General features: G+C 71.9%; 45 protein-coding genes and 1 pseudogene (1 of these 46 running past the window's edge). 26 read left to right on the top strand and 20 right to left on the bottom strand.

The features are described from left to right. The 3 genes in view from ABT297_RS17240 to ABT297_RS17230 are tightly spaced (at most 42 nt apart) and all read left to right on the top strand, a layout consistent with a single transcriptional unit that may run on beyond the window. A protein-coding gene (locus ABT297_RS17240; protein WP_350550090.1) for an SDR family NAD(P)-dependent oxidoreductase crosses the window boundary here: on the top strand, positions 1–118 show its 3' end. Its footprint begins 653 nt before the window's first position; 118 of the gene's 771 nt are visible here — the last part of the coding sequence; its start codon lies off the left edge, out of view; it ends in the stop codon at positions 116–118. A gap of 42 nt (positions 119–160) precedes the next feature. Further along, a complete protein-coding gene (locus ABT297_RS17235; protein ID WP_350550087.1) occupies positions 161–1,387 on the top strand; it encodes a pyridoxal phosphate-dependent aminotransferase in 1,227 nt (408 codons plus the stop codon). Continuing rightward, complete coding sequence (locus tag ABT297_RS17230) at positions 1,384–2,187, top strand: tryptophan 2,3-dioxygenase family protein (protein ID WP_350550085.1); 804 nt, start codon at positions 1,384–1,386, stop codon at positions 2,185–2,187. Before ABT297_RS17235 ends, ABT297_RS17230 begins: the two co-directional genes overlap by 4 nt. Before the next feature lie 90 nt (positions 2,188–2,277). Here the strand turns inward: ABT297_RS17230 and ABT297_RS17225 are convergent, their stop codons facing one another. Further along, positions 2,278–3,684 carry a pyridoxal phosphate-dependent aminotransferase gene (locus tag ABT297_RS17225; protein ID WP_350550083.1) on the bottom strand — a complete coding sequence of 469 codons (1,407 nt, stop codon included), beginning with the start codon at positions 3,682–3,684 and terminating at the stop codon, positions 2,278–2,280. A 181-nt stretch (positions 3,685–3,865) separates the two neighbouring features. Between ABT297_RS17225 and ABT297_RS17220 the strand changes: the two genes are divergently transcribed. The 3 genes from ABT297_RS17220 to ABT297_RS17210 all read left to right on the top strand — a co-directional run bounded on the left by ABT297_RS17220 (position 3,866) and on the right by ABT297_RS17210 (position 9,791). Beyond that, positions 3,866–5,329: an alpha/beta fold hydrolase gene (locus ABT297_RS17220; RefSeq protein ID WP_350550080.1), complete on the top strand. Its 1,464-nt coding sequence runs from the start codon at positions 3,866–3,868 to the stop codon at positions 5,327–5,329. Between the two features lie 40 nt (positions 5,330–5,369). Then, positions 5,370–6,578 carry a cytochrome P450 family protein gene (locus tag ABT297_RS17215; RefSeq protein ID WP_350550078.1) on the top strand — a complete coding sequence of 403 codons (1,209 nt, stop codon included), beginning with the start codon at positions 5,370–5,372 and terminating at the stop codon, positions 6,576–6,578. A 165-nt stretch (positions 6,579–6,743) separates the two neighbouring features. After that, positions 6,744–9,791 (top strand): non-ribosomal peptide synthetase, encoded by a 3,048-nt coding sequence (locus tag ABT297_RS17210; RefSeq protein WP_350550076.1) that lies wholly within the window; start codon positions 6,744–6,746, stop codon positions 9,789–9,791. Between the two features lie 80 nt (positions 9,792–9,871). Here the strand turns inward: ABT297_RS17210 and ABT297_RS17205 are convergent, their stop codons facing one another. The 4 genes from ABT297_RS17205 to ABT297_RS17190 are packed head-to-tail and all read right to left on the bottom strand — an operon-like array spanning position 9,872 to position 15,259. Beyond that, positions 9,872–10,615, bottom strand: a complete 744-nt coding sequence (locus tag ABT297_RS17205; protein ID WP_350550073.1) for a class I SAM-dependent methyltransferase — start codon at positions 10,613–10,615, stop codon at positions 9,872–9,874. Beyond that, on the bottom strand, positions 10,612–11,808 hold the full coding sequence (locus ABT297_RS17200) for a thioester reductase domain-containing protein (RefSeq protein WP_350550070.1): 1,197 nt from the start codon (positions 11,806–11,808) through the stop codon (positions 10,612–10,614). The genes ABT297_RS17205 and ABT297_RS17200 overlap by 4 nt, the downstream gene beginning before the upstream one ends. Beyond that, on the bottom strand, positions 11,802–12,014 hold the full coding sequence (locus ABT297_RS17195; protein WP_350550067.1) for a hypothetical protein: 213 nt from the start codon (positions 12,012–12,014) through the stop codon (positions 11,802–11,804). The genes ABT297_RS17200 and ABT297_RS17195 overlap by 7 nt, the downstream gene beginning before the upstream one ends. Then, entirely contained in the window at positions 12,002–15,259 is a 3,258-nt protein-coding gene (locus ABT297_RS17190) for a condensation domain-containing protein (protein WP_350550065.1), read from the bottom strand. Before ABT297_RS17190 ends, ABT297_RS17195 begins: the two co-directional genes overlap by 13 nt. Before the next feature lie 237 nt (positions 15,260–15,496). Between ABT297_RS17190 and ABT297_RS17185 the strand changes: the two genes are divergently transcribed. Then, complete coding sequence (locus ABT297_RS17185) at positions 15,497–16,234, top strand: thioesterase II family protein (protein WP_350550062.1); 738 nt, start codon at positions 15,497–15,499, stop codon at positions 16,232–16,234. A gap of 95 nt (positions 16,235–16,329) precedes the next feature. Here the strand turns inward: ABT297_RS17185 and ABT297_RS17180 are convergent, their stop codons facing one another. After that, a complete protein-coding gene (locus ABT297_RS17180; RefSeq protein WP_350550059.1) occupies positions 16,330–18,123 on the bottom strand; it encodes a non-ribosomal peptide synthetase in 1,794 nt (597 codons plus the stop codon). A gap of 37 nt (positions 18,124–18,160) precedes the next feature. Next, positions 18,161–18,367, bottom strand: a complete 207-nt coding sequence (locus tag ABT297_RS17175) for an MbtH family protein (protein ID WP_350550056.1) — start codon at positions 18,365–18,367, stop codon at positions 18,161–18,163. A gap of 172 nt (positions 18,368–18,539) precedes the next feature. Here ABT297_RS17175 and ABT297_RS17170 point away from each other — a divergent pair, with 172 nt between their 5' ends. The 5 genes from ABT297_RS17170 to ABT297_RS17150 are packed head-to-tail and all read left to right on the top strand — an operon-like array spanning position 18,540 to position 28,028. Beyond that, on the top strand, positions 18,540–19,562 hold the full coding sequence (locus tag ABT297_RS17170) for a threonine aldolase family protein (protein ID WP_350550053.1): 1,023 nt from the start codon (positions 18,540–18,542) through the stop codon (positions 19,560–19,562). Next, on the top strand, positions 19,559–20,974 hold the full coding sequence (locus ABT297_RS17165; protein ID WP_350550050.1) for a condensation domain-containing protein: 1,416 nt from the start codon (positions 19,559–19,561) through the stop codon (positions 20,972–20,974). Before ABT297_RS17170 ends, ABT297_RS17165 begins: the two co-directional genes overlap by 4 nt. Continuing rightward, positions 20,967–23,669: a phosphopantetheine-binding protein gene (locus ABT297_RS17160; RefSeq protein ID WP_350550047.1), complete on the top strand. Its 2,703-nt coding sequence runs from the start codon at positions 20,967–20,969 to the stop codon at positions 23,667–23,669. The genes ABT297_RS17165 and ABT297_RS17160 overlap by 8 nt, the downstream gene beginning before the upstream one ends. Next, entirely contained in the window at positions 23,669–26,692 is a 3,024-nt protein-coding gene (locus ABT297_RS17155; RefSeq protein ID WP_350550044.1) for a non-ribosomal peptide synthetase, read from the top strand. The genes ABT297_RS17160 and ABT297_RS17155 overlap by 1 nt, the downstream gene beginning before the upstream one ends. Continuing rightward, a complete protein-coding gene (locus ABT297_RS17150; RefSeq protein WP_350550042.1) occupies positions 26,682–28,028 on the top strand; it encodes an amino acid adenylation domain-containing protein in 1,347 nt (448 codons plus the stop codon). Before ABT297_RS17155 ends, ABT297_RS17150 begins: the two co-directional genes overlap by 11 nt. Before the next feature lie 27 nt (positions 28,029–28,055). Here the strand turns inward: ABT297_RS17150 and ABT297_RS17145 are convergent, their stop codons facing one another. Beyond that, on the bottom strand, positions 28,056–29,030 hold the full coding sequence (locus ABT297_RS17145; RefSeq protein WP_350550040.1) for a GHMP family kinase ATP-binding protein: 975 nt from the start codon (positions 29,028–29,030) through the stop codon (positions 28,056–28,058). Positions 29,031–29,281: 251 nt separating this feature from the next. Between ABT297_RS17145 and ABT297_RS17140 the strand changes: the two genes are divergently transcribed. From ABT297_RS17140 to mtnC, 7 genes are read left to right on the top strand one after another with little or no spacing between them, the layout of a single operon-like run. Next, on the top strand, positions 29,282–29,695 hold the full coding sequence (locus tag ABT297_RS17140) for a hypothetical protein (protein WP_350550038.1): 414 nt from the start codon (positions 29,282–29,284) through the stop codon (positions 29,693–29,695). Between the two features lie 3 nt (positions 29,696–29,698). Continuing rightward, the gene (locus tag ABT297_RS17135; protein ID WP_350550036.1) at positions 29,699–30,784 is read left to right on the top strand and encodes a cysteine synthase family protein; all 1,086 of its coding nucleotides are present in this window, start codon (positions 29,699–29,701) and stop codon (positions 30,782–30,784) included. After that, positions 30,781–32,241: an argininosuccinate lyase gene (gene argH / locus ABT297_RS17130; RefSeq protein ID WP_350550033.1), complete on the top strand. Its 1,461-nt coding sequence runs from the start codon at positions 30,781–30,783 to the stop codon at positions 32,239–32,241. The genes ABT297_RS17135 and argH overlap by 4 nt, the downstream gene beginning before the upstream one ends. Further along, positions 32,238–33,503: an ATP-grasp domain-containing protein gene (locus ABT297_RS17125; RefSeq protein ID WP_350550030.1), complete on the top strand. Its 1,266-nt coding sequence runs from the start codon at positions 32,238–32,240 to the stop codon at positions 33,501–33,503. The genes argH and ABT297_RS17125 overlap by 4 nt, the downstream gene beginning before the upstream one ends. Positions 33,504–33,522: 19 nt before the next feature. Then, positions 33,523–35,154 (top strand): S-methyl-5-thioribose-1-phosphate isomerase, encoded by a 1,632-nt coding sequence (gene mtnA, locus ABT297_RS17120; protein ID WP_350550027.1) that lies wholly within the window; start codon positions 33,523–33,525, stop codon positions 35,152–35,154. A gap of 22 nt (positions 35,155–35,176) precedes the next feature. After that, the gene (locus ABT297_RS17115; RefSeq protein WP_350550024.1) at positions 35,177–35,758 is read left to right on the top strand and encodes a 1,2-dihydroxy-3-keto-5-methylthiopentene dioxygenase; all 582 of its coding nucleotides are present in this window, start codon (positions 35,177–35,179) and stop codon (positions 35,756–35,758) included. After that, positions 35,758–36,519, top strand: a complete 762-nt coding sequence (gene mtnC, locus ABT297_RS17110) for an acireductone synthase (RefSeq protein WP_350550022.1) — start codon at positions 35,758–35,760, stop codon at positions 36,517–36,519. Before ABT297_RS17115 ends, mtnC begins: the two co-directional genes overlap by 1 nt. Before the next feature lie 132 nt (positions 36,520–36,651). Here mtnC and ABT297_RS17105 read toward each other — a convergent pair whose 3' ends face one another. Then, positions 36,652–36,918 carry a hypothetical protein gene (locus ABT297_RS17105; protein ID WP_350550020.1) on the bottom strand — a complete coding sequence of 89 codons (267 nt, stop codon included), beginning with the start codon at positions 36,916–36,918 and terminating at the stop codon, positions 36,652–36,654. 263 nt (positions 36,919–37,181) lie between these two features. On the opposite strand from ABT297_RS17105, the gene ABT297_RS17100 reads away from it, so the two are divergent. Continuing rightward, positions 37,182–37,385, top strand: coding sequence for an RICIN domain-containing protein (locus ABT297_RS17100; protein ID WP_350550018.1), 204 nt, complete (start codon positions 37,182–37,184; stop codon positions 37,383–37,385). Positions 37,386–37,562: 177 nt separating this feature from the next. On the opposite strand, the gene tnpC is transcribed toward ABT297_RS17100, so the two are convergent. Further along, the gene (gene tnpC, locus ABT297_RS17095; RefSeq protein WP_350550015.1) at positions 37,563–38,873 is read right to left on the bottom strand and encodes an IS66 family transposase; all 1,311 of its coding nucleotides are present in this window, start codon (positions 38,871–38,873) and stop codon (positions 37,563–37,565) included. Between the two features lie 159 nt (positions 38,874–39,032). Between tnpC and ABT297_RS17090 the strand changes: the two genes are divergently transcribed. Continuing rightward, positions 39,033–39,803 (top strand): dienelactone hydrolase family protein, encoded by a 771-nt coding sequence (locus ABT297_RS17090; RefSeq protein ID WP_350550012.1) that lies wholly within the window; start codon positions 39,033–39,035, stop codon positions 39,801–39,803. Positions 39,804–39,981: 178 nt separating this feature from the next. Here ABT297_RS17090 and ABT297_RS17085 read toward each other — a convergent pair. From ABT297_RS17085 to ABT297_RS17050, 8 genes and pseudogenes are all read right to left on the bottom strand, one after another. Then, a pseudogene (locus ABT297_RS17085) lies at positions 39,982–41,365 on the bottom strand (IS1380 family transposase). Between the two features lie 129 nt (positions 41,366–41,494). Then, positions 41,495–41,911, bottom strand: a complete 417-nt coding sequence (locus ABT297_RS17080; protein ID WP_350550009.1) for a ribosomal maturation YjgA family protein — start codon at positions 41,909–41,911, stop codon at positions 41,495–41,497. Between the two features lie 1,210 nt (positions 41,912–43,121). Next, the gene (locus ABT297_RS17075) at positions 43,122–43,910 is read right to left on the bottom strand and encodes a tyrosine-type recombinase/integrase (RefSeq protein ID WP_350550006.1); all 789 of its coding nucleotides are present in this window, start codon (positions 43,908–43,910) and stop codon (positions 43,122–43,124) included. Positions 43,911–44,006: 96 nt separating this feature from the next. Next, positions 44,007–44,249, bottom strand: a complete 243-nt coding sequence (locus ABT297_RS17070) for a hypothetical protein (protein WP_350550004.1) — start codon at positions 44,247–44,249, stop codon at positions 44,007–44,009. Positions 44,250–44,501: 252 nt separating this feature from the next. Continuing rightward, entirely contained in the window at positions 44,502–44,897 is a 396-nt protein-coding gene (locus ABT297_RS17065; protein ID WP_350550183.1) for a 3'-5' exonuclease, read from the bottom strand. Between the two features lie 33 nt (positions 44,898–44,930). Further along, entirely contained in the window at positions 44,931–46,139 is a 1,209-nt protein-coding gene (locus ABT297_RS17060; protein WP_350550002.1) for a molybdopterin molybdotransferase MoeA, read from the bottom strand. A 98-nt stretch (positions 46,140–46,237) separates the two neighbouring features. Continuing rightward, entirely contained in the window at positions 46,238–46,954 is a 717-nt protein-coding gene (locus ABT297_RS17055) for a M24 family metallopeptidase (protein ID WP_350549999.1), read from the bottom strand. Continuing rightward, a complete protein-coding gene (locus tag ABT297_RS17050; RefSeq protein ID WP_350549996.1) occupies positions 46,941–47,534 on the bottom strand; it encodes a molybdopterin-dependent oxidoreductase in 594 nt (197 codons plus the stop codon). The genes ABT297_RS17055 and ABT297_RS17050 overlap by 14 nt, the downstream gene beginning before the upstream one ends. Before the next feature lie 158 nt (positions 47,535–47,692). Between ABT297_RS17050 and ABT297_RS17045 the strand changes: the two genes are divergently transcribed. From ABT297_RS17045 to ABT297_RS17030, 4 genes are all read left to right on the top strand, one after another. Then, positions 47,693–48,031, top strand: coding sequence for a gamma-glutamylcyclotransferase family protein (locus ABT297_RS17045; protein WP_350549993.1), 339 nt, complete (start codon positions 47,693–47,695; stop codon positions 48,029–48,031). A 145-nt stretch (positions 48,032–48,176) separates the two neighbouring features. Beyond that, complete coding sequence (gene phzG, locus ABT297_RS17040; protein ID WP_350549991.1) at positions 48,177–48,803, top strand: phenazine biosynthesis FMN-dependent oxidase PhzG; 627 nt, start codon at positions 48,177–48,179, stop codon at positions 48,801–48,803. Between the two features lie 25 nt (positions 48,804–48,828). After that, positions 48,829–49,584 carry a class I SAM-dependent methyltransferase gene (locus tag ABT297_RS17035; RefSeq protein WP_350549988.1) on the top strand — a complete coding sequence of 252 codons (756 nt, stop codon included), beginning with the start codon at positions 48,829–48,831 and terminating at the stop codon, positions 49,582–49,584. After that, positions 49,581–49,787, top strand: coding sequence for an HAD family hydrolase (locus ABT297_RS17030; protein ID WP_350549985.1), 207 nt, complete (start codon positions 49,581–49,583; stop codon positions 49,785–49,787). The genes ABT297_RS17035 and ABT297_RS17030 overlap by 4 nt, the downstream gene beginning before the upstream one ends. Positions 49,788–50,533: 746 nt before the next feature. Here ABT297_RS17030 and ABT297_RS17025 read toward each other — a convergent pair. Together ABT297_RS17025 and ABT297_RS17020 are read right to left on the bottom strand one after the other, a co-directional pair. Then, positions 50,534–51,361 carry a hypothetical protein gene (locus tag ABT297_RS17025; RefSeq protein ID WP_350549982.1) on the bottom strand — a complete coding sequence of 276 codons (828 nt, stop codon included), beginning with the start codon at positions 51,359–51,361 and terminating at the stop codon, positions 50,534–50,536. Between the two features lie 8 nt (positions 51,362–51,369). Continuing rightward, a complete protein-coding gene (locus ABT297_RS17020) occupies positions 51,370–55,797 on the bottom strand; it encodes an AAA domain-containing protein (protein WP_350549980.1) in 4,428 nt (1,475 codons plus the stop codon). A gap of 1,288 nt (positions 55,798–57,085) precedes the next feature. Here ABT297_RS17020 and ABT297_RS17015 point away from each other — a divergent pair. Then, on the top strand, positions 57,086–57,664 hold the full coding sequence (locus tag ABT297_RS17015) for a DUF6444 domain-containing protein (protein ID WP_350549977.1): 579 nt from the start codon (positions 57,086–57,088) through the stop codon (positions 57,662–57,664). Positions 57,665–57,671: the final 7 nt, after the last annotated feature.

The following is a 57,671-nucleotide window of genomic DNA, read 5'->3' as shown; positions in this document are numbered from 1 at the left end:
GGCCCGATTCGGCCGCCCCGATGAGGTGGCCCGATGGGTACAAACGCTGCTCGACCGCGACATGTCCGGCTGGGTGACTGGCGCGCTGATCGCCGTCGACGGTGGACGGAGCGTGTGACCCACTGCTGGAGGTGACCATGAGTGAGGAGAAGGACTGTCGATGACCACGCTTGCCGTACAACCGCCCAGGTATCCGGTCGAACAGGTTCCCGAGTCCAGCCTGCACGCGGTGTTCCGGGCCGCGCAGCGCTGGGCGTCGCTGCACCACCGGGAGCCGATCGCCCTGCACATCGGCGAGCCGGCATACGACATACCGCCGGCCGCGGTCGAGGCCATGAGCCGCGCGCTGCGCGCCGGATCGTGCTCCTACACCAGCGCCGAAGGCATGCCGCAGCTGCGCGAGGCCCTGGTCGCCAAGCTCGCCGGACAGCGGATCGACGCGGACGTGGACCGGGTCTTCGTCACGCCCGGCTCCTGCCAGGGGCTCATGGCGATCGGCGCGGCCGTACACACCCCCGGGGCCGGCTGGCTGATTCCGCAGGTGCACTGGCCGATCTACCGCCAGCAGGGCATGCTCAACGGCTATCGAGTGACCGGCTACCCGCTCGGCCCCGGCTACCGCCTCGACGTGGCCGCGATCGCCCGGGCGGCGACCCCGGACACGCGGGTGATCGTAGTGAACAGCCCGGCGAACCCGACCGGTGCCATCGCCGACGCCGAGACCCTGCGGGACCTGCTCGCACTGGCCCGCGAGCGCGACTGGCTCGTCGTCGCCGACGAGGCGTACGAGGACTTCGCATACGACGCCCCGCACGTTTCCCTCGCCGCGTTCGAGGCGGACGTCGATCCGTACGACCGGCGGGTGTTCTCGGCGTTCACGTTCTCCAAGAGCTACGCGATGACCGGCTGCCGGGTCGGCTACGTGGTCGCCCCCAACGACATGTACGCCGGCCTGCTGCGCAAGGTCCAGGAGGGTGCGATCATCGCGCCGCCGACGCCGTCGCAGATCGGCGCGCTCGCCGCGCTCGACGCCCAGGACGCCGTCCGGGCCAACGTCGCCATGGTGCGCCGCTCCCGCGACGAGGTCATGCCGGGCCTCGTGGCCGCCGGCATCATCGACGCCCCGCCCGCCGGCGGCTGGTACGCGCTGCTGAACATCGCCTCGTCCGGGCTCGCCGCCGAGGCCTTCGCGGCCCGCCTGCTCGCCGAGCGCGGCGTGGCGGTGGCTCCGGCGGCCGCCTTCGCGCTGCCCGGTGACCCGAGCACCGAGCACGTCATCCGCATCTCGATGGCCGGGGACCGGGCGCAGCTGGCCGCCGGCGTCGACGCGATCGTGCAGGCGTGCCACGAGTGGGGTGCGGACCGGACGCCGGAGCGGCTGTCATGACGGGGCTCACCTACGCGGGGTACATCCGGGTGCCGGAGCTTCTGCAGCTGCAGCATGCGCGTTCGCGCGCGGACCGGCCGCTGAACCACTCCTGCGAGCACTTCTTCATCGTGACGCACCAGAGCACCGAGCTGTGGCTGTCGCAGATCCTGATCGACCTGGACGAGGCGAGCGCGGCGCTTGCCGACGGCCGCTACGCCGACGCCGTCGAGTGCCTGGAACGGTCGGCGGTCGTGCTGGACGTGATGGCGACGAACCTCGAGGCGCTGGCGTCCATGCCGCCCGGCCGGTTCGCCACGTTCCGCGGTGATCTCGGCAACGCCAGCGGCGCGCAGTCGGGTCAGTTCGCCGCCCTGGACCGCCGCCTCGGCCTGCGCGGCAGCGGGGACGCCCCGCTGCTGGAGGCGCTGCTGGAGGCGTGCGACCGCGAGGGCGTGACGGTGGAGGAGCTGCTGACGCCGACCGCGGCCCCCCACTCAGACCTCGCCCGCATCGTGCTGGTCATGCTCGACGTGTCGCGGAAGTCCTGGAAGTGGCGGGTGATGCACATCGAGCTGACCGCGAAGATGATCGGCCACCAGCGCTCCGGCACCGGCGGCACGTCCGGGACGGCCTGGCTGGCCGGCCGGCTCAGCATGCCCTTCGGCCGCCTGTGGGACGCCGTCTCGACGATCCAGCGCGAGGCGATGGCCGAGCCGCACGCCGGTCAGGCGAGCCGCGAGGAGCCGGCCTGCCCGTTCGCGCGAAACAACGGCCACCCGGCGACCGGGCGGCCGCGGCAGTTCGCTGCCCGGTCCTGACATCCGTTCCGAACCGCCGATACGCCCGACAACCACGCTGGGGTACGCGCGTCGCGTACCCCAGCGTCATGGTCAGGCGCGGCGCCGTCGTCAGGCACCCAGTGCGCGCAGGGCGCAGCGGGTGCGCAGCATGGTCTCCTCGAACCGGGCGGGCTCCATCGCGACCGTGAGTCTCGCCTCGAGCACGCCCTCGGAGTGCGGCCGGCGCAGCAGTCCGGCGTCGGCCACGAAGGTGCTCAGCGGGTGGCAGCTGACTCGCTGCGTGAACAGGCGCTCGCACTTCTGCCGGTCGTCCGGCACGGTCGGGCCGACCCGCAGCCCGACCACGCAGTTCATGCAGCCGGGCTGCTTGGAGTCCCACACCCAGTAGTCCTGCAGAATCTCGCGGGCGAGGCGGAAGTTGGATGCCACGGTCGCCCGCATCCGCCGCAGGTCCTCGGCGTGGGCGCGGTCGGTGCCCGTGACCGGCGCGCCGTTGGCGTGCAGCCGCGCCGAGCAGTTGAGGTCGGCCGACGCGGCGCTGGTCAGCAGCAGCGGCGGGCAGCCGCCGAGCGTCAACATCGAATGCGCGGCGACGATGTCGGCCGGTGCGACGAGGTAGCCGCTGCGCAGACCGCTCACCGCCCGGCGTTTCGACAGGCTGTCCACCACCGCGCAGCGCCCCGACGTGATCCAGTCGCCCATCGCCTGGCACGTCGCGGCGGGCATCGGGCTGCCCGGCACGGTGCTATCGGAGAGGATCTTGTCGACGACGAGCACGCCGCCGGTCTCGAGCGTCGCGACGCCGATCGCCTCGAGCTCCTCGGGCCGGTACAGCACCCCGGTGGGGTTGTTCGGCGAGGTCAGCAGCACGACGTCGAAGCGGTGGCGCTCCAGCGCGGCGAGCACCTCACTGGCGGAGGGCACGAGCGCGTACGGATCGGCCGACCACAGTTCGCGGAAGCTGAACTTCTCCTGCAGCAACGCCTGGAATATCAGCGGCACCTGCGGACCCAGCACGAGGGCGCGGCGGCGACCCTGCCGGCGCAGCGCGGCCAGCGCGATGTGGATGCCCTCATGCGCGCCGCTCGTCACGGCGACGTTGTCGCGGCCGATCCGCCAGCCGTTGACCGCGTTCTCGTAGTTGACGACCGCGTCGCGCAGCGACGTGTCGCCGAGCGGCCCCGTGTACGTGTTGATCTCCCAGTAGTTGGTGGGCCGGAACTCGCGCAGCGCGTCGATGAACATCCGCGGCGGGGTGAGCTGGTTCGTGCCCGACGACAGCTCGTACTGTCCGGCATACATGCCCTGGCTGTTGACGTACAGCGTGTTCTCCAGCCAGAAGTACAGGGTCGAGCGCCAGTCGATGCGGTCGACCTCGCGGCCGAGCGACGCGCCGGCACCGGATGCCGGCCGCGTCGGTGCCTGTGGTGGCCGCGCGCCATCCTCGACCGCCCCCGCCGTCCGCTCGCGCCACTCAGCCGGCTTGGTGGCCACGGTTCCCTCTGGTTCACGCACGACGCACTCCTCTCCGGTCGATGCCAGTGTGCCGACGCGCCGCGCGGCGGAAGCAGGGATCTGTTCGAACTCTGTTTCTTCGGCGGCTTCGGCCGCCAGGATGGCTAGCCTCCTGCTGAGAGCAATGTGTTCATCCGTGCCTCCGGACCGGCCGCCCGCCGGCCGGAGGGAGGAGGGAGATATGGCGTCACATCCTGTGTACCGTGCCTGGGGGCGCTCGGTGATGGCAGCCGCCGTCGCGGCGTTCACCGTCAGCGCCGGTCCGGCGGCGGCCGCGCCACCGGCCGGGGGTCCTTCGTGGACCGACTGCGGCGACGGGTTCCAGTGCGCCTCGGTGACGGTTCCGCTCAACTACGCCGACCCGTCGGCGGCCACCATCCACATCGGACTGTCCCGGCTGCCGGCCACCGGCGGGGCCGCGAAGGGCTCGATCATCGTCAATGCCGGCACTCAGAACGGCGGCGGCACCACGTTCGTGCGCGCGTTCCGGTCCGTGCTGAGCGGGCTCAACCGCGACTACGACATCGTCGGCCTCGACACCCGCGGCGTCGGCACCAGCGACCCGCTGGTGCGCTGCACCACCTACGAGGAGAACCGGCAGGTCGAGGCACCGCTGTCGGCCGCGCAGACCCGGGCCGACCGGGACCAGCGGGTCCGCGAGGCCCACGGGCTCACGGCGTACTGCCGTGAGCGCAGCGCCGCGCTGCTGCCGTACCTGAGCAGCACCACGTCGGCTCGTGACCTGGACCGGGTCCGCATCGCGCTCGGCGAGCCCGGCGTGCGCTTCATCGGCCTGTCCGGCGGTTCGATCCTGGGCCAGAACTACCTGAAGATGTTCCCGGACCGGGTGACCGCGATGGTGCTGGACTCGCCGTTCGACCCCGAGCGCTACATCAACGACCCGTTCGCCTTCGACATCGACCAGATGCGCGCCACGGAACACACGCTGGACACCTTCTTCCGCTGGTGCAAGGACACGCCGGCGCTGTGCGCGTTCGGCGGGGGAGACCCGCGCGGCGCGTTCGAGCAGCTGCTGGCCAAGACCCGGCAGAACCGCATCGACCACCCCGGCCGGTGGGACATCGTCACCGATGGCTCGCTGATCGACTACATCAGCGGGGCGATGCTGTTCCCGCAGGGCTGGCCGGACCTGAGCCAGGCGCTGGCCGCGATGCAGGCGCAGCCGCTGCCGACGGTGCAGCTGCCCACCGGCGATGACCGCGGGTTCGCCGAGTACTACTCGCAGGCCTGCCTGGACCGGGCGCTGCCGAGAACGCCGGAGCCCTACGACCGGCAGCTCGATGCGTCGCTGCGGGCCACCCGGTACCTGGGCGGCCGGTACGGCTACGCCGAGATGAAGTGCGAGGCGTGGCCGGTCACCGCGGCGGAGCGGACCAGCGAACCGTGGCTCAACCCCGGCCGGCGGCCGGTGCTCGTGCTGTCCGCGACCGACGACCCCCTCGCGCCGTCCCAGGGCGCGCTGCAGGTGGCCGCGCGCCTGCAGGCCGACGCGGTGGTGCTCAACGCCAGCGGCCACCTGCAGCTGGGCCGCACACCGTGCGCCGACTCGACCGTGCAGGCATTCCTGTCGACCGGCCGGGCACCGCGGTTCGGGCTGTGCTCAGTGCCGCTGCCCGGTCACTGAACCGCCGCCGGACGTCCTACACGCACACGAAGGGAGCATCGTGACGGCTCGCGTCGAGCAGCATCCACTGTTCACCCGCGACTTCATCGTCGATCCCTATCCGGTCTACGCCTACCTGCGTGACCACGAGCCGGTGTCGAAGGCGCCCTCACCGCACGGCTTCGACATGTGGACGCTCGCCCGGTACGACGACGTGAAGCAGTCGCTGACCGATCCCCGCCTCAGCCGGGATCTGCGGCGGGCGCCGCCGGGCGTGGTGGAGTACACCGGCGGCAGCGATCTGCTGACCAACAAGAATCTGCTGTCGGTCGACCCGCCGGACCACACCCGGATGCGCAAGCTCGTGCAGTCCGCGTTCACCGGGCGGCGGGTCAAGGAGCTGGAGGGCTGGATCGAGGATCTGGTCCAGCGGATCCTCGACGGCATGGAGGGCCGCGAGCAGGTCGACCTGGTGCACGCGTTCGGCTTCGCGTTGCCGTTGACGGTGATCTGCCGGCTGATGGGCATCCCGGTCGCCGACCGGCCGAACTTCCGGCGCTGGATGGACGGCCTCGTCATGTCGGGAGCGGGGCAGGCCGCCCGGGACCGGCTGCGCGAGTCGCAGCGGAACCTGGCGGTGTACTGCCAGAGCCTCATCGAACGCAAGCGTAGAGAGCCGGCCGACGACCTGGTCACCGTGTTGGTCCAGGCCGTGGACGAGCGCGACTCGCTCAGCACCGAGGAGCTGATCGGGGTCATCTTCCACCTGCTCATCGCGGGTCACGAGACCACGGTGGCGTTGCTGTCCACCAGCGCCATGCTGCTCGTGTGCCATCCCGAGCAGCGGGCGAAGGTGGAGGCCGATCCGTCGCTGTGGCCGGCGGCGGTGGACGAGATGATGCGGTTCGAGTCGCCGCTCGGGGTGTCGCTAGCGATCAGTACCGAGGACCTGGAGTACAGCGGCACGACGATCCCGAAGGGCGAAGTGGTCGCCAGCCTGCTCGCCTCGGCCAACCGCGACCCCCGACGATTCGCCGACGCCGACCGGTTCGACGTCACGCGGACCGACTCCCAGCACCTCGGGTTCGGCGCCGGCATCCACCGGTGCGTCGGTGCGCTGCTCGCGCTGACCGAGGCGCGGATCGCCCTGCCGGCGCTGCTGGCCAGGTTCCCGGAGATCCGGCTGGCGGTGCCGCGGGAGGAGCTCAGGTGGATGCCGACGCCGCTGTTCCGGCAGTTGCAACAGCTGCCGGTGCGGCTCGGCGGCTAGCCCGCATCGACGCGTCCTGCGGCCCGCGAATCCCCGGGCCGCAGGACGCGGGTCCGGGACGGGCACAGGTCCGGGAAAGAACTGTTGTCCGGCGCACCGGCGCCGGCAAAGACTGGCAGACGAGGCCGAGGTGAACCTCGACAGACTATTCGGGCGGTTGCTCTGATGACGACGACATCCGTTGACATGTTCGCTCAGCCAGACCTGGCGGCCCAGCAACGCTCGCCGCGGCCGGTCGACCTTCCGACGAAGTTCGCGCGCTTCGCGGCCGTGCACCCCGACGCGGTTGCGCTGCGCTGGAACGGCCGGCCGTGGTCCTTCGCGACCCTGGCCCGACGCGCCGAGCGCTACGCGGCCCTGCTGCGCGAGCGCATCCCGCCCGGCGGCTGGCTCGCGCTATGCGCTGGCCGCAGCCCCGAGATCGTCGCGCTCGTCCTCGGCGCCTTCCAGGCGGGCCGGGCCGTGGTACCGCTGGAACCGGAGCACCCCGTGGCGCGGCTGCGGCTCACCCTCGAGGACGCGAGGCCGGCGCTGCTCGTCACCGACCATACGGCGGCGCGTGAGCTCACCCTCGGCTACGAGGCCGACAAGGCGCTGCTCGACGAACTGGCCGCCGAGGCCGTGCTGTTCGACACCGGCGAGCGGCTCGCGCCGGACGAGAACGACATCGCGTACGTCATCTACACCTCCGGTTCCACCGGGCAGCCCAAGGGCGTCATGGTGCAGCACCGGCAACTGGCGCAGTTCGCCCACATCATGCGGGTCGAGGAGCCCGCCATCCGGGCCGGCGACACGGTGCTGTCCGTGGCCAGCCTCGCCTTCGACATGATGCTGAGCGACATCTTCGCGCCCCTGGCCAACGGCGCGACGGTGGTGCTGCTACCCGGCGGCACCCGGCAGCGTGAACCGTCGGTGCTGCTCGAGTGCATCGAAACGCATCAGGTCGACACCGTCTGCGCGACCCCGTCGCTGCTGCAGATGCTGGTCCTGGCCGGCCTGGGCACCGACAGGCGCCGCCGGGTCCGGGCCATCACCGGCGGCGAGGCGCTCGGCCGTGAGCTGGCCGCCACGCTGCTGCAGCGGTGTTCGCGGGTGTACCAGGGCTACGGGCCCACCGAGACGACGGTGTTGTGCTCGTTCCATCGCGTCGAGGACCCGGGCTATCTGCCGCTGGGCAAGCCGTCGGCCGGCACGACGTACTACCCGGTCGACGAGCAGCTCGACATCGTGCCGTTGAACGTGCGCGCCGAGCTGGCCATCGGCGGGGACATGGTGGCGGCCGGCTACCACAACCGTGCCCGGCTGACCGCCGAGCGGTTCCGGCCCGACCCGTACGCCGACGTGCCGGGCACCCGCTGCTACCTCAGCGGCGACCTGGTCCGGGTCGACTCCTCGGGCGGCGCCATGTTCGCCGGCCGCAAGGACACCCAGGTGAAGATCCGCAGTCACCGGGTCGAGCTCGGCGAGGTCGAGGCGGCGCTGCTGCGTCAGCCGGGCGTCCGGCAGTGCGTGGCCACCGCCGCGCCGGACCACTCGGGCAACACGGAGCTGGTGGCCTACCTCGTCGGCGATGCCGATACGGCCGAGCTGCGCGCCCGGCTCCGCGACGAGCTGCCCTCGGCCATGGTGCCAAGCCGCTTCCTGATCGTCGAGTCGATCCCGCTGACCGTCAACGGCAAGCCCGACCGCGACGCGCTGCTCAACACCGGCCCGGCGGAGCAGGCGCAGCCAGACAGCGCGCCCGTCGGCGAGCTCGAAGCGCCGATCGCCCAGATGTGGGCCGACGTGCTCGGCGTCGAGTCGGTCGGCGCCGATGACGACTTCTTCGACCTGGGCGGGCACTCGCTGCTGGCGATGGAGATCGTCGCGCGCATCCGCGGCGAGTTCGGCGTCGACCTGCCGGTCTGGGAGCTGTTCACCGTGCCGACCGTCCGCGCCTGGGCGGTCGCCCTGGCCGAGGCGATGCTCGTCGGCACCGGCGACGACGCCGGCACCCGCTCCGCCCCGGTCACGTTCGCCCAGGCGGCGTTGTGCGTCGCCGAGCAGGTCGTGCCCGGTGTGACCGCACCCGGCCTCGTGGCCGCCGCCCAGCTGCTCGGCCCCGTCGACGTCGGCGAGCTGCTCACCGCGCTGCAGACCGTGCTGGACCGGCACGAGATGCTGCGGGTCCGGTTCGAGCTGCGCGGCACCGACTCCGTGCAGATCATCGAGCCGTCGACGGAGATCGACTTCGAGGAGGCGGTGACCACCGGCCCGGCCGACACGCTCGCGACCGTGCGCCGGTGGGCCGAGCGGCCGTTCGATCTGGCGGCCGGACCGCTGTTCCGGGCGCTGCTGGTCGAGGAGGCGGACTCCGCGCGGGCGCTGTACCTGTCGTTCCACGACGCGATCTGCGACGCGGCCTCCGCCGCGATCGTCCTGTCCGACCTGGCCGCCGTCTACGGCACCGCGCTGCCCGGCGCAACCCCGCAGGCGTCGGCGGACGCGGCGGCGGCCGGCGATGCGGTGGCGGACGGTGCCCGGATGAGCTTCACCGACCTCGCCCGGGCGCAGCGGGGCCAGGGCAGCGGTGCGGCCGTGGCGGAGCTGGTCGGCCAGTGGCGCGCCCGGCTGCCGCGGGCGGCCACCCGGCGCACCGGCTCCGACCACAGCACGGCCACCCGGCGGATCACCCTCTCCGAGGAGCAGTACGCGCGGCTGCGCAAGACGGCCGAGCAGCACGACATCGACCTCGCCGCGCTGCTGCTGGACCGGCTGCACGCCGCGACCGGCGCCCAGGTGGGTGCCCTCGTGCTCGGCGGTCGCGGTGACGGCACGCAGCACCTCGTCGGGCCGCTCGCCTCGACGCTGCTGGTGCCCTTCACCGGCACCGGGCCCGACAATGTCCGCGACGACGTCGCGTGGGCGCTGTCGCACGCCGTCCCGGCCGAGATGCTGGCCCTGCAGCCGCACGGTGGTGAGCGGCTGCGCTCCGTGCCGGACGTGGTGGTCGCCGCGCGGCCGCCGCAGGCGCCGATCACCTGCGCCGACCGGCGCACGACGCTCGTGCCGCTGCGACCGGCGTGGCCCGACGGGCCGTCGCCGGCGCGAACCGGCGTGGTCGCCTCACTCGAGTTCGTCGACGAGCCGAGCGGCGAGCTGCCGCTGATGGTGCAGTACCGGCCCGACCTGCTCGACGAAGCGGCGCTCGAGCGGCTGCTGGGGGACCTGTGACCGGACCGCGCCGACGTCAGGACGGCCAGCCGATCGATCGGCTGGCCGTCCTTCGTTGTTGCCGGGTCGTCGCGCGTTCGTCAGGACCGCTGTACCTCGCGCTGGAACACGCTGATCTGCCGGCTGCTGTCGCGGGTGAAGGGGGTCTTGTCCCAGCCGCTGTACCGCCGGACCAGGCGCAGTCCGGCCAGCTTGGCCATCAGGTCCAGTTCGCTGGGCCAGAAGTAGCGCAGCATCACCGGGAACATCTGGATGCCCTGCTCCGAGACGATGATGGTCTGGGTGCGGATGCGCTGCGTCGAGGCGTCGTGCATGGCCGCCTCGATGAAGACCCGGTTCCGCTCGACCCCGCCGGTGTTGAGCGTGCGGCCGGCGCTGTCGGAGCGGGCGAGGTCGGGCAGGTCCGTCTCGATGACGAGCGTGCCGTCCTCCGCCAGGTGCTGTGCCGCCAGCTGTACCGCCCGGAGCTGCTCGTCCTGGGTGACCACGCAGAACAGCGAGTTGAACACCGCGTACATAAGATCGAACTGGCCCTCCACCGGCATCTCGGTGAAGCTGCCGAGCACCACGTTCACCTTCGCGCCGTCGCTGCGCGAGCGCAGCCGGGTCAGCATCCCGGGAGAGTTGTCCAGGCCGGTCACGTCGAAGCCCCGCAGCGACAGCGGGCAGGCGATCCGGCCGGTGCCGACGCCGAGCTCGAGGATGCGTCCGGCGCCGGCGTGCTCGGCGAGGAAGTCCACCGCCTGCGCGGTGTCGGGCAGCGCGGAGGTCAGGTCGTCGTAGTACGGCGCGACGTGGTCGTAGTCGGAGGCTGAAGCACTCACCGGAATCCTTCCGTCGTCGGGGCGGGAAGCTCGTTGCGCCGATAGCCGGTGCGCAGGAACGTCTGGAACATCGGCTCGGTCAGCCGGGGCGGGGTCATGCCGTGCTGGGCGAGGATCTCCGCGGTCTCGGGGGAGTGCAGGTTGACCTGGGCCTCGCCGGGCAGGCCGCCCTGGGGGATGACCGACGCGATCGCCTGCACCGCCCGGGAGCCCCGGTCGGCGTACTGGCGCAGCCGCTCCCGCCATGCCGGGAACGCCATCGTCGGCAGGCGGTACCCGGCCCGGCGCAGCCAGCTGAAGACGTCGGTGTACGTGACCTGGCCCGGCGGCAGGATCTGGTACGGGCGGTACCCCTCGCCGGGCAGCCCCGCGAGCAGCAGGCAGGCCTGGGCGATGAGGTCTACCGGCAGCCAGCTCGTCGGTGCCCGCATCAGCGGCACCGCGCCCAGCTCCAGGCAGGCGCAGACAACCAGCCAGGCGTAGTCGTTCGGGTTGGACACCCCGGTGCGGGAGTGCCCGGCCAGCGCGCCCATGCGAACGGTCCGCACGTCGACGCCGCGGCGCGCAGCCTCCTCGACGAGCCGCTCGGCGATCCACTTGCTCTTGGTGTAGCCGGTCGTCATCGCCTCGAACGCGCCGAGCGGCGCCGGGTCCGGCAGCCACTCGCCGTCGCGGGCGTTGATGTCGATGGTCGACAGCGTGGAGATGTGACAGATCCGCTTGGGGCGGCCGGTCACGGCCATCCGCAGCATCTCCACGGTGCCGCCGACGTTCGCCGCCCGGACCTGTTCGAAGGGGAACGCCAGGTTCACGAAGGCGCCGCTGTGCAGCATCAGCGACACCTCGTCGCGCAGCCGGGCCGCGTCGGGCGGCGCGAGGCCGGCACCGGGCTCGCAGAGCTCGCCGCCGACCGCGCGCAGCCGGTCCCGCCACGACTCGTCCCACAGCTCGGCCTCGATCAGCGCCCGGCGCAGCCGCTCGTCGGCGCCGCCGGTGCCCGGGCGCACGATGCAGTACACCGTGCGCCCCGGCCACCGCGCGAGCACCTCGCTCACGAGGGCGCTGCCGAGAAAGCCGGTCGCGCCCGTCACGAGGACCGCGCCCGAGTCGGGCTCGGGCGGGCCGGAGGGCTCGATGTCGGCGGGCAGCTGGAGGTACGGCCGGAAGGCGGCGGGTACGTCGGCCGCTACCACGGCTCGTCCCACGGGTCGGCGGGCGGCGACGGCGGCGCGTCGACCGGCTCCGGCCGCGGCGCCACAAGCGGCTCGACCGGCGCGCCCTGGGCGGCGTCCGGCGCCGGCCGCGGCCGGTCACCCGCGCCGCCGCCGGCGGCCAGGGAGACGACGAGAAGCTGCTGAAGGTCCTCGCCGGAGAACTGCGGTGGAACTACTGTGCGCACAACGGTCCCCCTTCCAGGCAGGGCTGTTCGTCCAACCGGGCGGTGCCGTCGCCGACGAGACGGCGCAGCGCGTCCAGGACGTCGTCGACGATCCGCCGGGCGGTGTCGGGCTGCCACCGGCCGGAGCGGTACTTGAGCGTCAGTTCCAGCCGGTCGGCGGTGTGCAGTACCGACAGCTCCAGATCGGTGCTGGCCGAGTCGTGCGGCACGATCTCGCCGCCGTCGACCCGGCAGCCCTCCAGCTGCAGGCCCGTGCGGTCGGAGAAGACGTTCAGCACCAGGTACCGCCCCTGGCCGCTGGCGATGACATGCTGCTGGCCGATGCTGGCCAGGGCGTCGCTGACCGGCACCGACTGGTGCGCGTACGCGTCCAGGGTGACCTGCCGGCTCTGGGCCACGAGCCCGTCCCACGTGAGGTCCGGTGTGAAGCGGAACCGCAGCGACACGAGGTTGACGAAGGTGCCCATCACCCTCGTGTCCGCCTCGTCGCGCCGGTTCTCCGCCGGCGACATGAACGTCACGTCGTCGCTGCCGGCCCACCGCCGGGCGGTCGCCGCCACGGCGGCCGCGATGACCACGAACGGGGTCGTCCGCTGCCGGCTCACGTATGCCTCGAGCGCCCGTACCAGTGCCGCGTCGGCCTCGGCCGTCGCGACCGCGCCGCGGAAGTCCACGGCGTCGCCGGGATCGCGGTCTGCCCGCAACTCCACCGCGCGCATGCCGCGCAGCTGCTCGCGCCAGTACTCCAGCTCGGCGCGCCCGGCCGGCGACCTCCGCCGGCGCTGGTCGCGCAGGATCGCGCCGCGATACCCCTCGGCCGGGTCGAGCCGGGCCGGCACCCCGGCGACCTGCTCCCGGTAGTACGCGCTGAGCTCCGGCAGCATCACGCGGGTGACGCCCCAGTAGTCCATCACCAGGTGGTGGAACGACAGGAGCAGCTCGAAGCGCTCGTCGCCGATGAACACCACGACACATCGCAGCAGCGGGGGCCGGCCGATGTCGAACCCGGTGGTCGCCTCCCGTTCCGTGAGCCGCCGGGCGCCCTCGGCGTCGGTGCGGTGCACGGCGAGGCGCAGCCGCACGTCGTCGTGCACCCGCCGGCAGGCGTTCAGCGCCTCGTCGGCGCCGTACGTGGTACGCAGGATCTCGTGCCGCGCCACGACCCGGTTCAGCGCCTCCTCCAGCGCGACCAGGTCGAGCGGACCGGCGCCGCGCACGCGGAGGGTCATCGTGTTCACCGAGCTGCCCGGCGCGAACTGCTCCATCAGCCAGAACGGCTGCTCGTGGCCGGACAGGACGGTGACCGTCGCGGGGTCGTCGGGCTCGTCCGGCGGCAGCTCGGCGTCGAGGGCGCCGAGCTCGCTGTCGGGGAGCTGCTCCAGCTCGGCCAGCACCTGATCCAGCACCGGGAACTGCGCCTCAAGTTCGCCGGCGAGCTCCGCCAGGACCGGGTGTTCGAAGACGATGAGCAGCGGTATGTCGACGCCGAACTCCTCGCTGAGCCGCTGGACGAGGCGCGCCGCCAGCATGGAGTGGCCGCCGGCGAGGAAGAAGTCGTCGTCCGGTGCGACCTCGTCGTGCTCCAGCAGGTCGCGGCAGACCTCGACGAGGTGCCGCTCCACGCGGGAGCCGCTGGTGGCCGAGGCGTCGCGGACGGACTGCCGCTCCTCGGGCCGCCGCCACCGCAGCCGCCCGTCGGGAAGCCGGCGCGCCCGGATGCCCGGCATCGCCCGGCCGTTCACCAGCAGGTCCCCTTCGACGCCGACCGGCGCCGGCCGGCCGGTGCGCTCGAGCACCACCGCCGCGCCCGACAATGCCGAGACGAAGCCGTCATCGCCGAGCCCGCACCATTCCCCGTCGCAGTCGACCGTCGCGCCGGCCGGGGGCGCAGCGCCGCGATCCGTGAGTGCCGGTTCCCCCGGCGGCTGGACGGGCCACCCGATGGGCAGCTCGTCGACAGGCGCCTCGGGCCGCTGCATCGCCGCTTCGAGGAACACACCGAGCTGGCCCAGGAACGTGCGGACGGTCTGCTCGTCGTAGAGCGCGTCGTCGAACTCGGAGCTGCAGACGACGTCGTCGCCGACCCACTCCAGGTTCACCAGCAGGTCGACCCGGGAACGGGTGCGCGGCAGGCGGGCCGGGTGCAGGACGCAGCCGTCCAGCACGTCGCCGCGGAAGCTCAGCGGTGGCGCGTTGAACACGATCTGCACCAGGGGCGAGCGGGTCGGGTCCCGCCGGGCGACGACCCGGCTGACGACCTCGCTGAACGGCACGTACTGGGCCTCCTCAAGGCCGAACGCCGTGTCCCGCGCCTGCTCGATCAGGTGGAGGAAGGTCGTGCCCGGCCCGGTCCGCGCGCGCACCGGCACGAAGCACGAGAACGGCCCGATGGCCTCCTCGAAGCCCTCCGGCCGGCCGCCGGTACCGACGCCGAAGACCATGTCGTCCAGCCCGGTGTACCGGCGCAGCAGGCCCGTCATGCCGGCGAGCAGGACGTGAAACGGCGTGGCCCGGTGCGCGGCGGCGAACCGGCGCAGCGGCGCCACCGCGGCGGCCGCGAAGTGCGCCTCGGTCAGCCGGCCGTGGGTGCTCTTGACCGGCGGCCGGGGGCGGTCGGTGGGCAGCTCGGCGCTGGTCGGGCGGCCACCCTCGGTCAGTTGCGCGACGAGCTGCGGCAGCTGCTCGTCGACCCGTCGCCGCTGCTCGTCGCGCGCCGTCCAGGCGATGAAGTCGGTGTAGGTCCGCTCCACCGGCGGCAGCGCCGGCTCGCGACCGGCCAGCAGGGCCGCGTAGACCTCGCCGAGCTCCTCGAACAGCAGCGCCAGGGAGCCCGCGTCGATGATCGCGTGGTGGAACCCGATGACCAGCAGGTGCCGCCCGCCCACGCGGGCGAGTAGGCGGCGCACCGGAGGCCGCGCGGTGATGTCGTACGGCTGCTGGATCAGCTCGGCCGCCCAGGCCAGCGCCTCCTGCTCGCCAGCGTGCTCGACGACCTCGAAGGAGACCTCCGCCTCCGGCGCGACGTGCAAGGCCAGGTCGCCGTCGTGAACGTCGAAGGTGTAGCGCAGGGCGTCGTGGCGCCGGGTCAGCAGGGACCACGCCCGCTGCAGCACCTCGACCCGCAGGTCGCCGTCAATCCAGAACGCGATGTCCTCGTTATAGATGGCCGCGGCCGGGTCCATCCGGTCCACGACCCACATCTGCTTCTGCACCGGCGCGGCGGGAAGAAGAGCGGTCGTCGTCACGGCGTCACCTCGCAGGGTGCGGCGGTGGCCGCGGCACTGTGCCAGATCGTCATCGCCTCGGCTCCTCGAACATGATTGTTGTGCGGCGGTCGGAAACGTGCACCGGATCGACCGTAGAAAATCGGCCCGCCGTGGTACCGCACCGGCGACACGAGCGTGAAAGAGGCGCCGGAATTCCTTTCGTCGACCTGTCATCGGCTCGGGAGCGCTCAGCCGCACCGGGCTACGTTGCGTAACGTGGCGAAACATCGAGATCCGCGGAAATGGCTGTTCGGAAAGGTCCCGGACGAGGCCAGCGCGCTGGTGTTCTGCTTCCCGTACGCGGGCGCGGGCGCCGCGTCGTACCGGCGCTGGCCACGCACGATCAAGGCGGGCGCCGTGGCGGCGGTGCAGCCGCCGGGTCGCGAGAACCGGTTCGCCGAGCCGCCGTTCCCGACCCACCGGGAGTACGGCGCAGACCTGGGGGCGTTCCTCTCCCCGTTCACCGATCGCGACTATGTCTTCTTCGCGCACTGCGGCGGGGTTCCGTTCGCCCTGGAGACCGCCCTGTGGCTGGCCGAGCACGGCCGGCGCCCGCCGCGCAAGCTCGTGGCGTCGTCGTGGGGTCCGCCCCACAAGGACCTCTACGGCGGCCTCAACAAGGTCGACATCGAACGGCACGATTTCGTCGCCGAGATCCAGGAGGTCCAGCGCGGTCTCGGCAACCCGGACATGCCGGTGGAGCTGGCGCGCATCGGCGCCACCGTGCTCCGGCAGGAGGTCGAGGTGCACCGTCCGTGGCGCTACGACGCCGCCCGGCGCGTGCCGTGCCCGGTCGTCGCGGTGGCCTGGGAGGACGACGACGTGGTGCCGCCGGCCGAGGCGGTCGACCCCGCGTGGAGCGAGGTCGCCGACACCGAGTTCCGCACGCTACCGGGCAACCACTGGGCATTCGCGTCCTGCCCCGAGAGCCTGCGGCTGCTTCTCGCCGAGTGACCGGCGGCGTGGCCCCGGCCACGCCGCCCCAACGCCGGATCGCCCGGCACGACCACGGTGCCGATGGTCGTTCCGGGCGATCGTCGTGCGGTGGTTCAGCCGCCGTTGAGCCGGCCGGCCAGCTCGACCGGTGTCGGATGCAGCAGGACCTCCTTCGCCGACACGGACTGCCCGAGGCGCCGGCTCAGTTCACGCGCGGCGCGCGCCGCCAGCATCGAGTCGCCACCCAGCAGCAGGAAGTTGTCGCCGGGGGCGACGGACTCCACCTTGAGCAGCTCGGCGAAGACCGCCTCGACGACCGCGGTGGCACCCGTGGCCGGCGACGGCACGACCGTGTCCGGGTGCGGCAACGCCAGCCGGTCAAGCTTGTCACCACGGTTGCGCGGCAGCCGCAGCAGTCGGATGAAGGCGGCCGGCACCATGGCGGCCGGCAGGAGCTCGACCAGCGCGGCGCGCAGCACGCCGTCGGTCACCGCGCGGTCGGTGACGACGTAGCCCACCAACTGCTGGCGCCCGGAAGCGGTGTCGACCGCCGCGGCGGCGGCCTCCCGCACGCCGGGGCACGCCAGTAACGCCCGCTCCACGTCCGCCATCTCGACCCGCACGCCGTTGATCTTCACCTGTTCGTCGATGCGGCCGCGATGCTCCAGCAGGCCGTCCGGGCGCACCCGGACGAGGTCGCCGGTGCGGTACAGCCGGGCGCCCGGGGTGCTCGCCTGCGGGTCGGGTAGGAACTTCTCCGCCGTCCGGCGCGCCGAGACGTAGCCGATGGCGATCTGCTCGCCGCCGACCAGGAGCTCGCCGATGGCGCCGGGGGAGACCGGCTCGTCGGTGGCCGGGTCGACCACGCGCCAGGTGACGCCCGGCCAGATCCGTCCGATGGGTGGCGGACCGCTGCGGTCCGCCTCGGTCGCCGTCGCCGACGTGACCCGCTTGTCCCACGGGATGACCGACGACGTGACGATGTTGACCTCGTTCGCGCCGTACCAGTTGCCGACCTCGAACGGCAGGTCGTACCGGCCCCACTCGCGGACCCGGTCGCTGCCGGTCAGCATCAGCCGCAGCGCCGAGCGCGGCCATTCCAGCCGGGCCATCGCCTCGGCGAGCGGCGCGACGGCGAAGAACTGCGTGACGCCCCGTTCGCGGATCCACACCGCCAGCTCCTCGGGCGCGGCGACGATCTTCGGAGCCGGAATCGACAGCCGGGCGCCGGCCGCGAGGAACGGCCAGATCACCACGCTGACCGAGACGTTCGTGTGCGCCGGAAACAGCCACGCGCCGTGGTCCTGCGCCGTGATGCCGTGCAGGCGCTGCTGGGTCTGCGCGGCGTAGGACCACGTCCGGTGCGGAACCAGGACGAGTTTCGGCTCGCCGGTCGAGCCCGAGGTCTGCACCAGGCAGGCGAGATCCTCCTGGCCGATGCGGGGGAAGCGCACCGGTCCGGCATCGTCGACCGGCGGCTGCGACGGGCAACCCGGCGCGCACTGCGCCGGCCCGGCCGAGCGCGCGTCCGGGCGCACGGCGATCACCGCGACCTCGGTGGAAAGGGCAGGCTTGTCCTCGTGCGTGATCAGCGCCACCGGTCCGGCGACCTCGATGAACCGGCTCAGCCAGCGGCGCGGGCCGTCCACGTCGAGCATCAGCGAGCCCGCACCGGCCCGCGACACGGCGAGCAGTGCCACGACGAGCGCGCAGCTGCGCTGCATGTGCACCGCCACCACGTCGTTGCGGCGCACCCCGCGGCGGATCAGCTCCGCCGCGAGGTCGTCGGTGCGGTCCACCAGCTGCCGGTACGTCAGGCTGGTGATGTCGTCCTCGACCGCGACGGCGTCCGGCGCCTCCGCGGCGCGCTGCGCGATCGTGTCGTGAATGGGAGAGAAGTGCTCCACGTCGCTGCTCCCATGTGCTCGGGTCCCAGGTGTTCAATCAGGCGTGCGTCAGCCGCTTGCGGACGCTCAGCGGGCGCATGTCCGTCCACACCCGCTCGATGTGGTCCAGGCAGGCGTCCTTGGTCCCCCGCGTCCCCTCAGCGCGCCACCCGCTGGGCAGGGGCTTGTCGCCGAGCCAGATGGAGTACTGCTCCTCGTCATTGAGCACGACGAGGTACTCCCGGGCGTCGTCGGTCTCGCTCATCGATCTCCTCCCGTCAATGCGGTGTCCGTACCTGCACGGTAGGTGCCGCGCTCCGGCCGGCCGGCGGGCGATGAAGGGTGCCGGACAGATCTGGACATGTCCGCGAAAGACCTCTGGCGAGACGGCGCCGGCCCTTCGGAAGCTGAGGACGGCGACGAAGGGTTGGACGACAGTGGCTGACTTTCGATCTGACACGATCACCGTCGCCGACGCCAGGATGCGCGAGGCGATGGCGTCGGCGGCGGTAGGCGACGACTTCTACGGCGAGGACCCCACCGTCACGGCGCTGGAGCGCGCGACGGCGCAGCTGGTGGGCAAGCCGGCCGGGCTCTTCCTGCCCAACGGCACCCTGGCCAACACCGTGGCCGTGCTCGGGCTCACCGTCGGCGACCAGGTCGTGGTGCACGCAGAGTCCGACATCCAGATGTGGGAGGCGCACACGATCGCCTCGGTGGCCCGGCTGCAGACGCTGCCGCTGCCCGGCGAGCGGGGACGGCTCGACCTGCCCGCGCTGCAACGGTGCCTGCGGGCCACGGACGTGAACGCACCCCGGCCGGGCGTCGTGTGCATCGAGAACAGCCACGGCTCCAGCGGCGGGCACACCTGGTCGCTGGCCGAGATCGACTCCGTCGCCGAACTGTGCGCCGCTCACGGGGTGCCGCTGTACTGCGACGGGGCCCGCCTGTTCAACGCCGCCGTGGCGCGCGGCTACCGCGCCGCGGAGGCGGTCCGCCGGTGCGCCGCGGTCGCCGTCTCGCTCTACAAAGGACTCGGCGCGCCGATGGGCTCGGTGCTCTGCGGCGAACGGGACTTCATCGACCGGGCCAGGGTTCTACGGCGTACGCTCGGGCTGACCTTCCGCCAGATCGGTCACATCGCGGCCGCCGGGCTCGTGGCGCTGGAGAACATCGCCGACCTCGCCCAGGACCACGACCGGGCCCGGCTGCTGTGGGAGCAGCTGCGCCCGCTGGTCCCGGCCGAGGTCCTCGGCGACCCGCCCGAGACCAACATCGTGGCGCTGCGGTTCGGCGCCGACGCCGCCCGGGTCGTCGATCTGCTGGCCGCGGAGGGGATCCGGGTGACCGAGGTCGTCCCCGGCGTCGTCCGGTTCGTCACGCACCGCGACCTCGACGACGACGCGATCAACGCCGCGGTGGCCGCGGTGAAGTCCGCAATGGACTGGAGGTTGCGATGAGCGCGCCCGTCCGGCCTCGCACCGGGCCACGGCTCGACCGCCCACATCCGGCCCTGACCGGCCGCCCGTTGGCCCCACAGCAGCGTGGACTGTGGTTCCTGCAGCAGCTGCGCCCCTCGACGTCGGAGTACAACGTCCAGATCGCGCTGCGCATGCGCGGTCCCCTGCGCCTGGCCGCCCTGCAGAACACACTGAACCTTCTGGTCCTGCGGCACGAGCCGCTGCGCACGACGATCCGGGCCGACGCGTCCGGGCAGCCCCGGCAGTACGTGTGGCCCAGCCGCCACATCAGCCTCGACCCGGAGCCGGTGCGGGCGTCCGCCGACGAGCTCGACGCGCACGTCCGCCGGATCGTGCGGCAGGAGGTCCGCGAGCCGTTCGACCTCGCGGCCGGGTGGCCGATGCGGGTCCGCCTGGTGCGCCTCGGCGACGAGGACCACCTGCTGGTGCTGACCTTCAACCATCTGGCGGTCGACGGCGTGTCGCTGTCGATCCTGTCGGACGAGCTGAGCGCGGTCTACGCGGCGTTGGTCGCCGGCGAACCGGTCCGGCTGCCCGACCTCGACCTCACCTTCGCCGAGCACGCCGCGTGGCTGGCCGGCCGGAGCGTGGACGGGGCCGGGCTGGAGTACTGGCGCGGCGAGCTCGACGGCGTCGGCGACCTGGAGCTGCCGGCCGACCGCGCCGGACACGGCGTCGGCGCCTCGATGATCACCGTGCGGCGCGAGGTCAGCGAGCCGACCGTGCGGGGCCTCACCGCGCTCGCGCGATCGGCCGGCAGCAGCCTGTTCGCGGCCTGCCTGACCGGCTACGGGCTGCTGCTGCACCGCTGCACCGGCCAGCGCGACTTCGCCGTCGGCATGCCGGTGGCGGCGCGCACCGAGGCCGCGTGCGAACGCATCGTCGGCTGCTTCATGAACACGGTGTGCGTGCGCTTCCGCATCAACCCCGAGCTGCCGATCCGCGGGCTGGTCCAGCAGACCGGCCGGGCCGTGGCCGGGGCGCTGGAGCACCAGACGGTGCCGTTCGGCGAGGTGGTCCGCGCCGTCCGCCCGGGCCGCTCGACCGCCCGGCACCCGCTGTTCAGCGCGTTCTGCTCGGCGGTCGACGGGGCGCCCCCGGCCTTCCCGCTCGCCGGTCTGACGACCGAGGTTGTCGTCGCCGACTACCCGGTCGCCCGGTTCGACCTCAACGCGACCTTCGCCCTGGGGCTGCGACACGCCGCGATCCAGCTGGAGTGCAGCGACGCCCTGTTCGAGCCCGCCACCGCGCGGCAGCTGGCCGACCGCCTGGTGTCCGTCCTGGACTGGACGGCGGCGGACGGGGACCGCCCGGTCGCGTCGGTGCCCGCGCTCGGCCGGGCCGAGCGCGCTCACGTGCTGAGCCTGCTGAACGGGAGACACGATGGTTGATCGGCACAAGGCGATCCAGGCGCTGGCCCGCCGGATGGCCACCGAACGCGTCGACGCGCCCGCGCCGCGGCCGCCCGCGGCGCGCATTCCGTTGCCGCACGCGCACGCGGCGGACCTGGCCGCCGGCCGGACCCACCGCGTGCGGCTGAGCGCGCCGAGCATGGACCCGGCCCGGTTCGCCGCGGCGCTGCGAGCCGTCGCCGCGCGGCACGAGGCGCTGCGCCTCGGGCCGGTCCGCGACAGCGGGCGGGACTTCCTGGCCGCGGTACCGCATCCGGTGTCTCAAGTGGACGATCCGGCGGAACTGGCGCAGGCCGACCGGGCGCACCCGCTGCGGTGGGCCGTGCGGTCCGGACCGGACGGCGTGAGCGTCACGCTCGCGGTGAGCGCGTTCCTCGTCGACCGCTCGTGCTGGGCGGCGCTGCTGCCGGACCTGGCGGCGGCGTACGACGGCCGCGCGCTGCCCGCGCCGCACGGCCTGGAATATGGCGACTACTGCTACTGGCTCGCCCAGCGCGACCCCGTGGACGCGGCGCCCGCCCGGACCGTGGCGCAGGAGCTGGGGAGCCCCGCGGACGAGGCGTACTGGTCGTTTGCCGGCGGCCGCCCCCGGGCCGTGCACTGCCGCGCCGTCGCGTCCTACGACGGCCCCCGGGACGATGCCGCCGAGGCGCTGGCGGCCGGGCTGGCCGGCGCGCTGCGCGCCTGCGGCTGGCGCGGCGCGGCGGTGCGTATGCAACGCCGGCGCCCTCGGCGGCCGGCGCTGCCGATCGTCGGGCGGGTCGACGAGCCCGTCCTCGGCCTGGTCCGGCCCGACGGGGGCGCCGGCGCCGCGGCGCCGACCGCGGCCGTGCTCGACGCGCTCGACCCGTCCTGGACCGGCGCCGCCGAGCCGCTGGTGCAGCTCGACATCGACGTGGTGGACCTGCCCGAACTGCACCTCGGCGGTGCGCCCGTCGCCGTGGAGCCGGTGCTCGCCGCCGAGGCGACCGAGGGCTGGCACTGCTTGCTGCTGCGGCGGCCGGACGGCGCCCGGCTGTACGTGAGCGGCCCGGCGCTGACCCTGCCCTCGCTGCTGGACGCGCTGGCGGGTGCACACCGCGGCGAGGACCCGCTGACCGGCCGGGACCTCGGTGCCGAGGCGCCGGCGGACACCCGGGCGCCCGGCATCGTCACGCCGGTGCGCACGATCGCCCGGGACATCGTCGAGGCGGCGGTGGACCGGCGCGCCGCGCAGCTGCGCGACTGCGGCGTGCGCCCCGGCAGCCCGGTCGTCGTCGAGGCGACCGCCGGCCCGGAGACCGTGGCCAACCTGCTGGCCGCGCTGCGCTGCCGCGCCGACGTGCTCGCCGTCGACCCGCACGACCCGCCGGCCTGGCGGGAGGCGCTGCTCGCGCGGCTTCCCGGCGCGGTGCGCGTCAGCGCCGACAACACGGTCCACCCGCCGGCCGGCGGGGCCGCCAATCCCACCGGCGACGGTGAGGGCGCGGTGCTGCTGGGGCTGTCCGGCGCCCCCGGGCCCGCGGTGCTGGCGCGGGTACCGCTGCCGGACCTGCTCCACGGCGCCGCGGCACTCGGTGCGCTGTGGCGGCTGCGCCCGGGGCAGGCCCTGGTGGTTGACGCCGCGCACGTATCGGACGATCTCGTGCTGAAGGTGCTGGCGGCCGGGGTGCACGGCGCCGAGCTGGCGCTGCTGTCCGGCCCGGACGGCACCGCGGCGGTGGACCTGCTCGAGCAGTTCGCCGGCTGCGTCGTCGACGAGCACCTCCTGGGCGACTGGGCGGTGCCGACGCACCGCCTGCCCGGGCTGCGGCGCACGCGGCGCGGCGTCGATCCGGGTCCGGACGGCACCACCGTGTGGTGGGCCGCGGAAGCGCCGGCCACCCAGTGGGAGGTCACCGCCGACGGGCTGCGACCCGTGACGGGCCGCGCCCGGGCGGCCGACGACGGGGGCCGCACCGTGCCGGTCGGCGCCGCCGGCGAGCTGGTGCTGCGCGTCGCGCCCGGCACGCGGTACCACGCAGATCCCCGGCGCACCGCGGACCGGCTGCGGCCGTGCGCCGGCGGCGGCCGGGAGCAGCACACCGGGGCGCTGGCCGGCCGGCTCGCGGAGGCGCTCCGCGTGCTGCAGGTGCCGGCGGACCGGGCGGTGGCGCGCCACCGGACCTGCCTGACCGACGCCTGGTGGGCGCTGCTGGAGGGCCGGGGCATCGTGATCGCCCAGCCGCCGGGCGCGCCGGCGCCCGAGACGGCCGTCGTGCTGTCGCCGCGCCCGGTCGGCCCGGTCCAGCTGCCGGATCCGCTCGCCGCGGCGCCGGTGCTGGTCGACCGGGCCGCGGACGGGCTCGACGCGCAACGCGCGTGGCGGGTGGCCCAGGCGCGCGGCGAGCGCCGCCGCCCGGCCCGCGACGAGCGCTGGTCCACCCGGAAGGAGGCCGCGCTGGCCGCGGAGATCGTCGAACAGGTCCTCGGCGCGCCGGTCGGACCCGACGACGACCTGTTCTCCTTCGGCGCCACCTCACTGCAGCTCATGCGCGTGCTTCTGCAGGTCAAGGAGCGGACGGGCACCGAGATCCCGCTCGCCCGGTTCTTCGCCGCGCCGTCCGTGGCGACCCTCGCGGAGCTGATCGGCACGCAAACCGACGCGGCGACGGCCGCCCTGCAAGTCATCGACGAGATCACGGGAGAGTCGTAATGGATATCGTGCTGACTCCGAGCCAACACGACCGGCTGGTCGACAGTCTGATCGACGCGAGCCTGACCACGTCCGGGCGGGCCACGCTGGCCTGCACCACGCAGCTCACCCCGGATGCCGTCGAGGCGGCGTGGCGGGACACCTGCCGGGCGAACCCGGCGACGCGGCTCGCGATCCACCGCGGCGCGGCCACGCCGGAGCTGGTGGCCGGTGACGTCGCACCGGTCGAGTTCGCCGCCGCCCCGGAACCGGCCGGCGTCGACCCCGACGGCCCGCTGTGCCGGCTGTCCGCCGTCGTGGAGGGCGAGCGGGTCACCCGGCTCGTGCTGCGCTACAGCCACCTCGCCCTGGACGAGCGCAGCGGCGAGCTGCTCCTGCGCGAGGTCGCCCGGATCGCGGCCGGCGGCCAGCCCCGGCACCTACCCGACGCCGGCGACTACCGCGGCCGGCTCGGCGACCACCTGGACCGGGACGCCGCCGAGCGGTACTGGCGCACCGCGCTGACCGATCTCGACGCCGCGACGCCGCTCTTCGACGAGGCCAGGCAGCTGCCCAGGCCCCGGCGGGAGGTGCGCCGCGAACTGCCGACGGAGCTGCTCGGCTCCCTGCAAGCGCTGGCCGCCGAGCTCGACGTCCCCGAGTCGTGGCTGGTCCTGGCCGCGTACGCCGTCGTGGTGGCCCGCTTCCGCGGCGGCGAGCGCTCCGCCGTGGGCGTGCTGCTCGACACCCGGCCCGCAGAGCTGGCCGACGCCGCCGGCGTCTACGAATGCACGGTCCCGCTGGTGGGCGGGCTCGACCAGCGCCCGATGCCGCAGTGGCGGGCCGGATACCTCGACGCCATCAAGGAGTTGCTCACCAACTCCCACCTGTCGCGGGCCGAGCGCAACGAGCTGTCTGGCCGCGGCCGGGGCGTGGATCTGTTCGACTCGGCGTTCGACCTGCGCCCGGCGTCGGCGGTCGCCACCGGCCGGCCCGGCCCGGTCGTGGCCTACACGCTGCGCCTGGACGGCGGCGCGCTGACCGCCGTCCACGACCCGGCCATCGTCGCGGACGACCTGGCCGCCCGGCTGCTGGACTGCACCGCGGTGGCGCTGGCCGCCGTCGTGTCCGGCGAGCGTCCGACGGCCGACATCAGCCTGCTCGACGAGGCCCAGGCGCGGGCCGTGCAGCGGCACAATGCCACCCCGGCGGCGTACCCGGACGGGCGCTGCCTGCACCAGCTGGTCGAGGAGCAGGTGGCGCGGACCCCCGACGCGGTGGCCGTCGTGTTCGAGGGGCGGACGATGACGTACGCCGCGCTGAACCGCCGCGCCAACCGCCTGGCCCACCGGCTGATCGACCGCGGCGTCCGACCCGACGACATCGTCGGGCTGTGCGCCGAGCCCGGCTTCGAGATGTCTGTCGCGATCCTCGCCATCCTCAAGGCCGGCGCCGCCTACGCGCCGCTGGACCCGTTCTTCCCACCGGACCGGCTGGACTACCTCTACCGCGACCTGGACTGCTCCGTCGTGCTGGTCGAGCAGCATCTGGAGCACCGGCTGCCCGAAGACCCGGACCGCACGATCGTGCTGGCCGAGATCGACCCGCTCGCCGACGAGCCCGACGACTGGCCCGAGCACGACCCGACCCCGGCGGTCACCTCGCGCAACCTCGCGTACGTGATGTACACCTCGGGCTCCACCGGCCGGCCCAAGGGGGTGCTCATCGAGCACCGGGGCGCGGTGAACTTCCTGTGGTGGATGCGCGAACGGTTCGAACTGCGCCCGGACGAGGCCGCCCTGCAGTGGACCGCGTACAGCTTCGACGCCGCGGTCTGGGAGCTGTTCTGGCCGCTCGTCGTCGGCGCCCGGGTGGTCATGGCCCCCGCCAAGCTGCACCTGGATCTCGACCGGTTCGTCGACCTGATCGCCGACAACGACGTGGCGACCCTGCACTTCGTGCCCGCGATGCTGCAGACCTTCCTGTCCGCGCCGGGTGTCGAGCGGTGCACGTCGCTGCGGCACGTCTTCGTCAGCGGCGAGCCGGTCCCGGTCTCGCTGATGTGGCGCTTCCGGGAGCGGCTCGACGCCGACCTGATCAACCTCTACGGGGTGACCGAGGTCTCCATCGACTCCACCTACTACGTCTGCCCGCGCGGCGACGACGACCTGCCGTTCGTGCGCTCCGGCACGCCCCTGCACAACACCCAGACGTACGTGCTCGACGAGAGTCTGCAGCCGGTGCCGTTCGGCGCCCGCGGCGAGGTCTTCATCGCCGGTGACTCGGTGACCCGCGGCTACCTGCGCCGGCGCGGCCTGACCGCGTACCGGTTCGTGCCGGACCCGTTCAGCGGCGGCGGCGCGCGGATGTACCGCACCGGTGACATCGCCCAGCTGCTGCCCGACGGCAACCTGCGCTTCCTCGGCCGCAGCGACCACCAGGTGAAGATCCGCGGCATCCGCATCGAGTTGCTCGAGGTGGCGGCGGAGCTCAACGCGCTGCCCGGGGTGCGCGAGTCGTTGGTCGTACCGTTCGGCGAGGGCGCCGACCGCGGACTCGTCGCGTACGTCATCGCCGAGGAGGGCGAGACCGTCGACGTGGCCAAGCTCCGCGCGGCGGCCGCCGACCGGATGCCGCCGTACATGGTGCCCAACGCGATCATCGTGCTGGACCGCTTCCCGCTCAACAGCAACGGCAAGGTCGACCGGCCGGCGCTGCCGGACCCGGCGCAGGAGTTCTCCCGCCGGGAGGCCGGTCGGGCCCCGTCCGGGCCGGTGGAGGAGCGCATCGCCGAGATCTGGTGCCGGCTGCTGGGGCTGCAGACGGTCGGCGCCGACGAGGACTTCTTCAGCGTCGGTGGAAACTCGCTGTTGGCGACGCAGGTGATCGCCGAGGTGCGCCGGACGTTCACCGTCCAGCTGACCCTTCGCGAGTGGCTGGAGGCCAACACCATCGCCGAACTGGCCGCGGCGATCGCCCGGCGAAGCGAAAGCGATGCCGCCGCGCACCAGGTGCTCGACGAGGTGGAGCTGCATGTCGCCTGACACCGCCAGCCGGTCCGTCGTCGAGCGGCTCCGCGCGATGGAGCCGGGGGCCCGCGCGGTCGCCGTCCGGACCCTCGCCGAGCGCGGGCTGCTCGCGACGATCGACGTGCCGCCGGTGCGCCTCGTGGAGCGAAGCGACGCCCTCACGCGCAAACAGTCCGTGCTGTGGCAGCTCGACCACGACGGCCGCCACGGCGACTTCTACCACTGCGGCGCCCTGTGGTTCGCCCCGTCCTGCTCGGCGCGGGCGCTCGACGCGGCGTACCGATCGGTGGCCGGCGGGTTCGACGCGCTGGGCCGCGTGGTGGACGGCGGCGGGCGGCCGCGCAGCCGACCGGCACCGGTTCCCGAGCCGGTGCCGGTCGCGGTGCCGGCGTCGGTGCCCGACCCGATGGAGTGGGTGCGGCGCGATGCCGCGGCGGTGGCTTCCCGTCCGCTGGATCCGGGCCGCAGCGCCGCGATGGTGCGGGTGTACGCCCTGCCGGACGGGTCGGGCGCCCTGGCGGTCGTCGGCCACGACGTCCACCTCGACCACCAGGGCCTCGTCGAGGTGCTCGGCCCCGCCGTGGCCGCGCGGCTCACCGGGTCGGCGCCGGTGGTGGAGGAGATCGGGATCACCGACGTCGCGGCCTGGCAGCTGCAGCGGCTCGACGACGGCGTCCTGGGCGTGGCGGTCGACGAGCGCCGCGCGGCCCTGGCCGGCGCGCCGCGGTGCCCGTGGCCGACCGGCGGTGACCGGGCCGGCCGGCGGGTGGATCTGCTGCGCGGTGCGCGGGCGGCCGAGTCGCTGCGCGGCGCCGCCGCCGAGGCCGGGGTGTCGCCGGCGACGCTCACGTTCGTCGCGTGGTACCGGGCGCTGAGCGCCTGGGATCCGCGCCTCCCGGCGGTACCGATCGGGTGCTGCACGACCGCGCGGCTGCGCCCGGAACTGCGCAGCACGCTGGGCAACCTGACCAACACGGTGGTGCTGCGGCCCGCACCGCAGTGGTCCGGGCTCGCCCGGCCGGCGCTGGTCGAGGAGGCGCACCAGGCGATGAAGGAGGCCCTCGGCTCCGTGGACCTGCCGTTCGAGCTCGTCTTCGGCGACGGCGCGACGCCCGACGAGGCAATCGGCGTGCGCTTCACGTTCGTCGAGGGGGCGCCGTCCGGCGGTGAGCCGGCGATGCGGGCGGAGCCGGTGCGCTTCTCGTACGCCAAGTCGGTGCTGTCCTGCGAGGTGCACCTGGACGAGGCCGAGGGGCTGCGGGTCTGGCTCGATTACCGGCCGGCGCAGATCCCCGACCGCGACGCCGACCGGCTCGCGGCGCTGCTGCGCGCGCAGCTCATGAGCCGATAGCGGTAGGTGGCGGGTCGAGCCCACCACCTACTGGCGCTCGGACGGCGGCTGCAGCAGGTCGCTGTCGCGAACGGTGTAGATCCGGCCGGTCAGGTCCTTGCGGCGCAGGCACAGCTTCGCCTCCCGCAGCCGCGCGGCAAAGTCGCTCTGGTGCTCCGAGAAGATTAGGCCGATCACGGTGCCGGTGTGGGCCACCGCGATGCCCAGCGCGCCGGTGGTGCCGGCCACCCGCCGCATCAGCTCGAAGTTGCGCTTGGGCAGGACCCGCTGGTTGATGACCGCGCTCTCCGTGGCGATCTGCGCCGCCGTGGCGAAGTCGTTCATCATGAGCGCCGCGTCCAGCTGGCTCAGCAGTGTCGCGTAGTGCAGCGCGAGCCGCCTGGACTCGCGCTCGCGCCGATGGAACTCCGCGGTGTCGACGGAACCGTCCTCGTCGACGCCGAGGATGCGCCAGCGCAGATCTGTGTCGTAGGTGCGAACCAACGTGTGCGAGCGCTGCAGGCACAGCGTGATCGAGTCGCTCAGGACGTAGTCGCCCCATTCGATGTTTCGGGCCACGAGCGTGCCGAGAGCGTGCAGCACCCGCTGCGGCGTGTCCGGCGCCGACGCGGCGACCAGCGCCGCGAGCGAGGCCATGATGTCGGCGGTCGAGCTGGCGCAGCCCTTGCCGACCGGGATGTTGCTGTTGACGGACAGGTCGATCTCGACATCGTAGAGCCCGAGCGCGTGGGCCAGGTCGGTGGTCGCGGCCAGTGCCCGGGCCCGGTCGGCGGGCTGGACGCGATGACCGCCGCGGCCACGGGTCAGCGACACCGTGCTGGTCGTGCACAGTTCCTGGACCGGCAACGTCACCAGGAAGTGCTCGAATCCGCCGTCGGGCTGCTGCCGGTACCCCTGCAGCAGCTCACCGAATGTCCCGTGCACGGTGGCGTCGCCGAGCTGTCGCGCGCGGCCGCCCGCGAACCGCATACGTTCCGGGCGTTGCTTGAGGGGCAAACTCATCTGGTCTCAGACTTCCTCGTCGGCAGTCGGGACGCGGCCTGTGATTGATCCGCCGTGGAAAGCGTCCCACGGGCGCCGGGCCGATCCCGGAAGCGCCGAAAGAATCGCGACGGCGGCGGCCGGGTCCGTCCGGATTCTTTCGGTGTCGTTGTCCGGCCGTCGCGGCGGTGCCTACGGTTCGGAATGTCTGCGGCGCGCCCGGCCGGACCGGCGGAGGTCGCGCCGGTGCCCGACCGTTCAAGGGGGTGGCGATGAGTTCCAGTCGAGCAGGCGGGGCGGCGATGCTGAAGCGAATCGATGATTGGCAGGACGCTCTGGACTTCGCGGCGGGTGTGGTCACCGACGTGCCGGTCGGCCCGGAGGCACACCACTACCGCTCCCTCGCCCGGCGGCTCGTCGCCGCGGCGGTGTGGCACGTCGCGTCCGAGAGCGGATCCTCCGAACTCGACGCCGCGCAGGTCCGGCGGATCGTCGGCGCCGAACTGCCAGCCGACTCCGGTGACGTGGCGGACCGGCCGCTGAGCCGCTCGAGCGACCCGCGCGTGCGCGCGGTGGTCGACGACGTCCGGCGCAACGGGCGCAGCTGGGTCAAGGTCGAGGCGAACGAGCAGAACGCGGCCGCGTGGATGGCGATGCAGTGCCTCGCCGGCCCGGCCGGAGGGTGAACGATGCGAGCGACGTTGCGGTACGGGGCCGGGAGATTCCAACGCTCCGCCGCGCTCGAGGCGACCGAGGCGTACCAGCTGCCGAGGCTGATCCAGCTCGAACCGAACCTCTACGCCGCATCCTTCACGCTGATGAAGATGGTACCGGCCCGGTACATCCTGCGCCGCGCGCTCGACGACGGTCGCCTCGAGCCCGGCACGGTGATCGTCGAGACCACGTCCGGAACGTTCGGGCTCGCCCTGGCCATGCAGGGCGTGCACCTCGACCGCCGGGTCATCCTGGTCAGTGACCCGGTCATCGACGAGCGACTGTATCGGCGCCTGAGCGACCTCGGAGCGACCGTGCTGCGGGTGCCGGAGGGCGCGGGCGAGCGCCCCGGCGGCTACCAGGCGGCCCGGCTGGAGCTGCTGGCCCGGGTTCGCGCCGAGCACCCGGCGACGTTCTGCCCGGAGCAGTACACCAACCCGGACAACCCCCGCGCGTACGCCGTCGCGGCCGAGCACATCCTCGACACCCTCGGGCCGGTCGACTGCCTGGTCGGTCCCGTCGGCTCCGGCGGTTCGATGTGCGGCACCGCGACGCGGCTGCGCGCGGATGCGCCGCACTGCCAGGCCATCGGCGTGGACACCTTCGCCAGCGTGCTGTTCGGCCAGCCCGACGGCCACCGGGAGCTGCGCGGCCTGGGCATGAGCCTGATGCCGGGCAACCTCGACCACCGCGTCTTCGACCACGTCCACTGGTGCTCCGCGCCGGTGGCGTACGCGGCGACCCGCCAGTTGCACCAGCGGCACGCCCTGTTCATGGGGCCCACCAGCGGCGCGGCCTACGTCGTCGCCCGGTGGCACGCCCGGCGCAACCCCGGTGCGCGCACCGTCGTGATGCTGCCCGACGAGGGGTACCGCTATCAGGACACCGTCTACGACGACGGCTGGCTGGCCGCCCACCACGCCGGGGTCACGGTCCCGGAGGAGCCCTTCGCCGTCGACCACCCGCACGCGGCCCGGCCGCCGTGGGCGACCTTCGCCTGGGCCCGGCGCAGCGCCGCCGAGGTGGCCGCCGGCGAACCGGTGGGAGCCGTGCCGCGATGAGCGGAACCGGTCGCCTCGTCGGCCAGCTCGGTCCGCGCACGCAACGGGTGGTGTACGGCGAGCCGACCGGCGCGGCGCTGCACCAGGAGCTTTCCCTGACCGCCCGGATCGACCGCGCGCACCTGGTGATGCTCGCCGAGAGCGGCCTGATCGACAAGGCGACCGCCGCCGTCCTGCTGCGCTGCATCGGCGAACTGGAAGCGGCCGGCTTCGCGCCGCTCGCCGGCCGGCCGGCGCCGCGCGGGCTGTACCTGATGTACGAGCAGTACCTCGCCGAGCGCCTCGGCGCCGACGTCGGCGGCGTGCTGCACACCGCCCGCTCGCGCAACGACCTCAAGGCGACCGCCACGGCGCTTCGGCTGCGCGACCGGCTGCTCGACCTGATCGAGGACGCGCTTCGGCTGCTCGGCGTGCTGCTGGCGCGGGCGCGGGCCCACCGCGACGTCCTGATGCCCAGCTATACCCACCACCAGGCGGCGATGCCGGTCACCTACGGCTACTACCTGCTCGGCGTGGCCGAAGCGGTGGCTCGCGACGTCGACGCGCTGCGCGGCGCGGCGGCGGGCCTCGCGAGCTGCCCGCTCGGCGCCGGCGCGGTCGCCGGGACGGACCTGCGGATCGCACCGCAGCGCACGGCGCGACTGCTCGGCTTCGCGACCCCGGCGCGACACGCCGCCGACGCGGTCGCCAGCCGCGACACGGCGCTTCGGGCCCTCGCCGCGGCCACGGGCCTGGCCGTGACGCTGAGCCGGGTCGCCGGCGACCTGCAGCTGTGGAGCACCGCCGAGTTCGGCCTGATCTGGTTCCCGGACCGGCTCGTCGGCAGCAGCTCCGCAATGCCGCAGAAGCGCAACGCCTTCCTGCTGGAACACCTGCTCGCCAAGCCGGCCCACGCGGTGGGCGCCTGGACCGCCATGGTCACCGCCATGGCCGGCGCGCCGTTCAGCAACACCATCGAGGTCGGCACCGAGGCGGTGGCGGCGCTCTGGCCCGGCCTGCAGGCGGTGCACGACGCGGTACAGCTCGCCCAGGTGGTCGTGCTCGGTGCCCGGCCCGTGCCGGACCGCATGCGGGAACGGATCCGCGACGGCTTCACCACCGCCACGGCGATCGCCAACCGGCTGGTGCGCGACGGCATTCCGTTCCGCACCGCGCACCGGATGGTGGGCGCGGCCGTGCGGCAGGCGGTGGAGGCGGGCACCACCGACCTGGCGCCGTTCGGCCTGTCCGACTGGCTGACCGATGTGGACACCGAACCGGCGGCGGTGGTCGCCGCCCAGCGCTACGGCGGCGGACCGGGCGCGTTCGAGGAGGCATTCCGCCCGGCGCTGGCCGAATGGGCCGCGCTGCGCGCGTGGTGCGGCGATCGGCGGGCCGATGCGCGCCACGCGGACCAGGAGCTTCGCGGCGCCGTCGCGCTGCTCGCGGGGATCGACTCGCCGGAGGAAGGGCCGTGAATGGGCAGCCATTCGTGCTCGTCGAGAGCAACACAACCGGCTCGGGGCGCCTGTTCTGCGCCGCGGCGCGCCGCCTCGGGCTGCGGCCGGTGGTCCTGGCCCGCGACCCGGCCCGATACCCGTACCTCGCCGAGGACGCGGTCGACGGCCGGCGCGTCGACACCGCCTCGATCGACGCGGTGCTGGCCGCCATCGAGGCGCTGGGCGCCCCCGTGGCCGGCGTGACGAGCAGCTCGGAGTACTTCATCGCGACCGCCGGCGAAGCGGCCCGCCGGCTGGGCCTGCCGCACGTCGACCCGGACGCCGTGCGCGGCTGCCGGGACAAGGCGCGGCAGCGCGCGGTGCTGGCCGCGGCGGGCGTGCCGGTGCCCCGGTTCGCGCCGGCCGCGACCGTCGCCGCCGCGGTCGCCGCCGCGGGCCGGATCGGGGGGCCGGTGGTGTGCAAGCCGGTCGCGGGCTCCGGCTCGGTGGGCGTGCGGCTGTGCACGAGCCCGGCGGAGGTCCGCCGCGCGGCCGCCGCGGTGCTCGAGGGTGATCCCGCAGCGCTCGGCCTGCCGCCGCAGCCGGCGATCGTCGTCGAGCGGTACGTGGCCGGGACCGAGTACTCGGTGGAGATCTTCGACGACGCCGTCGTCGCGGTCACCCGCAAGTACCTCGGCGCCGAGCCACACTTCGTCGAGGTCGGACACGACGTCCCGGCCGCCCTGGGGCCCGGGGACGCCGAGCGGATCGGTGCCGTCGCGCTGCGGGCGGTGCGCGCGCTCGGTCTGCGCTGGAGCCCGGCCCATGTGGAGCTGCGCGACGGCCCCGCCGGTGTGAGCGTGATCGAGGTCAACCCGCGCCTGGCTGGCGGCATGATCCCGCGGGCGGTGCAGGCGGCGACCGGGATCGACCTGATCGCGGCGACCGTCGCGCGGGCGGCGGGCCGCCGGGCCGATCCCGCCGCGGCCGGCGACGCGACGATGCCCGGCCCGGCCGGCGCGGCGGCGGTCCGGTTCCTCGTCGCGGACCGGCCCGGCCGGCTGCACGCGGTCGACGGGGTCGAGGCCGCTCGCCGGCTGCCCGGCGTCGTCGACGTCGGGGTGCTGCGCCAGCCGGGGTCCGAGGTCGCGCTGACGCACTCGTTCCAGGACCGGCTGGCGTACGTCATCGCCGGTGGCCCGGAGCCGGCGGTGGCGGGCCGCCGGGCGAATGCCGCGCTGGCGGCACTGCAGGTCTCCATCGCACCCGCGCCGGACGCCGTCCCCGCCTGGCGGCGGTAGGCGCAGAAGGGGTAGTCCCGTGGAAACGCTCGACGAACCGCTCGCGGACCGCACGCTGGCCTGGGTTGACGGCGCCGTCGAAACCGTAGACCAGACCGATCTGCCGCACCGGTACCGGCGGCTGCGCATCACGACGGTGGACGAGCTGATCGACGCCATCCAGCGGCTGGCGATCCGCGGCGCTCCGGCGCTCGGTCTCGCCGGGGCGTTCGGCGTCGCGCTGTCGGCGCACCGGCACCGCGACGGCGACCCGCAGCGGGTCTACGACGACGCCCGCCGGCTGGCCGCCGCGCGTCCCACCGCGGTCAACCTGGCCCGCGGCGTCGAGTCCGCGCTCCGCGAGGTCGTCCACGGCCCCGACGCCGTGCTCAAGCACGCGATCGAGCTCGCCGACGCCGACGTGCGGACCAATCGCGAAGCCGCGGTACGCGCCGCCGACCTGCTCGCCGAGATCGGCCCGCAGCGGCCGCTGCGGTTGCTCACCCACTGCCACACCGGGCGCCTGGCCACCGGCGGGCGGGGAACCGCGCTGGAGGCCGCCGTCGAACTGGCCGCACGGGGTCGGCTGGAGTCTGTGCTGGCGACCGAGACCCGGCCGCTGCTGCAGGGCGCCAGGCTCACGACGTGGGAGCTGCGCGCGGCCGGTGTACCGCACCGGCTCTGCGTCGACTCGGCGGCCCCCGCGGCGATGGCAGCCGGCCTGGTCGACTGCGTCGTGGTCGGCGCCGACCGGATCGCGGCCAACGGAGACGTCGCCAACAAGATCGGAACCTACGCGCTGGCCGTCGCGGCCGCCCGCCACGGCATCCCGTTCGTCGTGGTCGCGCCCGAGTCCACCGTCGACCCGCAGACGCCCGACGGCCGAGCGATCGTCATCGAACAGCGACCGCCGGAGGAGGTCACGTCGCTGGCCGCCACGCCTATCGCCGCGCCGGGCACGGCCGCCTTCAACCCGGCGTTCGACGTCACGCCCACCAACCTCGTCACCGCCGTGGTCACCGAGTCCCGGGTGCTCCCCGGCGGCCGCCCGGCCCGCTCGCGGACCGAGGCCACCGCGGCCGGTGAGCTCGCCGGGTTGTCCCGCGAGCTGTACCAGCGCGGCTGGCTGCCCGGCACCTCGGGGAACCTGTCCGTCCGGCTCAGCGCCGACGAGGTGCTCATCACGGCCAGCGGACGGGACAAGGGAGAGCTGACCGCGGCCGACACCGTGCGCGTCGGCGTCGGCTCCGGCCAGCCGGTCACGCCGGGCGCGCCCCGGCCGTCGGCCGAGACATCCATCCATCTCGCCATCTACCGGCGGTTCGGCGAGTGCGGCGCCGTCGTGCACGCGCACAGCCCCTACGCGACGGCGCTGGCCAGCCGGCAGGCCCGGGCCGGCCAGCGGGTCGTCCGGTTCGACGGGTACGAGCTCGCCGCCGGCCTCGGGCGGCGCGACGGGCTCGCCGTGCCGGTGTTCACCAACTGGTCCGACGTCTCGCGCATCGCCGCGGACGCCGACGCCTGGTTCGAAAGCCGGCCCGAGCACGGCGGACCGGCCCTGCTGATCGCATACCACGGCGTGACGGTCTGGGGAACCGACCTGCGCCAGGCCCGTAACCATCTCGAGTGCGTCGAGGAGCTGTGCCGGCTGGCGCTGCTCCTGCCGCGTTGACCGATCGCGGAGGAGGACAACCATGCCCCTGCTGCAAATCATGCCCGACGACGAGCCCGCTCAGATCCGGCTCCGGACGCAGGATCCGGCCGAGATCGGCCGGGCCCTGGCGGCGCTGGGGGTCAGGTTCGAACGGTGGACGGCTCGCCAGCTGCCCGACGGCGCCGACAGCGCCGCGGTGCTGGAGGCGTACCGCGACGAGGTCGACCGGCTGTGCAAGGCCGGCGGGTTCCGGCTGGTGGACGTCGCGCGGATGGTACCCGACGACGACGACCCCCAGTGGCCGGCGACGGCGCGGGCAGCCCGGGAGAAGTTCCTCGACGAGCACACCCACGCCGAGGGCGAGGTACGGTTCTTCGTGGCCGGCAGCGGCTGCTTCTACCTGCACGTCGACGGGAACGTGTACGCCGTTGTGTGCGAGGCGGGCGACCTGATGTCGGTCCCTGAGAACACTCGCCACTGGTTCGACATGGGGGAGCGGCCGCAGTTCACCGCGATCCGGTTCTTCCAGGAGGAGGACGGCTGGATCGCCGACTTCGTCCCGGACAGCATCGCCCGCCGCTTCCCGACCCTCGACCAGTTGCGAAGCGCTGCGGTGCGCTGATGCGCGCCGTCGTGCTCGACGTGGAGGGCACCACCAGCTCCGCCGACCACGTGCGTACCGTGCTGTTCGGGTACGCCCGGCGTGAGCTCCCGCAGTGGCTCGTCGCCCACCGCACCGATCCCGCGGTCGTCCGGGCGCTGCGCTCGGCGGCCGCGCTGAGCGGCCATCCGGCCCGCGACGGCGGCGATCTCCTGAGCGATCGGGACCTGCGGGAGCTCACGGCCGTCCTGCGGGACTGGATCGACCGGGACGCCAAGGCAACCGCGCTCAAGAGCATCCAGGGCATGATGTGGCAGGAGGGTTTCGCCGCCGGTGCGTTGACTTCCCATGTGTACCCCGACGTGCCCCCTGCGCTTCGCCGCTGGCACGCCCGCGGGCTGACGCTGTGCATCTTTTCCTCCGGTTCGGTCACCGCGCAGCACGCCTGGTTCCGCCACTCGCCGCACGGTGACCTGACGCCATACCTCACCCACCACTTCGACACCGAGAACGCGGGTGCGAAGTCGTCGCCGGACTCGTACCGGGCGATTGCCGCCGCCATCGGCGCCGCGGCCGGCCAGATCGTGTTCCTGTCCGACAGCGACGCCGAGCTGCGGGCCGCCCGGACGGCCGGCTGGCAGGCCATCGGGGTCCGCCGCGAGGAGAGCACGCCGCCGGCGGCGGACGGCCCGGTGGTCGGCTCCTTCGACGAGCTCGACATCACGCCGGAGGGCGCCCAGATCCTCGGCGCCGCACGAGGTCACCCCTACGTCGCTCGCTGATGCGGGCCACCACGGCCCGCACACAACCGCCGCCGCGCTGCTGGAGGTGTCCCACCAACGTCGGCGACACCGGGCGACGCCCCGCCCAGGTGCCGTAGACCCGGAACCGTCGGCGTGGGCGGTGCTGTCGTCTCAGCGGTTGCAGTTGACGTAGAGGTCGTCCACGTTGACGTCGATGCTGTCCGTGTGCCCGTACGGGTCGGTGTAGCCGAGCACGGAGACCGTCGTCGGCCTGCCCACCCACGGATCGGTGGTGAAGTTCCGGTAGTTCGGGTACTTGCTGATCAGGTCGACGTGCCGCAGCGAGATGTACTGCCACGTCGCGGGATTGATGACCTCGAGGTTGACGTGGACGTGTCCGTTGAGCTGCCAGTCCTCCGGCCTGATCCAGATGCTCATGGTGCGGTTGGGCGTCTCCGTCGGATGCGCATCGCGCGGCCCAGCGAGGCCCATGAGCCGCTGCCGGTCGCGTGCAGGAAGCCGCTGTGGGTCGGGCGTGCCCCGGCGTGACCTGGCGCGGCCGGCGGAAAGTTTCACCACCGGCGCCGTCTTCTCCCGGTCTGGCAGCGGCCGAGCGTGGCACCCATGGAACACGTCGCAGACCGGCAGCGTTCCTTGCAGACCGGAAACAGGATGGCGATGTCCGCCGCGGAGGTAGAACCATGGCCTACCCAACGGACAACAACGGCGACAACCAGGGGTGGAAGCTGGTCCACTCGTCGACGACCGGGTACTACGAGATCGTCAACGTGCGCACCGGTTGGTACGTCGACGTCGAAGGCGGCTCGACCGCGGACGGCGCGAAGGTCATCCAGTGGGTCGGCAACGGTGGCTCCAGCCAGGAGTGGCAGCTCGTCGGCCTGTGAACGACGTCCCGCACACCCCGGATGGGGACTCCCCGTAACCAACAAGCACACAGGCCCGACCAGAGAGCCGGCGTCCGCGACCCGTCACATCGGCCGCGGACGCCGGCTCCTCCGGCTGCTCGAGTTGGGCCATGTGGCAGTGGTCGGCGAACTGCATAGGTTTTAGGGCGTACGTGTTCAGCTTGAGGGCGCTGGGGGCATCCATGGGCCGGTGGTGAACAACTGTTTGAGCACGGTGAGCGTGTCTTGGCCGTGCTTGGTGGCGGTGTCCAGGTAGGAGCGCACGGTGGCGAAGGCGGCCAGGCCGTGCAGGACGCGCCAGGTTGCGGAGATCTTCTGCTGGAGTTTGATCGGCCGTAGCGCCCGCTCGGCGGTGTTGTTCGTGAATGGCGCGGCCAGGTCGAGCACGAAGCGCAGGATCATGCCGCGGTGGGTGTGGAAGCGTTCGACGAGTTTGCCGGCGCGGGACAGGTCGCCGTTTCGGTCGGGTGGGTTCTCGGCCCGGCCGTGCGCGACGGCTCCGGCGTAGTAGGAGCCGATACGGGAGATCTCCTGCTCGGTGAGCGCGTCACGGCCGTCGGTGACGGCCTGTTCGGTGGTCTGTTTGGCGATCAGCAGGGTGGTGGCCATCGCCTCGGCCCAGGACTGCCCGGCGGGGTCGGCTTCGTGGACGGCTTTGAGGTCGCGCAGCAGGTGCGCCCCGCACCAGGCGTGGGTCGCGTCGCGCAGGTGCTGGTAGGCGGCGTAGCCGTCGCGCACGATGGTGCCGGTGAAGCCGGGCAGTACCCCACCGGCGTCCACGTCCGCCGCGGCACGGCCACCGACGTGGAACAGCGTGTAGTCAGCGGTGCAGGCCACGTGCACATAGCCCCACCGGCCGTCGAGGCGGGCTGGGGTCTCATCGGCGTGCGGCACCGGCGCGGCGCGTAGCAGTTCCCGCAGCCGGTCGGTGAACGGCGCCAGCCGCGCGGCGGCCTCGAGGAACACGCCGTGGACGAACCCCGTCGACACCCGCGCCCCGGCCAGGTCACCCAACAGCCGGGCGGCACGGGCATACGGCAGGAACTGTGCCCCACGCGCGTAGACCGCCGCCGCCTTGACCGCCGGCCCGTACTGCACCCGGCCGCTGACCCCGGCCGGCACGTCGGCGATCGTCACATGACCACAGTTGCAGGCCACCGCCACGATCTGGTGCTCAGTGACCACCATCTTCAGCTCCGGCAGTTCGAAGACCTGCCGCCGCTGCCGGGCATACTCGGCCCGGTCACCGAGAGCCGCCCCGCACACCGCGTTCGCGCACCGGTCCGGCCGGTGCTCCACCACATGATCCGGCCGGGCGATCAACGCCAACGTCGACCCCGACGATCCCGGCTGCTTGCCTTTACTCCGTCCGGACGCCTTGCCAGACACACGTTTCGGCCTGCCCAGCCCGTCCGGCGACGGCGGCCGCGACGAATTCGTCGAGTTCAACCCCAACCGACGCTGCAACTCGGCGGGTCCCGCGTCTGGTTTCCGCAACTGACTAGAGGGGAACCAGAAGCGGACGTGACTTCCTGCTGGGGTAGTCGCGGTGCTGCTGTTGACATCGGTTTGGCTCAAAGCGAACGCAGTTCAACAAAGCGCACAGCCTGGCCTAGTGTCGATCTGGTGATCGCAACGCGGGAAGTCACCTATGACATCGACGGGCTGGCGATGATCGGTCACATGTCGCGGCCACAGGGCGGTGGGCCATGGCCGGCTGTGCTTCTGGGACACGACGGAGTCGGTCTCGACGACTATCAACGCGGCCGAGCCGACGATCTCGCTGAACGCGGCTACCTGACCTTCGCAATGGATTACCACGGCGGCCAGACCTTCTTCGGCGAGCCGCAAGCGATGCTGGATCGGGCCCTGCCGCTGTTGGCCGACCCCGCCCGCATGCTGACCATCGGCCAAGCCGCGCTCGACGTCCTGCTCGCCGAACCCGGCGCCGACCACACGCGACTTGCCACGCTCGGTTTCGGGGCTGGCGGTCGAATCGTGCTGGAACTCGCCAGGATGGGAGTGCCCTTCAAAGCGCTCGGCGTAATCCACCCCGGCCTGCCGACCCCGCGTGCCGAGGACTGGACAAACGCCGGCGGGATCTTCCTGCTCTGTACCGGTTCCGAAGATCCGCTCTGTACTCCAGCTCAGATTCTCACGTTCGGCAGCGCGCTGCAGGAGGCCGGCGTCGATTGGCGGGCACACATCTACGGCGGAGCCAAACACGCCTTCTGGGCAGCTCCTACCCACCCTGACGGGTCACCTACCGGCGGCACCGACCACCTCAACCCCACCGTGCCCGGCGTGGGCTTCCACGCCGGGCACGCCGCACGGGCGTGGCTAGCGGTTCTCGACTTGTTCAGCGAAAGCATCGGGGCGCAGACGCTCACCTTCTAAGCCTCGATCCGTGGATCGGCGCTGGCATGGGTGTTTGGATGGAACCGAATTGATCTTGTTGGGTTGAGAGCGTGGCTGTACTGCTGGCCCTCGGTCCAGCCTGCTCGGTTCCTGTTTGTCGGGTCGGTTGCGGGATGGGGGTGTTGCGTGGTGGTGCGCGCGGCAGGGGTTGTCCGCCTCAGGCGGCGAAGACGGCGTTCCAGAAGGTGAGCCAGGCTCGGGCGCGGGGCCAGTGCGTGGGTAGGTGCCGGATGGGGCGGCGTTGGGGGCGGGCGAGCCGGGCCGGGATGCTGATCAGATGGGTGCGCAGGGTGGCGCCGCGGGCTTTGGCGTAGCGGGTGGTACCGGTCAGTGTGCCGGCGGCGCGCAGCAGGTTGTGGCAGATCGCGGCGAGGATGGTCCAGGCGGCATTGGCACCGAAGGAGCCGGAGGGTTGGTGGGCCCACGGGCCGTCGATGAGGTCGGACCAGACGGTCTCGCAGATGGCGTGCTGGCGATGGGTGAGATCGGCGTCGGTGACCGGCTCGGTGGTGTTGGTGAAGAACGGGTGGTAGCGCCAGACCGGGAACAGCGGGTCCTGGGTGTTGGCGTCCAGCACGCGGCGCGCGACGAGCCAGCCGGTGGTCTCGTGGCGGGTGCCGGCGAACGCGGTGTACGGCGTTTCTGCCACCTGAGCGTCGGAGATCAGCTCACCGGTGTCCGGGTCGATGACCGCGCCGGGGTAGCGCACCGGCGTGTACTGCTCGTCGTTGATGGCGGCGATCGCGGCGTCGACGGCGGAGTTGCGGGCGATGGCGAGGGAGAACTGCGCTCCCGCCTTGACGACAGAGGTGACGACCTTGCCGGAGCAGTACGCGGAGTCGCCGCGCACCAGGATGTTTGCCGGGTCCGCGCCGGCCGCCACCGCGGTGGTGAGCGCTTCGCTGACCATGCTGGCTGCGCCCTTGCCGGAGCCGGCACGTCCGGCCCGCAGCCGGACCCCGGCCAGCACCGGCGCCGCTTGCGGGGTGCTGATGGTGACTGCGAGCGGGGACAGGCCACGCCGCAGCACGGTCTTGCCCGCGATCTTCGTGTGGCCGAACGAGGCGCCCTGCTTGGCGTGGCCGTACACCGGGCGCAGCAGCGAGTCGATGTCGACGAAGACGCGCAAGTCGATGCCGGCCAGCAGCGGCGTGCGCGAAGCGAGGGCAAGCAGGTGCCGGTGCAACACAGCCGACAGTTGCCGGGTGTGGCCGTGGGTGAACTCCCGCAGCAGGATCCCCAACGTCGTGGCGGCGTAGACGCCGCTGAACAGTTTGCCCGTCACCGGCACGGATGACGTCGAGGTCGTCGATGCTGTCCGCGCCGGTGGCCATCCCGGCAATGATCGAGGTCAGTTTCGGTGTCGCGTTGGCGGCCCCGGACTTGATCCGCTCATCGACGAACCGTACGTGCTCGTCCAGCAACTGTGACAGTCTCGTCTGCTGGGCCAGTTCCAGCAGTGGGACGAGGCCTGCGTGCGACACGAGATTGCCCTCGTCGAATACCGCGCTGTCCCCGCGCCAGGTGTGCGATCCTTGCACCGAGAGTGTCCTTCCGAGCCGGTCTGATCAAGGTTCTAGGCAAACCCGATCATCCCAGCCGGTAGGGCACTCTCGTCGCATCCCCACGCCGTTTCCGACCACAGTGGACCGATCTCCGTCCACGGATTCCTAAGGCTCAGCGGGTGTCGGGTTTGTTTGGGAACGTGTGCGGGCACGGAGGAACCAATGCGCGGCGACCAATGGGATGACCCCGACGGGGTACCAGGAAACATCAATCAGGTCGAACTGGGCGCCTAGCAGCTGGCGCGCGAGCCAGCTGCGTTGGGAGAGTGCCGCGGGTATGGGGGTGAGCTGTGCAAACTCGATGAACCAGCAGTATGCGATCGCGGCGCTGCCGGCGGCCAGTGGGGAGATCAGCGGCCATATGAAGATCACTATCGTGTAGACGATGGCCGCGGACAAGGCGGCGCCTGAGTACTGTTCGATGGGCCCGTCCATCGTGGCGCGGATTGCGAAGGCCGCACCTGTAAAGCCGGCTGCCGATACCACCATCAGCAGCCGAGTCCAGCGCACTGCGAGCGACATCGCGCCATCATAAGTGGCGTGCAGCTGCAGTAAGGTGGCAGCTGGTCTGCTGAGCTTGGACGGGCCGCAGCTGCACCGCTGCCAAGGGCCGGGACAGCGACCCGATGGGTTTCTCACTCGGCGCGAACGTCGCCAAGCAGCGCGTCAAGGCCGGCTGCTCGACGAGATCCTGACGTTCTTCGCCCTGGTCCTCGTCGAACACCGCGCTGTCGTCGCGCCAGGCGTGAGGTGCTTGCACCGAGAGTGTCCGCCCGAGTCGTGTCTGGTCATCCCTTCGACAACCCGATCATCGCAGCTCAGAGGACACTCTCGTCAAGCTCCACGCCGTTACCGGGCATCACGGACCGATCCAGTCCACGGATTGAGGCTAAGCCCCAGCAGGCGGTGGCGACCTTGCCGGCGTCGGCGTCGGCGTCGGTGAACCATGACAGATCCCTGCACGCAGCGAGCTCGCGACGGGGCTGGTCACGACACCGGCGGCCGGGCTGCGGACGCGCCGCGAGGGGCGGTACGAGTGCGTGGGGTGACCTTGTGCGGCGCTGGCGATCTCCAGGAGTGACCGTGGATCTTGTACTGGTGCGCAGCGGATGCGGTCTGGCCTGTTTCTGGTGATCACAGTACGGGTGTACGTGTCGGCGGCGTGTCGTGATCGTCCACAGTGGACCTCGCTCATGGCGCGGGGCAAGTTTTGGGGTCGCTGAGCGGCGTGCTGGTCGTCGTGACCGTGAAACTGCAGCTCAACGGTGTTTCGGGGCGGGTGTGCGCTGCGCGTCAGCGTGTCGCACGTGGTGGGTCGAGCCGTAGGTCAGGCCGTTCCGTGGTGACTAACAGTACGCCCGTACGGGCTGAAACTCGTGTCGCATGGTGATTGATGCATCGAGTTGCGTCAACAAAAAAGGCCAGCTGAGCTGGCCTTTTGCTCTGTCGGGACAGCGGGGTTTGAACCCACGACCCCTTGACCCCCAGGGGGGATTGAACCGGATCCACTATGGAGTGTTGCCTCGTGTCGGCCTATATCCCCACATCCAAGTGTGGTGCCGATATTAGCACGTCTGTGTGCTGACCGGTGCTGCGTGATGATGCCACGTCTACCTGGAGTTGATCTCCGCTGTGAGCGCGTTTGTTAGCGCCTCGGGTCAAGTGCGGTTCGTGATGGCGCGTCCACGATGGACTTTGCAGGCATAGGCGAGGGCGCCTGTCGGGTCGATCTTCAGGCTGGTTTCGGTGGTCGGTTTGCGGTGTCGAGGTGGGTGACGGCTGCTGGTGTGATGAGGCCGGCGAGGTCGTGGGCGGCTTGGCGGCGGCGTGTGGCGTTGACGCGGGTGTAGTAGCGCAGCAGTGTTGCGGGGTCGTGGCCGGGGCGTTCGGCGACTTCGGGGATGCCGTATCCGAGGTCGAGGAGGTTGGAGGCGAGGAGGTGGCGGATTTGGTGGGGTCCGAGCGGGCGGACTCCGGCGGCGGTGGCGAGTTGGTTGAATCGGCTGCTGACGTTGTCCGGCCGCAGTGGCTGGCCGTGGCGGCCGGTGAACATGTATCCGGCGACGAGTGCGGTCTTCGCTCGTGGTCTGCTGTTGGTCAGGGCGGTGAGGGTGATCGGGTCGAGGAGCAGGCTGCGGGTGCCGTTGTGGGACTTGGGCGGCTTGTCCCGCACCTGGCTGGTGGGGTCCTCGACGACTCGTTGCCGGCGGACGGTAAGGGTGGCGAGGTCCGGTTCTAGATCGCACCACTTCAGGCCGCACAGTTCGCCGCGGCGCAGACCGGTCGTCAGGAGGAGCCGCCACGGCGGGTACAGCCGGTCACCGGCAATATGGTCGAGGAAGGTTCGGGCTTCGGCCAGGGTCCATACCGGGCGCAGATCGTCGGTTTCCCGTGGTTTGTGCGCGTTTAGGGTTCGGCCGGTCTGTTCGCCGAACGCCTTGGCCAGCACCAGATGCAACGTCCGCAAGGTGGTGCGTGAATAGCCAGCGGTCTCCAGTTGCAGGTAGGCGCGTTCGGTCATCCGGGTGCTCAGCCGCGATGCTCGTACCCGGCCTACATACGGGTAGATCAAGTTGAGCAGGCAGCGGTAGTTGTAGACCGTGTTCGGCTGCAGTTCTTACGTCCGGGCGGTGAGCCAGTCCTCGCACAGCGTCTGCACCGTGTCGGATAGCCGGGGCCGGGGTCGTTGCGCGTCACGCTGCCGGCTCAGCCGCCGGTATTCGGCCAGCGCGGTCTGCTCCGTGACGAACCCGCCCCGTCTGGCCTGCATCCGCGCTCCGGTACGGTCACGACCGAGCTCCAGCCGGAACCCGAACAACCCGGTTATCGGGTTTCGTACGATCACATCGACATCGGCCATGACAACCTCCGCCGCCCACTGCGGTAAGGCCCTGAGGTGGGCCCTCTTTCTTCATGGGACCGCTGCCCGGCACGAACCACAATGGCGTTTCCGACCATCGGGGGAACCCCATATCGAGTGATTGTCTCGACTCCACGGCACTGCCAAGTGCGTCACTTCGAGAGTCTGCCGACAGGCGGCATCGGCAGCACCGTCTACAAGGGACACTTGCGAAAGGTGGCTAGATTCGGGAGACCGCAACTGGCAGCCTGGTCATGGCCTATGTCCCGGGGGAGGCGCCGCGATCTCATTGATGATCTCGTTCAGCGTCAGCGGTCGGTCCGTCAGTTTGGTGACCTTGCGGGACAGGATCGCTGATTCGACGTTGTCTGCGTAGATGACGACGGCGAGTTCCTCCCGAGCACGTGAGCCGCAGACATACAGCAGGCGCCGGGTTCGCTCGACCGCGTTGTCCTTGCCGTTTGCTGTGTTCTCGTGATCCTTCGCGGACAGCTCCGCGAGTCCGAGAAGCTTGTCGTACGAGTAGCCCGGGAACGGCCCTTCTGAGTCATCAAGCATCACGACGACTCGTGGGAACTCGGCTCCCTTCGTCGCGTGCTGCGTCGAGTAGGGCGACTGACGGCTGACATAGCGGTATGGGTGCGCGATCCCGGCCGCAACTGGCCGGATCGTGGGGTCAGCTCACGGCAGGCGCAGCAGCGGCGCCGGCGCGCCGGTGGTCCAGGCCGGGTCGAGGACGGCGAGGGCGTCGGCGGTCGCGGCGGCACGGAGGCTGCCGGAGCGGGCGCCGGGCACGATCCGGGCGCCGTCGCCGTCGCCGTCGGTCTGGACCGGCACGATCCTGGCGCCGCCGGGGTACACGGCGGCCGGGCCGGTGACCGGCAGGACCGGCAGCGGCCGGTGGGGATGCCCGGCGAGGGTGGCGACGACCGGTTCGAGGAGGGTGAGCGCGGCGACGAGCCCGGCGTAGGGGTTGCCGGGCAGGCTGACGACCGGCCGCCCGCCGGCCAGCACAGCGAGGCCTTGCGGGTGGCCCGGCCGGCATTCGACCCCGTCGACGTGCCAGGTCGCGGCCAGCCCGGCCAGGACGGTGCGGAGGTGGTCGGCGGCGCCGGCCGACGACGACCCGGTGACCACCACGACGTCGGCCGCGGAGCCGAATGTCTTGCGCAAGGCGCCGGGGTCGTCGGCGACGTGGTGGTAGCCGGCGAGCCGGCCACCGGCCCGGGCGATGACCGCGGCGAGGAGCGGCGCGAACGCGTCGCGGACCTGCCCCGGGCCGGGTGTCCCGGACAGCACGACCTCGTCGCCGGTGACGATGACGTCGACCGCCGGGCGGGGCCGGACCTCGACCTCGTCGACGCCGACCTGCGCGGCTAGGGCGGCGACCGCCGGGGTGACCTGGCGGCCGGCCGGGACCAGCAGGTCGCCGGGCCGCGCGTCCTCACCGGCGCAGCGGATGTGGGTCTTCGCAGGCCGGGTCCCGTTGACGGTGGTGTCCCGGCGGTCGCAGCGCTCGTAGGGCAGCACCGCGTCGGCGCCGTCTGGCATGCGGGTACCGGTGGCGATCTCGACCGCGTCGCCGCCGCCGAGCCGGCTGGCGAACGCCGGCCCGCCGGCCAGGACCCGGCCGACGATCCGCCACGGGCCGGACCCGGCCACAGCGTAGCCGTCCATCGCCGCGGCCGCGAACGCCGGCGCGGCCACGGCCGCGACGACCGGCTCCGCGAGGACCTGCCCGACCGCATCGGCGACCGGCCGGCGCACCGGCGGCAGCACCACCGCGACCTCCCTCGCGGTCGCATACGCCCGCGCCCAGGACACCCCGGCCGGACCGGCCGCGGACCGGTGCGGTGGCGGCGTGATCACCGGCGTCGCTGTCGCGGACATACCGGCCACTCAACCGCAGCCGGGTGTCGCCGCCGTGCCGTTCGTGGTTCGCCGGCGCAACCAACCGCTCTCGACCCCGCCACAGCGGCTGTGAGCAATCAGCCCGCCGTGTGCTGCAGGTCCAGGAGTTGCTCGTAGAAGCCGCCGAACCCGCGGCCGCGGTCGACGAGGTGGACCTCGAGGATCCAGTGGCACAGGTTCCCGCCCGGGTCGAGGCGGCGCATCGGCAGGTCGTTGCCCGGCGTGATGTACAGGGACACCTTGTCCCCGTCGATCCGCTCGTGCGGGAAGTCACCGACCAGGTGCCCGGCGAACGCCGCGCCGAGCTCCCACCCGGCGTCCGCGGCGAGGGTCTCGACGTGCGTGAACAGCTGCCCGCCGGTGATCTCCGGGTGGTCGAGGAAGTGCCGCTGCCCGGCGGCGAAGATCGTGGCGAGGTCGTCGCGGAGGCGGTGCTTGGCCGGGTCGTCGCCGAGGACGAACGTGCGCCCGAGGTCGGCCTCCCACCCGTCGAGGATCGGCCCGAAGTCGCAGAACACAATGTCGTCCGCGGTCATCTCCCGGTCCGGCGGGTTGTCCGCGTACGGGCGCAGGGTGTGCTCGCCGGAGCGGACGATCCGCTTGTGCCAGAACCGGTCCACGCCGAACAGCTCGCCGGCCAGGTCCCGGATGGCGTCGCTGACCTCCCGGTCCCGCCGTCCGGCCGCGACCAGACCGCGCCGCTCCACCTCGTCGAACAGCTCCAGCGCACGCACCTCCGCGGCCAGAAGCCGCGCCGCCCGCTCCTGCTCGGAAACGACCTCAACCCCGCTCATGCCAGCACCGTACCCGCCGGAACTTCTGCCGGGCCGTCAGTGGTGCAGCTGCAGGCGGATGAGACTCGACACGTACCGGCCGCCTTTGATCGCCGGGCGCAACGAGGCGGGGCAGACCGTCGGCGGGCGGCGTCCCGTCCTCGGTGACCGCGACCAGGATCGTCTTGTGCTCGAAGTCCGGGTCGAACTCACCCCACGCCACCGCAGTCTGATAGCCGTCGCTGCCGGTCGCCGTGACCACGTGGCGGAGCTTGTCGTTCTTCACCGCCGGGTCGAACCGCGGCTGCGCCTGGCCGAGCACGTCGAGCAGCAAAGGTCCGGTGTACGTGTGCGTCTGCGGGCCGGCACCGCTTTGGAACGTGACCGTGATCGTCTGCTGCGGCAGCGCCGCCAGGTCGGCCAGGTTCAGCCGCAGCCGGTGCGCGACCGCGCCGTCCACCACCAGGACCGCCCGGTGCCGCGCGGTGGACGGTGCCTGGCCGGTGCTCGGCGCACCGCTGGCCGACCCGGCGGTCAGCGCGACCGCGGCGAGGACGGCGGCGGCCAGGATAGTGAGACGGCGGCGCGCAGAGAAACGCATGGCTGTTCCTCGTTGAGGCGGTGGCCATGGCCATCCGGCGGGCCTGTCGCGTCGCGCACCCGGTGCGCGCTGCGCATCGTGTCTCGTCGATCCTAGAAGCCGAGACGCGGCCCGGGGGCCGGATCCGGGAGCTTCGGCGGGGTTGCAAGATCGCGGGTATGCCTCTGCTCTTCTCCTACGGCACGCTGCGCGACCCGGCGGTCCAGCGGGCCAACTTCGGCCGCGAGCTCACCGGCCGCGCCGACGCCCTGCCCGGCTACGCGACCCGCCTCCTGGAGATCACCGACCCCGACGTCCTCGCCGTCAGCGGCGAGACCCACCACCCGATCGTCGTGGCCACCGGCGACGACGCCGACCAGGTGCCGGGTGTGGTGTTCGAGGTGACCGACGACGACCTCGTCGCCGCCGACGGCTACGAGGTCGACGACTACCACCGCATCCTGGTGTCCCTCGCATCCGGCGTTCGGGCCTGGGTGTACGTCAGCGCGACCGCCTGACTTCGAACAGGCTGGGCCGAACCTGGACCGGCGGGTGCAGGTTCGTGTGGCGCAGCCGACCCCGCAAACGGGTCGCGGCGTAGTCGGTGCGGTCGTTACCGTTGCAGCAGAACGGTCGTGATCGACAGTCGGGGGAGACGGTGCGATGGCCGACACGCTGACCGGCGACGCCACGCTGGTGCTGCCCGAGTTCGACGAACCGCCCGCCGCCCCGCTCCGGCTGCTGCGCACGTGGCTCGACGCCGCGGTCGCGTACGGAGTCCGGGAGGCGCAGGCGATCGTCCTGGCCACCGCGGACGCCGCCGGCCTGCCGTCCAGCCGCGTGGTGCTGCTCAAGGACCTTGACGAACACGGGCTGGTGTTCACCACCCACACCGGCAGCCGTAAAGGCACCGACCTCGCCGCCCGCCCCTACGCGTCGGCGACGTTCTACTGGCGCGAGACCCTCCAGCAGATCCACGTCGCCGGACCCGTCCGCCAGCTGCCGCCCGGCGAGTCCGACGTCCTATTCGCCGAGCGCCCCGCCGCTGCGCAGGCCACCACCGCCGCGTCCCGGCAGAGCACACCCCTCGACGACGAGGCCGCCCTGCGGCAGCGCGCCGCGGACCTCCTCGCCACCGGCGGGTCGATCGCCCGCCCGGACGGCTGGGCCGGGTACCGCCTGGAGGCGGCCGCGATCGAGTTCTGGCACGGCAGCGTCGACCGGCTGCACCGCCGCCTTCGCTACGACCGCCACCCCGGCGGCTGGACGGCGCAACGCCTCCAGCCGTGACCATCAGCGACAGGAGGAGCCGCGCATGACCGCCGGAGACGTCGACTACGGCCGCCACGGCCACGGCTACGCCACCGCGCGCCGCACCGACGCGCGGATCGAGGCCCAGGTCCACGCCGCTCTCGGCGCTGCTCGCACGGTCATCAACGTCGGTGCCGGAGCCGGCTCGTACGAGCCCGCCGACCGGTACGTCGTGGCCGTCGAACCGTCCCCGGCGATGCGCGCCCAGCGCCCGCCCGGCCGGGTCCCCGCCCTGAACGCGACCGCGGAACTGCTGCCGTTCGACGACGACACCTTCGATGCCGCCCTCGCCTGCGTCACCGTGCATCAGTGGTCGGACACCGTCGCCGGGCTCCGCGAGCTGCGGCGGGTCGCCCGCGGCCCGGTCGTCGTGCTCACCTTCGACGGCGACGCCCTCGATCTGCTCTGGCTCGCCGAGTACGCACCCGAGCTCATCGCCGCCGAACGGCGCCGCTACCCACCCCTGAACCTCATCGCCGCCCACATCGGCACCCGCTGCGACATCCAGGACGTGCCGGTCCCGATCGACTGCGTCGACGGGTTCACCGAGGCGTTCTACGCCCGCCCCGAACGGTTCCTCGACCCCGCAGTGCGCCGGTCGCAGTCAGCGTGGACGTTCGTCGACGACGCCACTGAGGCCCGCGCGGTCGAGCACCTGCGCCGCGACCTCGACACCGGCACGTGGGACGAACGCCACGGCCACCTGCGCACCCAGCCGATGTTCGCCGGGTCGCTGCGCCTGCTGATCGGGCGTCCGTGACCGGCCAGCCCGCGACCGTGCCGACGGCCGCCGACGTGTTCGGGTCGTGGACGCCGGACGGGGTGGTGTTCGACTGCCACGGCCTGCTCGTGGAAACCGAACCCGGCTGGAGCGTCGCCGAGGCCGAGCTGTTCGCCCGCCGCGGCCTGCCGTTCGGCGTCGAGGAGAAGCGGCGACGGCCTTGCGCAGGTCGGCCTTCGTGAAGGACTTGTAGTCCTTGCACTGCACGACCACATAGGCGCCGTCGGGATTCCGGCCGGCCAGATCGATCCCATGCTGTTTCTGGCCAAGTGTTCCGTAGCGGCGGAACCGGACGCCGCGCATACCTAGGACACGCTGGACAAGATCCAACATGAGCTTCTCGAAACGGTCCCAGCCGACGTGGAGATCGAGGTCGCCGCCGGGTGGACAGTTTCCCGGTCCGACAGAGGTTGGGGGCGTTCGGAGGTTCGCGTCGGTTGCGCAGGGAGCCCAGGGCTGGGTGCGCACTCGTGCTGCCACAGCACGAGTATGCCTGGCGCTCGTGCATGACAGGCGCAGCGAACGCTCGAGGCGTGGCGTGCGACTCGCACAGAGCACGCACATCGGCCCGGACAGGATGATCGCGCCCCTGAGGACGGCCATGGACGGACGGTAACCGACGCATCGGCGTACCAACGTGCTCGCTCGGCGGCATGTCCGCGTACCGGATCATCTTAGAGCGTCAGTTCGCTGCGGCGCGAAGTATGCGAGGGTTGCCCGTTGGCCATCGGTCAGCGGGAACTGCGTCGCGTTGCCGGGGACTGGGAAGACCCGGGCGGTGTCAAAGTCGGCGCGGCGCAGGCTCGTGGCGACACCGATCTTGACGCCACCGGATCCAGCCACCGACGTGCGGACGCAATGCGGATGCGTTGGGCGAACGACAGCCCCGTTGTCCGGCTGGGGATGTATCGAGATCCTCCGAAGCGTGTCAGGGGGCGATGCTCGTTGCGGCCAGGTCGTTGAGTGCGGCGTTGATGACCGGCCAGCACATGTTCAACGTGTCGCGGTCGGGTGCGTGTCCTTTGCGGATCTGGGCGTTCGGGTGGACGAGGTTGCGGTACTCGCGCAGCTTGTCGGCGAAGCCGTGGACGTCGGCCTGGATCCATTTGTGCTCGTGCGCAAGGTTGATCAAACGTTGAAGGGCCAAGTCCCGCCCGGCTGGACGTTCGCGTTCGGGCAGGCGGGTCATGGCGGCGTCGAGCAAGACCCCCTCGAGCAGGCTTCCGAGCATGATGATGGCACTTGCGAACGCTCCGTTGCGATCGCAGATGCGCGCTTCGTCGAGGCGTCCCTGCAACACTTCGGCGAGCGCTGGGTCGCTGACGAGGTCGGTCATGGCGACGTGAAGCGAGCCCCCAGGCTCGCCCGGCGCGGTTTCGGGTTCGGGCCGGTATGGGCGCACGGTTGGCCGGCCCCGGTGGTGGGCGACTTCGAACCCTTCGAAGACCAGGATTTGGTTGAGTTTCGCGGCGACCTCGGCGGCTGCCAGCGGTTCGTTGCGGGCCACGTATTCGCGGTTGTCGGCGAGCCGGCACACCACCGCGTCGAGCGCGCTGGGCTCATTGCGCCGGCTGAGCAGCTGCTCGACTAGCCAGGCGCGGCGTTGATCGCCGTGGTAGTCCGGCACGTCCTGCCAGCCGGACTGCCGCAACAGTTTGGGCAGGTCCGCGCCGCGGCGGTAGACGGGATAGCCCTCGCCGCCGCAGGCGATCCGGGCGATCTCCTCTACCGTGTTGTCGTCGAGCTGTTCCAGCATGCTGCCTCCTACGACAGGGAAACGTCGTCGTCTACTTCATCGGCCGGGTATGGATCGCTGTCGTCGATGCCCACAAGGTCTGGCGCGGTGGCATTGCGCCGCGGAAGGGGGCGCGGTCTAATGCCTCGGTCCTCGATCCGCTGCCAGAGCGGCTCGAGAGCGGCGTCGGCGTCTAGCAGGTATTCGCTGTGCCGGATCCGGACGATGACCCATCCGGCGCGGCGCAGGTCGCGTTCACGCTGCAACGCCCGCTCGATCTCCTCGAAGCTTGTCGTGGCGGACGGGGTATCGCATTCAACCCCGAGCCGGGCGTTGTCACCGACGACGATGAGGTCGATGGTGTGCTCGGCGATCGGGTAGTTCGGCAGTGTGGCGAACCCGCGCTGGCGCAGCTTCAGGAACACCTGCTGCTGCAGCGGCGAGCGGAACGGCGGCGTCAAGCGCTGTGCTGGCACCAGGTCGAGCGCGGGGTCGGCGTTGAGGTCTTCCGGCGGTTGTTCCATGTAGTGCAGCAGTTCGTAGCGCATGCCACTGCTCGGCCGACGCGCCGGGTGGATGGAGTGGAACAGCCACATCTGGTCGCGGGCGCGGCTGGCCGCCACGTTGTAACGCCGCTGCACCTGCGGACCGTTGATGGCCTGCGAGGCGTCGGTCACCACCATCGACAGAAGGATCACGTCGCGTTCGGCGCCCTGGAAGTCGGTGGGGGAGCCGACCCGGATCTTGAATCTGGCCATGTCGGCGGCGCCGAGCCGCTGCGACAGCATCTGGTCGAGCAACGCCTTCTGCCGGCAGTCGTGGAGCACGATGATGCCGATGGTCCTGCCCTGATAGCGCGGGTCGGCGACCATACCCGACACCTTCTCCACGATCTGCTGTGCCTCGGTCGGGTTGCGCAGCGTCGCGCCTGCCCCCTCCAAATCGGCGTCGGCGACCGGGACCACCTGCAGCGGGTCGAGCCGGTCGGCACCGAATTGCCGCAGTGGGATCAGGTTCGGCTCGTAGAACCGCTGCGACGACCAGCCGATGATCTCGGGCATGCAGCGGAAGTGCTCGGTCAGGCGGATCTGGTCCGGCAGCCGGGTGCTCAGCAGTTCGTAGAGGTTGGACTGGGCGTTGAAGGCGTGCCGCAGCCGTAGGTCCATCGCGGCGAGGTGCCGGTTCAGACTGAGTTGCGTGGCTCGGATCGCGTCGGGTTTGCGCTGGCCCGGCGCGCATTGGTATTCATCACCGATGACCACGACCCGCGGGGCGAGCCACAGCAAGAAGAGTGCGTCGACTTCGGCCTGACTGGCCTCGTCGATGATGACGACGTCGAACGAGTCCGGGTCGGGCGGGAGGACCTCCGCGACCCGGCTGATGGGCATCACCCACGCGGGCACGGCGTGCATCGCCGACTGCATGGCGTCGCGGGCCGCGGCCTGGTGCGCGGCGCTGTGCGGGCCTTTGCCTTTGCCGGCCCGGCGCATGAAGCTGCGGTAGGACTGCAGGTCCTGCTGTTGGTGGGGTGTGAGGCGTTCCCGCCACCGCAGCGTGGCCTGCTTGGAGGCCAATTCAGTCGTGAGCCGGCCGAGGAACTGCTCGGCTTCTTCCACGACATGCTCAAGGTGTTCGTCCGGGCCGTGTTCGCGGACCGCACGATGGTAGATGACGGCCCGGCCCCAGTTCCAGGCGGACTCGAAGTCGTCGAGCCGGTCGGCCCAGGCCTCGTCGCCGACCGTGGCCTGCAACTGTGCGGCGAGTGCCGGGTGGGCTCCGGCCAGGCAATCGGCTAGTGTGCTGCGCTCCTCGTGGACCCGCCGCTCGTCCCATGCCACCTCGAGCGCGTTGAAGGCATTGGCGTAGCCGGCCAGGTCGCGTCCGCGCAGCGCTGCTGCCAGGTCGCCGGTCTCCGGGGCTGCGTCGGGCCGCAGCGAGAAGCTGGCGAGTCCGGCGACGTGGCGGTCCAGCTGCTGCGCGGCTTGGTGGCCGGCGATGACGGTAGGAGCGCTACGCACGACGCGAACGAGCAGATCCCAGTCGTGGATGCTGCGGATGGTGAACGGGATGTCGGCCCGGTGCAGCAGATGCTCGATGGTGTCGCGTGTGTCGCCGAGTTTGCGCAAGGCGCTGATGCCGCCGGCGAGGTCGTGCACCCGGGCGAAGCGCCGTCGCAGGGAGCCCCCGGCTGGCTGCGCGCTGCTATCGGTCCAGTTCGACCAGTCATCGAGAACCGCGGTGACGGCCTGATCGGCCTGCAGGACGGTGATCAGAGCGGTCAGTTCCCGGGTGGTGTGCGGCTGAGCCCCGTCCACGGTGCACGACTCGAGCAGCTCGGCGGCATCGGCCTGGGCCTGCGCCGGCCGGAAGCGGCGGATGCGGCCGCCCCGCGATACGTACGTCCGCAACCGCTTGGCCTGGCCGAGCAGACGCCCCGGTGGCGTGCCGGCGTCGAGCTCGACGTCGTGGGCGGCGAGGACGGCCGAGGCGGCGTCCATGAGCGGCCTGAGCCGCATGACATCGTCGAATAGCATGGCCAGGGACGCCGGATCGCGGCGGCTCAGGATCGCCGCGGCCGTTCTGCGCTGCCAATCGTCGATCGGCCAGTCGTCGATGAGTTCCACGAGTCCGGACCTGCGCAGGACCGTCGCCGCGGCGTTGACCTCGACGGTCAGCGCCGCGATCAGACCGTCGGTGAACCGGGCCAGGGAGAGCCCAGCGGGATCGGGGCCCGGGTGCGAGCCGAGGATCTGCTGCGCTTGGTTCAGTGCATCGAACGCGGCCTGCAGCTCGGTCGGTCTCGGCAGCTGCGCTGGGTCGGGCATTGCTTGACCGGCCCGTCTGGCTTGCTCAGGCGTCGCGGTTGCCAACAGAGCGCGCAGTCGTTGCATGTCCGGCCCGGTCAACGGCGGCTCGGCGGGTGCATCAGTCGGCAACGGGTCGATCCATGCGTACCTCTCCCGGCCGGCGTTGATGGCCGTCACCAGCTCCACCAGCGTTCCGCCGTAGCCAGGGGCGATCTCCGGGTGCCTAGTGTGCTCGGCCTCCCGCGATAGACGCAGCGCATGATCGACGGCGTCGAGCCGTTTCTTCGCCCGATCACGCTGGCGTTGGATATGTGCGATGTCACGCTGCAGCGACTCGACGCTGGCGGTCGCGGCCAGCTCGGTCAGGGCAGCGATACCGCGATCCAGTTCGTCGCTACCGCCACCCCGGGACCTGGTCATCGGCACGCACAACGGCCGTACGGGCTCTGGCAGTTTGTCCCGCAAGACCCGCAGCGCTTCGTCCTTCTCGCTGGTGACGAGTACGCGGACACCCTCGGCCAGCAACGCCGTGAGCAGGTTGACGATGGTGTGCGTTTTGCCCGTGCCGGGCGGGCCCTGCACCACGACGCCGGTGTCCTCGCGGAGCTTCCCGATGATCCGCAACTGCTGCTCGTTGGCCGGCAACGGTAGCAACGGATCGTCGCGGAACAACGGCCGCTCGTCACGCTTGGCACGCGGCCAATGCATCCGCTGCTCAGCGTCCAGCTGCATAACCAGCTGCGCCAGTCCTAGCGGCACAGCCGCACCTGGCTGATCCAGCGCCTCAGCGATGCGCCCGTAAAACGCCTCCAGACCAGTCTTATCCCGCTGCCGCAGCATCAACGCTGGTGAGGCAGTGACCGTGACCGCGCCTGCGGGTTCCGGCAGCTGATCGCCACTGCCGTGTGCGTCGAACCTCACCGGCACGGACCAGGCACGACCGCACCAGCGGCCCAACCACGCCTCCGTTGTCGCCTCTAGCGGACCGCCGTCCGGGCCGTCGACAACCTTCCACGGCGAACCACCGCCCGGTGGCCGGAACCCGTGGACCGACGACAGAAACTCCTGATCCTCGACGCGAGGACGCACGCCGCGCGGCAGGACCACACGCAACGCCTCGGTGCCCTGGTCGAGCTCAATCGTCACGTCCCAGACCAGCACATGCCGGCACACGGCATCGCCCCGTGCGTCGACGGCACTCACCAACCCCACACCCAGTACCAGCTCGTGGGATTCCTGCTGCTCTGCAGCGCTGCGTCGCAGGTCGCGCAACTGTTCGTAGTGTGCCCGGCGGCCAGGGCGGTCGTGGTCCAGCTCGTCGGTAGCCCACCGTTGCCACCGTTCGTACCAGGCCTGGAAGGCGTCGTGGACAGCGTCCGGCGCCGACGGTTCACCTCGCACCGGCCGCAGCTGTGGCCACGGCTGCTCCACGCGGGTAAGATCGCGACGGTCGATGCGACCGCGCAGAATATCTGGCAGTGTTGGCGGCCTGGCCGGAGACTCGCGTTCAGCGAGCATGATCGTATCGCCTGGTGGGAGCTCCTCGAGAAGCCAGATCGGTTTGTCCGGCCTGATGTCACGTACCATCGTCCGGCGGCTGCGCAGCTGATCCAGCAGGTGCGTGACAAGTGCCCGGGTGAGTGTCCGCACGTCAGCATTCGTTGTCGATCTCGACTCCAAGGCACGCCTCCCCGTTATTCAGCCACACAGAATGCATTATCTTCACTACGTTCGGCAATGGATGCGGCGAACGACGCGGATGAATGAATACTCATCCGGCCAGTTGCGGACCAAGTCGACGTTCTCACCGGCGTTGCACTCGTCGCTATAGAAAGACGCCGGCGCCAGGAGCATCTCGAGGGTGCAGACGCCGCCAGCGGGTTGATCCGCACGAACGGGCCGTCACGACGGACAGGCGCACGCCGATCTTGGGATCGCCAAAGCCGCAGCAGTCGAGGGGGTTCGCCGAGGCGACGGCTGTGATACCGGATCTAGGCGCGACGGCGGCAACGCGCTCGCCGTGTGCATGCTTCACTGCAAAGATCATCGACCAGTACCGGGCCGCCCAAGGACGCTGACAGGATCAGCGGTCCCGAAGTGTCTCGACGAGCAAGCACGGCACAAGCCCAGCGCTTCGGGCCAAGGCTGGTCAAGTGGTCTCGCTTCATCCATGCCGAAATCCTTGACCCGTGGATGCCAGCGGCCAGCGCACTGGCGCCGATCGAGCTCTTGCCCGGTGAACGGGGCACGCTTCCGCTGGCGACCGTGCGGTTCAGGGCTTAAAGAGTCGTCGCTTGGTGGCCACGTCGCGAACGGCGGCATGGCAGGGCGCTTCTGGCGCGTCGTGGCCGGGGGCACATGCGGATGCATGCCGACGTGAAGCTACGGAAGCAAGTCGCCCGAGTCTGTACATCTCCGACCCAGAAATCGCAGCGGTAGCGGTCTCTGCGATCCGTGCTATCAAGCGCCGGACAGCGGCCGAGCTCTGAGCCTCGGCATGCGTTGCGACCAGCTTGGCAGGCTTGGTTTAGCTTAGATGCGCTGTTGCTCTGGAGGGCGCTGGCGGTCGCGCGGGATGTCGTGGGGGCAAGATCACAATACGGCCGTACGTGTCGGTGGTGTGTCGTGATCGTCCACAGTGGCCGTCGCTCGTGGCCGGCGCAGTGCGGGGTGAGTTTTGGGGTCGCTGAGCGGCATGCCGGTCGTCGTGACCGTGAAACTGCAGCTCAGCATCGTTTCCGGATTGGACCGAGCGCCGCGATCCGGGCGCGGCGTCGTGCCAGGCGTGGTAGTAACGCTGCAGCTCAGAGTGTTCCGCAGCGAATAACAGTACGTCCGTACGGGCTAAAACTCGTGTCGCGTGGCGAGTAACCATTCAGCAGGTTCTTGGTTGAGCTGCTCTTGATCTTGGCGGGTGTTCTGGTGCATCCTGGGCGGCGTGTCCGATTCGGCGTCCGTCGTGCAGGTGCTGCAGCGGCTTGCGCGGCTGGAGGCATCGCTCGCGGAGCGGGACGCGATGATCGCGGAGCGGGACGCCAGGATTGAGGCGTTGACCCGCCGGGTCGCCGAGCTGGAAGCGTTGTTGCGCAAGGATTCTCGGACGTCGTCGAAGCCGCCGTCGTCGGATGGGCCGGTGCAAGCGCCGCCGCGGTCACGACGGCAGTCCTCAGGCCGGGCGGCGGGCAAGCGGCCCGGCGAGCCCGGGTTCACGTTGCGGCAGGTCGAAGCGCCGGATCGGGTGCTCGTGCACGCGCCGGGTGCGTGTGACGGCTGCGGCCGCTCGTTGCGGTCGGCGCCGGTGACGTCGGTCGAGGCCCGGCAGGTGTTCGACCTGCCGCAGGTGCGCCTGCAGGTGACCGAACACCGCTTGGAGCACCGCCGCTGCCGGTGCGGGACCCTCACCATGGCTGCGGCGCCGGGCGGGGTGGGCGCGCCGACGCCGGTACGGACCACGGGTACGAGCGGTCGGCGCCTATCTGGTCGGCTACCAGCACCTGCCCTACGAACGGGCCTGTGAGACCCTC

It is taken from the genome of Dactylosporangium sp. NPDC000555, from assembly GCF_040300025.1.
Lineage (GTDB): Bacteria > Actinomycetota > Actinomycetes > Mycobacteriales > Micromonosporaceae > Dactylosporangium.
The sequence above is the reverse complement of the archived record's forward strand: the minus strand, read 5'-3'. Positions and strand labels throughout refer to the sequence as shown.

Coding starts and splice junctions, on each gene's coding strand:
- ABT297_RS17235 (WP_350550087.1), top strand. CDS start 161: ATGACCACGCTTGCCGTACAACCGCCCAGGTATCCGGTCGAACAGGTT.
- ABT297_RS17230 (WP_350550085.1), top strand. CDS start 1,384: ATGACGGGGCTCACCTACGCGGGGTACATCCGGGTGCCGGAGCTTCTG.
- ABT297_RS17220 (WP_350550080.1), top strand. CDS start 3,866: ATGGCGTCACATCCTGTGTACCGTGCCTGGGGGCGCTCGGTGATGGCA.
- ABT297_RS17210 (WP_350550076.1), top strand. CDS start 6,744: ATGACGACGACATCCGTTGACATGTTCGCTCAGCCAGACCTGGCGGCC.
- ABT297_RS17175 (WP_350550056.1), bottom strand. CDS start 18,367: ATGAGCGAGACCGACGACGCCCGGGAGTACCTCGTCGTGCTCAATGAC.
- ABT297_RS17165 (WP_350550050.1), top strand. CDS start 19,559: ATGAGCGCGCCCGTCCGGCCTCGCACCGGGCCACGGCTCGACCGCCCA.
- ABT297_RS17160 (WP_350550047.1), top strand. CDS start 20,967: ATGGTTGATCGGCACAAGGCGATCCAGGCGCTGGCCCGCCGGATGGCC.
- ABT297_RS17155 (WP_350550044.1), top strand. CDS start 23,669: ATGGATATCGTGCTGACTCCGAGCCAACACGACCGGCTGGTCGACAGT.
- ABT297_RS17150 (WP_350550042.1), top strand. CDS start 26,682: ATGTCGCCTGACACCGCCAGCCGGTCCGTCGTCGAGCGGCTCCGCGCG.
- ABT297_RS17145 (WP_350550040.1), bottom strand. CDS start 29,030: ATGAGTTTGCCCCTCAAGCAACGCCCGGAACGTATGCGGTTCGCGGGC.
- ABT297_RS17140 (WP_350550038.1), top strand. CDS start 29,282: ATGAGTTCCAGTCGAGCAGGCGGGGCGGCGATGCTGAAGCGAATCGAT.
- ABT297_RS17135 (WP_350550036.1), top strand. CDS start 29,699: ATGCGAGCGACGTTGCGGTACGGGGCCGGGAGATTCCAACGCTCCGCC.
- argH (WP_350550033.1), top strand. CDS start 30,781: ATGAGCGGAACCGGTCGCCTCGTCGGCCAGCTCGGTCCGCGCACGCAA.
- ABT297_RS17115 (WP_350550024.1), top strand. CDS start 35,177: ATGCCCCTGCTGCAAATCATGCCCGACGACGAGCCCGCTCAGATCCGG.
- mtnC (WP_350550022.1), top strand. CDS start 35,758: ATGCGCGCCGTCGTGCTCGACGTGGAGGGCACCACCAGCTCCGCCGAC.
- ABT297_RS17105 (WP_350550020.1), bottom strand. CDS start 36,918: ATGAGCATCTGGATCAGGCCGGAGGACTGGCAGCTCAACGGACACGTC.
- ABT297_RS17100 (WP_350550018.1), top strand. CDS start 37,182: ATGGCCTACCCAACGGACAACAACGGCGACAACCAGGGGTGGAAGCTG.
- ABT297_RS17080 (WP_350550009.1), bottom strand. CDS start 41,911: ATGTCGCTCGCAGTGCGCTGGACTCGGCTGCTGATGGTGGTATCGGCA.
- ABT297_RS17075 (WP_350550006.1), bottom strand. CDS start 43,910: ATGACCGAACGCGCCTACCTGCAACTGGAGACCGCTGGCTATTCACGC.
- ABT297_RS17070 (WP_350550004.1), bottom strand. CDS start 44,249: ATGGCCGATGTCGATGTGATCGTACGAAACCCGATAACCGGGTTGTTC.
- ABT297_RS17060 (WP_350550002.1), bottom strand. CDS start 46,139: ATGTCCGCGACAGCGACGCCGGTGATCACGCCGCCACCGCACCGGTCC.
- ABT297_RS17055 (WP_350549999.1), bottom strand. CDS start 46,954: ATGAGCGGGGTTGAGGTCGTTTCCGAGCAGGAGCGGGCGGCGCGGCTT.
- ABT297_RS17050 (WP_350549996.1), bottom strand. CDS start 47,534: ATGCGTTTCTCTGCGCGCCGCCGTCTCACTATCCTGGCCGCCGCCGTC.
- ABT297_RS17045 (WP_350549993.1), top strand. CDS start 47,693: ATGCCTCTGCTCTTCTCCTACGGCACGCTGCGCGACCCGGCGGTCCAG.
- phzG (WP_350549991.1), top strand. CDS start 48,177: ATGGCCGACACGCTGACCGGCGACGCCACGCTGGTGCTGCCCGAGTTC.
- ABT297_RS17035 (WP_350549988.1), top strand. CDS start 48,829: ATGACCGCCGGAGACGTCGACTACGGCCGCCACGGCCACGGCTACGCC.
- ABT297_RS17025 (WP_350549982.1), bottom strand. CDS start 51,361: ATGCTGGAACAGCTCGACGACAACACGGTAGAGGAGATCGCCCGGATC.